General features: G+C 67.3%; 52 protein-coding genes, 1 tRNA gene and 4 pseudogenes (1 of these 57 only partly in view). 17 read left to right on the top strand and 40 right to left on the bottom strand.

Annotation, left to right across the window (positions count from 1 at the left end; translation table 11 throughout):
* From MJ797_RS03220 to MJ797_RS03210, 3 genes are all read right to left on the bottom strand, one after another.
* Positions 1-129: the 5' end (the start) of a sodium-translocating pyrophosphatase gene (locus tag MJ797_RS03220; protein WP_239331662.1), read on the bottom strand. It extends 2,211 nt beyond the left edge of the window; the window shows 129 of its 2,340 coding nt (coding positions 1-129); its start codon is at positions 127-129; its stop codon lies off the left edge, out of view.
* 567 nt (positions 130-696) lie between these two features.
* Positions 697-1,218, bottom strand: a complete 522-nt coding sequence (locus tag MJ797_RS03215; protein ID WP_239331660.1) for an ATP-binding protein — start codon at positions 1,216-1,218, stop codon at positions 697-699.
* Between the two features lie 591 nt (positions 1,219-1,809).
* The gene (locus MJ797_RS03210) at positions 1,810-2,151 is read right to left on the bottom strand and encodes an STAS domain-containing protein (RefSeq protein WP_239331658.1); all 342 of its coding nucleotides are present in this window, start codon (positions 2,149-2,151) and stop codon (positions 1,810-1,812) included.
* Positions 2,152-2,462: 311 nt separating this feature from the next.
* Here MJ797_RS03210 and MJ797_RS03205 point away from each other — a divergent pair, with 311 nt between their 5' ends.
* Entirely contained in the window at positions 2,463-4,973 is a 2,511-nt protein-coding gene (locus tag MJ797_RS03205; protein ID WP_374581315.1) for a DEAD/DEAH box helicase, read from the top strand.
* 132 nt (positions 4,974-5,105) lie between these two features.
* Here MJ797_RS03205 and MJ797_RS27370 read toward each other — a convergent pair.
* The 8 genes and pseudogenes from MJ797_RS27370 to MJ797_RS03175 form a co-directional block, all read right to left on the bottom strand.
* A pseudogene (locus MJ797_RS27370) lies at positions 5,106-5,444 on the bottom strand (Rv3654c family TadE-like protein); the annotation flags it as partial.
* 104 nt (positions 5,445-5,548) lie between these two features.
* Positions 5,549-6,019: a TadE family type IV pilus minor pilin gene (locus MJ797_RS27170; RefSeq protein WP_305039673.1), complete on the bottom strand. Its 471-nt coding sequence runs from the start codon at positions 6,017-6,019 to the stop codon at positions 5,549-5,551.
* 98 nt (positions 6,020-6,117) lie between these two features.
* Positions 6,118-6,375: a DUF4244 domain-containing protein gene (locus tag MJ797_RS03200; RefSeq protein ID WP_239331656.1), complete on the bottom strand. Its 258-nt coding sequence runs from the start codon at positions 6,373-6,375 to the stop codon at positions 6,118-6,120.
* A gap of 396 nt (positions 6,376-6,771) precedes the next feature.
* Positions 6,772-7,698, bottom strand: coding sequence for a type II secretion system F family protein (locus MJ797_RS03195; protein WP_239331654.1), 927 nt, complete (start codon positions 7,696-7,698; stop codon positions 6,772-6,774).
* On the bottom strand, positions 7,695-8,657 hold the full coding sequence (locus MJ797_RS03190; RefSeq protein WP_239331652.1) for a type II secretion system F family protein: 963 nt from the start codon (positions 8,655-8,657) through the stop codon (positions 7,695-7,697). Before MJ797_RS03190 ends, MJ797_RS03195 begins: the two co-directional genes overlap by 4 nt.
* Positions 8,651-10,045 carry a TadA family conjugal transfer-associated ATPase gene (locus tag MJ797_RS03185; RefSeq protein WP_239331650.1) on the bottom strand — a complete coding sequence of 465 codons (1,395 nt, stop codon included), beginning with the start codon at positions 10,043-10,045 and terminating at the stop codon, positions 8,651-8,653. Before MJ797_RS03185 ends, MJ797_RS03190 begins: the two co-directional genes overlap by 7 nt.
* Positions 10,042-11,160: a septum site-determining protein Ssd gene (ssd, locus tag MJ797_RS03180; RefSeq protein WP_239331648.1), complete on the bottom strand. Its 1,119-nt coding sequence runs from the start codon at positions 11,158-11,160 to the stop codon at positions 10,042-10,044. The genes MJ797_RS03185 and ssd overlap by 4 nt, the downstream gene beginning before the upstream one ends.
* A gap of 489 nt (positions 11,161-11,649) precedes the next feature.
* The gene (locus MJ797_RS03175; RefSeq protein WP_239331646.1) at positions 11,650-12,588 is read right to left on the bottom strand and encodes a hypothetical protein; all 939 of its coding nucleotides are present in this window, start codon (positions 12,586-12,588) and stop codon (positions 11,650-11,652) included.
* A gap of 678 nt (positions 12,589-13,266) precedes the next feature.
* Between MJ797_RS03175 and MJ797_RS03170 the strand changes: the two genes are divergently transcribed.
* Positions 13,267-13,749 (top strand): phage holin family protein, encoded by a 483-nt coding sequence (locus tag MJ797_RS03170; protein WP_239331644.1) that lies wholly within the window; start codon positions 13,267-13,269, stop codon positions 13,747-13,749.
* Between the two features lie 213 nt (positions 13,750-13,962).
* Complete coding sequence (locus tag MJ797_RS03165) at positions 13,963-14,880, top strand: alpha/beta fold hydrolase (RefSeq protein ID WP_239331642.1); 918 nt, start codon at positions 13,963-13,965, stop codon at positions 14,878-14,880.
* Between the two features lie 224 nt (positions 14,881-15,104).
* On the opposite strand, the gene MJ797_RS03160 is transcribed toward MJ797_RS03165, so the two are convergent.
* The 4 genes from MJ797_RS03160 to nth form a co-directional block, all read right to left on the bottom strand.
* Positions 15,105-16,289 (bottom strand): MarP family serine protease, encoded by a 1,185-nt coding sequence (locus tag MJ797_RS03160; RefSeq protein ID WP_239331640.1) that lies wholly within the window; start codon positions 16,287-16,289, stop codon positions 15,105-15,107.
* Between the two features lie 20 nt (positions 16,290-16,309).
* Complete coding sequence (locus tag MJ797_RS03155) at positions 16,310-16,825, bottom strand: cupredoxin domain-containing protein (protein WP_239331638.1); 516 nt, start codon at positions 16,823-16,825, stop codon at positions 16,310-16,312.
* 52 nt (positions 16,826-16,877) lie between these two features.
* Positions 16,878-17,483 carry a CoA pyrophosphatase gene (locus tag MJ797_RS03150; RefSeq protein WP_239331636.1) on the bottom strand — a complete coding sequence of 202 codons (606 nt, stop codon included), beginning with the start codon at positions 17,481-17,483 and terminating at the stop codon, positions 16,878-16,880.
* A 224-nt stretch (positions 17,484-17,707) separates the two neighbouring features.
* Complete coding sequence (gene nth, locus MJ797_RS03145; RefSeq protein ID WP_239331634.1) at positions 17,708-18,433, bottom strand: endonuclease III; 726 nt, start codon at positions 18,431-18,433, stop codon at positions 17,708-17,710.
* A 130-nt stretch (positions 18,434-18,563) separates the two neighbouring features.
* Here nth and MJ797_RS03140 point away from each other — a divergent pair, with 130 nt between their 5' ends.
* Positions 18,564-18,800 carry a hypothetical protein gene (locus tag MJ797_RS03140; protein WP_239311007.1) on the top strand — a complete coding sequence of 79 codons (237 nt, stop codon included), beginning with the start codon at positions 18,564-18,566 and terminating at the stop codon, positions 18,798-18,800.
* 221 nt (positions 18,801-19,021) lie between these two features.
* Complete coding sequence (locus MJ797_RS03135) at positions 19,022-19,711, top strand: Crp/Fnr family transcriptional regulator (RefSeq protein WP_239311006.1); 690 nt, start codon at positions 19,022-19,024, stop codon at positions 19,709-19,711.
* A gap of 161 nt (positions 19,712-19,872) precedes the next feature.
* Here the strand turns inward: MJ797_RS03135 and MJ797_RS03130 are convergent, their stop codons facing one another.
* The 5 genes from MJ797_RS03130 to MJ797_RS03110 all read right to left on the bottom strand — a co-directional run bounded on the left by MJ797_RS03130 (position 19,873) and on the right by MJ797_RS03110 (position 26,376).
* Positions 19,873-23,664: a tetratricopeptide repeat protein gene (locus MJ797_RS03130; protein ID WP_239331632.1), complete on the bottom strand. Its 3,792-nt coding sequence runs from the start codon at positions 23,662-23,664 to the stop codon at positions 19,873-19,875.
* 276 nt (positions 23,665-23,940) lie between these two features.
* Complete coding sequence (locus MJ797_RS03125) at positions 23,941-24,783, bottom strand: MBL fold metallo-hydrolase (protein ID WP_239331771.1); 843 nt, start codon at positions 24,781-24,783, stop codon at positions 23,941-23,943.
* A gap of 25 nt (positions 24,784-24,808) precedes the next feature.
* On the bottom strand, positions 24,809-25,702 hold the full coding sequence (locus MJ797_RS03120; RefSeq protein ID WP_239331630.1) for an NUDIX hydrolase: 894 nt from the start codon (positions 25,700-25,702) through the stop codon (positions 24,809-24,811).
* Positions 25,703-25,705: 3 nt separating this feature from the next.
* On the bottom strand, positions 25,706-26,212 hold the full coding sequence (locus tag MJ797_RS03115; RefSeq protein WP_239331628.1) for a RidA family protein: 507 nt from the start codon (positions 26,210-26,212) through the stop codon (positions 25,706-25,708).
* Positions 26,209-26,376, bottom strand: coding sequence for a DUF4177 domain-containing protein (locus tag MJ797_RS03110; protein WP_239310997.1), 168 nt, complete (start codon positions 26,374-26,376; stop codon positions 26,209-26,211). The genes MJ797_RS03115 and MJ797_RS03110 overlap by 4 nt, the downstream gene beginning before the upstream one ends.
* A 101-nt stretch (positions 26,377-26,477) precedes the next feature.
* Here MJ797_RS03110 and MJ797_RS03105 point away from each other — a divergent pair, with 101 nt between their 5' ends.
* Both MJ797_RS03105 and MJ797_RS03100 read left to right on the top strand, forming a co-directional pair.
* Positions 26,478-27,527 (top strand): ArsA-related P-loop ATPase, encoded by a 1,050-nt coding sequence (locus tag MJ797_RS03105; protein WP_374581307.1) that lies wholly within the window; start codon positions 26,478-26,480, stop codon positions 27,525-27,527.
* Complete coding sequence (locus tag MJ797_RS03100; RefSeq protein WP_239331626.1) at positions 27,524-28,726, top strand: ArsA-related P-loop ATPase; 1,203 nt, start codon at positions 27,524-27,526, stop codon at positions 28,724-28,726. The genes MJ797_RS03105 and MJ797_RS03100 overlap by 4 nt, the downstream gene beginning before the upstream one ends.
* Positions 28,727-28,984: 258 nt before the next feature.
* Here the strand turns inward: MJ797_RS03100 and MJ797_RS03095 are convergent, their stop codons facing one another.
* Positions 28,985-29,341: a WhiB family transcriptional regulator gene (locus MJ797_RS03095; RefSeq protein ID WP_239331624.1), complete on the bottom strand. Its 357-nt coding sequence runs from the start codon at positions 29,339-29,341 to the stop codon at positions 28,985-28,987.
* Positions 29,342-29,789: 448 nt separating this feature from the next.
* Here MJ797_RS03095 and MJ797_RS03090 point away from each other — a divergent pair, with 448 nt between their 5' ends.
* Positions 29,790-32,204: a transglycosylase domain-containing protein gene (locus MJ797_RS03090; RefSeq protein ID WP_239331622.1), complete on the top strand. Its 2,415-nt coding sequence runs from the start codon at positions 29,790-29,792 to the stop codon at positions 32,202-32,204.
* A 70-nt stretch (positions 32,205-32,274) separates the two neighbouring features.
* Here MJ797_RS03090 and MJ797_RS03085 read toward each other — a convergent pair whose 3' ends face one another.
* The gene (locus MJ797_RS03085) at positions 32,275-32,730 is read right to left on the bottom strand and encodes a GatB/YqeY domain-containing protein (protein ID WP_239331620.1); all 456 of its coding nucleotides are present in this window, start codon (positions 32,728-32,730) and stop codon (positions 32,275-32,277) included.
* A 144-nt stretch (positions 32,731-32,874) separates the two neighbouring features.
* Here MJ797_RS03085 and MJ797_RS03080 point away from each other — a divergent pair, with 144 nt between their 5' ends.
* The gene (locus MJ797_RS03080) at positions 32,875-33,810 is read left to right on the top strand and encodes a metallophosphoesterase (RefSeq protein WP_239331618.1); all 936 of its coding nucleotides are present in this window, start codon (positions 32,875-32,877) and stop codon (positions 33,808-33,810) included.
* Between the two features lie 103 nt (positions 33,811-33,913).
* Positions 33,914-33,987 (top strand) — tRNA-Pro (locus MJ797_RS03075).
* A 32-nt stretch (positions 33,988-34,019) separates the two neighbouring features.
* On the opposite strand, the pseudogene MJ797_RS27365 reads toward MJ797_RS03075, so the two are convergent.
* The 3 genes and pseudogenes from MJ797_RS27365 to MJ797_RS03065 all read right to left on the bottom strand — a co-directional run.
* A pseudogene (locus MJ797_RS27365) lies at positions 34,020-34,256 on the bottom strand (hypothetical protein); the annotation flags it as partial.
* A gap of 38 nt (positions 34,257-34,294) precedes the next feature.
* The gene (locus MJ797_RS03070; protein ID WP_239331616.1) at positions 34,295-34,543 is read right to left on the bottom strand and encodes a hypothetical protein; all 249 of its coding nucleotides are present in this window, start codon (positions 34,541-34,543) and stop codon (positions 34,295-34,297) included.
* 10 nt (positions 34,544-34,553) lie between these two features.
* Positions 34,554-34,841 carry a DUF6247 family protein gene (locus MJ797_RS03065; protein WP_239331614.1) on the bottom strand — a complete coding sequence of 96 codons (288 nt, stop codon included), beginning with the start codon at positions 34,839-34,841 and terminating at the stop codon, positions 34,554-34,556.
* A 112-nt stretch (positions 34,842-34,953) separates the two neighbouring features.
* On the opposite strand from MJ797_RS03065, the gene MJ797_RS26920 reads away from it, so the two are divergent.
* Positions 34,954-35,085 (top strand): hypothetical protein, encoded by a 132-nt coding sequence (locus tag MJ797_RS26920; protein WP_255738214.1) that lies wholly within the window; start codon positions 34,954-34,956, stop codon positions 35,083-35,085.
* Between the two features lie 14 nt (positions 35,086-35,099).
* Here MJ797_RS26920 and MJ797_RS27360 read toward each other — a convergent pair.
* The 5 genes and pseudogenes from MJ797_RS27360 to MJ797_RS03040 all read right to left on the bottom strand — a co-directional run.
* Positions 35,100-35,219 (bottom strand): annotated as a pseudogene (locus MJ797_RS27360) (site-specific integrase); the annotation flags it as partial.
* A gap of 30 nt (positions 35,220-35,249) precedes the next feature.
* Complete coding sequence (locus tag MJ797_RS27165; protein ID WP_305039672.1) at positions 35,250-36,197, bottom strand: TQO small subunit DoxD; 948 nt, start codon at positions 36,195-36,197, stop codon at positions 35,250-35,252.
* A gap of 89 nt (positions 36,198-36,286) precedes the next feature.
* Entirely contained in the window at positions 36,287-36,901 is a 615-nt protein-coding gene (locus tag MJ797_RS03050) for a potassium channel family protein (RefSeq protein ID WP_239331612.1), read from the bottom strand.
* A complete protein-coding gene (locus MJ797_RS03045; RefSeq protein WP_239331610.1) occupies positions 36,898-37,617 on the bottom strand; it encodes an HD domain-containing protein in 720 nt (239 codons plus the stop codon). The genes MJ797_RS03050 and MJ797_RS03045 overlap by 4 nt, the downstream gene beginning before the upstream one ends.
* Before the next feature lie 282 nt (positions 37,618-37,899).
* Positions 37,900-39,675, bottom strand: coding sequence for a serine/threonine-protein kinase (locus tag MJ797_RS03040; protein ID WP_239331608.1), 1,776 nt, complete (start codon positions 39,673-39,675; stop codon positions 37,900-37,902).
* 1,307 nt (positions 39,676-40,982) lie between these two features.
* On the opposite strand from MJ797_RS03040, the gene MJ797_RS03035 reads away from it, so the two are divergent.
* Entirely contained in the window at positions 40,983-42,491 is a 1,509-nt protein-coding gene (locus tag MJ797_RS03035; RefSeq protein WP_239331606.1) for a diguanylate cyclase, read from the top strand.
* A 98-nt stretch (positions 42,492-42,589) separates the two neighbouring features.
* On the opposite strand, the gene MJ797_RS03030 is transcribed toward MJ797_RS03035, so the two are convergent.
* From MJ797_RS03030 to MJ797_RS03000, 7 genes are all read right to left on the bottom strand, one after another.
* A complete protein-coding gene (locus tag MJ797_RS03030; protein ID WP_239331604.1) occupies positions 42,590-43,144 on the bottom strand; it encodes a DUF3618 domain-containing protein in 555 nt (184 codons plus the stop codon).
* A gap of 368 nt (positions 43,145-43,512) precedes the next feature.
* Positions 43,513-43,782 carry a hypothetical protein gene (locus MJ797_RS03025; protein WP_239331602.1) on the bottom strand — a complete coding sequence of 90 codons (270 nt, stop codon included), beginning with the start codon at positions 43,780-43,782 and terminating at the stop codon, positions 43,513-43,515.
* 522 nt (positions 43,783-44,304) lie between these two features.
* Entirely contained in the window at positions 44,305-45,240 is a 936-nt protein-coding gene (locus MJ797_RS03020; RefSeq protein WP_239331600.1) for an A/G-specific adenine glycosylase, read from the bottom strand.
* A 211-nt stretch (positions 45,241-45,451) separates the two neighbouring features.
* Complete coding sequence (gene disA, locus MJ797_RS03015) at positions 45,452-46,531, bottom strand: DNA integrity scanning diadenylate cyclase DisA (protein ID WP_239331598.1); 1,080 nt, start codon at positions 46,529-46,531, stop codon at positions 45,452-45,454.
* 126 nt (positions 46,532-46,657) lie between these two features.
* Entirely contained in the window at positions 46,658-48,106 is a 1,449-nt protein-coding gene (radA, locus tag MJ797_RS03010; protein ID WP_239331596.1) for a DNA repair protein RadA, read from the bottom strand.
* A 171-nt stretch (positions 48,107-48,277) separates the two neighbouring features.
* Positions 48,278-48,895 carry a copper chaperone PCu(A)C gene (locus MJ797_RS03005; RefSeq protein ID WP_239331594.1) on the bottom strand — a complete coding sequence of 206 codons (618 nt, stop codon included), beginning with the start codon at positions 48,893-48,895 and terminating at the stop codon, positions 48,278-48,280.
* 221 nt (positions 48,896-49,116) lie between these two features.
* Positions 49,117-49,959 (bottom strand): hypothetical protein, encoded by an 843-nt coding sequence (locus tag MJ797_RS03000; RefSeq protein WP_239331592.1) that lies wholly within the window; start codon positions 49,957-49,959, stop codon positions 49,117-49,119.
* A 420-nt stretch (positions 49,960-50,379) separates the two neighbouring features.
* On the opposite strand from MJ797_RS03000, the gene MJ797_RS02995 reads away from it, so the two are divergent.
* The 5 genes from MJ797_RS02995 to cysS all read left to right on the top strand — a co-directional run bounded on the left by MJ797_RS02995 (position 50,380) and on the right by cysS (position 54,539).
* Positions 50,380-50,862, top strand: coding sequence for a CarD family transcriptional regulator (locus tag MJ797_RS02995; protein ID WP_239311227.1), 483 nt, complete (start codon positions 50,380-50,382; stop codon positions 50,860-50,862).
* A 58-nt stretch (positions 50,863-50,920) separates the two neighbouring features.
* Positions 50,921-51,607, top strand: a complete 687-nt coding sequence (gene ispD, locus MJ797_RS02990; RefSeq protein ID WP_239331590.1) for a 2-C-methyl-D-erythritol 4-phosphate cytidylyltransferase — start codon at positions 50,921-50,923, stop codon at positions 51,605-51,607.
* 226 nt (positions 51,608-51,833) lie between these two features.
* On the top strand, positions 51,834-52,316 hold the full coding sequence (gene ispF, locus MJ797_RS02985; RefSeq protein ID WP_239331588.1) for a 2-C-methyl-D-erythritol 2,4-cyclodiphosphate synthase: 483 nt from the start codon (positions 51,834-51,836) through the stop codon (positions 52,314-52,316).
* Positions 52,317-52,427: 111 nt separating this feature from the next.
* Positions 52,428-52,823 (top strand): PPOX class F420-dependent oxidoreductase, encoded by a 396-nt coding sequence (locus MJ797_RS02980; RefSeq protein ID WP_239331586.1) that lies wholly within the window; start codon positions 52,428-52,430, stop codon positions 52,821-52,823.
* A gap of 183 nt (positions 52,824-53,006) precedes the next feature.
* Positions 53,007-54,539: a cysteine--tRNA ligase gene (gene cysS, locus MJ797_RS02975; RefSeq protein ID WP_239331584.1), complete on the top strand. Its 1,533-nt coding sequence runs from the start codon at positions 53,007-53,009 to the stop codon at positions 54,537-54,539.
* A gap of 77 nt (positions 54,540-54,616) precedes the next feature.
* On the opposite strand, the gene MJ797_RS02970 is transcribed toward cysS, so the two are convergent.
* The 3 genes and pseudogenes from MJ797_RS02970 to MJ797_RS02960 form a co-directional block, all read right to left on the bottom strand.
* The gene (locus MJ797_RS02970) at positions 54,617-55,780 is read right to left on the bottom strand and encodes an FHA domain-containing protein (protein ID WP_239331582.1); all 1,164 of its coding nucleotides are present in this window, start codon (positions 55,778-55,780) and stop codon (positions 54,617-54,619) included.
* 163 nt (positions 55,781-55,943) lie between these two features.
* Entirely contained in the window at positions 55,944-56,228 is a 285-nt protein-coding gene (locus MJ797_RS26910) for a hypothetical protein (RefSeq protein WP_255738206.1), read from the bottom strand.
* 10 nt (positions 56,229-56,238) lie between these two features.
* A pseudogene (locus MJ797_RS02960) lies at positions 56,239-57,255 on the bottom strand (PP2C family serine/threonine-protein phosphatase); the annotation flags it as partial.
* Positions 57,256-57,671: the final 416 nt, after the last annotated feature.

Genomic DNA, 57,671 nt, shown 5'->3' with positions numbered 1-57,671 from the left:
ATACCCGGCGACCAGCAACGCGATCGCTGCGATGGCCGCCACACTGGCGACCAGCCCAAGCTGGCCTCCGCTAAGTTCGATGGCGACACCACCGGGGTTTGTACCTGCCTCGGCTTGGATCGGGACCATGGGCCCTCCCGGTCAGGTCGGTGCACCCTCCGAGTCCGCCCGGCGCCAGTTATGGCGTGGCGATGGGCGCGCACGGCCCGACGTCGCACCTGACGACGTCCTCGAGGTCGCCGTCCGGGCGCGAAGGGACGCCGGGCCGGCGTACGCGTCGACGTATGCAGTGCGATCGCCGACATGACTGCCGGCTGGAACGAGTCCGGATGATCATCCGGCCCGTTGTCGTACCGTCATACGGCAACCAGCGCACTGGCCCACGTTCCCCGAACCTCCGTCCGGTACCACGGGGAGCACTCACGGCATCTCACCCGGCCGATCGACCGAGTGTGCGATGCGGCGCAGTCTATCCACACGGCTGTAACACGCGCTCGTTTTTGGTTGACCATAGTTGATGAATGTTGTGCTTTGGTAGTTTGTGCATGTTGCCTGGGCGGGTTTCCATGCCCTTATGGTTGCTGTCTGGTATCGTTGATGTTACGTTATTACGATAAGTAATCGCACTGGATGGCGGCTTGCCCCGGCGACCGGCGCGGCGTCCCGGTGCGCCCTCGGTTCCGGTGTGACGCGGAGTCAGATCGCTGAGATCGGTTTGTCCGCCTTCTTGTGGATCGGCCAGCGCATCGTGACGACTGTTCCACGTGTGTCGGGCCATGCGGTAATGGTGACGTCGTCCACGAGGCCCTCGATGAGGGCGAGGCCGAGCCCCGCGGGAGCCACCAGCGACGTCTCGTCGCTGATCTCGTCGCCGGCCTGATCCTTGCTGACCTGGGCACAGTCGATACCGATCAGTGCGGGCGAGGGGACCTGGCCATCGTGGTGGACGGGTGGCGTCCCGCGGTCTTCCGGCCCGCGGTCGGACACCGATATCTCGAACACGTCGTCATCGTCGTTGACCCGGACGATTACAGGTGCCTGTGGATCAGACCGGCGGTTCACGCTGACGGCTCGGGCGCATGCCTCACCGACCGCGAGCTTGACCTCGTCCAGGATCTCGTCGGGCACACCTGAACGTCGGCTGATCGCGGCAGCGATCAGTCTGGCTGTGCGGACATGCCCGGGCAGGGCGGCGAAGCGCAACTCGACGATGGGCATGCGTCGAAATACCTGCCTCTCGATGGGTGGTTGGGGCTCTGGGGCGCCTGACCGTTATGGGGGGGGAGGGGGATGGCCGGGTACAGGACTTTCCGACATGCGCCCGCCGGGTGGCCGACCACTTCGTTGCGTTCGGTTGCCCGACGGGCATCCATCATGTGACGTCCGGCCCTCCGCGGGGAGTCCCGGGTGCGCAGGCGATCGGCCGGGGCCCGCCTGGCCGCGCGCCCGGGACTCCCCGGCTCGGCCGTCTGGAGCTGGGGAGCCGACGGCAGGGCCACATGTACCGCGGGCCCCGTCGGCCGGGCCTGCCTCCCGACCGGGCGAAACGTCCGTTCGCGACATCCTCGGCCGGCCAGGGCGTGTCTGATGGATCGTCAATCGCGTGGATCGGTGCCCACATCGACCAACATCCATCAGGCGCGCCCTGCGGTGTGTTTCGGGAGCCGTCGTTCGATCAGGGAGGCGCGTCCAGGTGGTTGCTGGCAAGGCCGCGGGCCGCACCGATACCGGATGAGTGGTATCGGTGCGGCCCGCGGCCAGGGGCCGCCTGGACGCGGCGAGCCGGACAGATGGCTTTCGAAACACGCCCTAGTCCTTTGCGGCGAGTGCTTCCTCGACCGAGGCATGGATGGGGAAGACCTTCGTGAGACCGGTGATCCGGAAGATTTTCAATATCCGTTCCTGGGTGCAGACGAGCCGCAGTGACCCCTCGTGCGCCCGGACCCGCTTGAGGCCGCCGACGAGTACACCGAGACCGGTCGAGTCGAGGAACTCGACGCTTTCCATGTCGACGATGAGGTGGTACGACCCGCTCGACACAAGATCGATGAGCTGCTCACGCAACTTCGGTGCCGTGTAGACGTCAATCTCGCCGCCCACGACGACGATCGTGAAGTCCCCTTCCACACGGGTCGTGAGAGACAGGTCCACGGTTCCTCCTAGCGTGTGTTCGACAGCCGTCCGGCGGACGGCCGGCATCACGGCGGCACTACCCTCCCACGCTCGGATCAATCCGGCTCACCGCGACACAGCCGTTGCCTGCATCTGCTGGCATTCTGCATATTATTGCGATCTCATTGTTTTTCCATTGTTCATCGTTGACTGTGTGATGTCTCGCTGCGATCAGCGCGATGTGTCACGTCGGGACGCTCCAGCGAGCGACACAGGGCTGTGGAGCCGGCAGGTGAACATGTTTGCCCAGCCATGCGCGGGTCGAGCGTCCTGGCCTACGCTGGGCTGCTGTGGGCGGAACCGCAGTGCCCGAGGGCGCGCCGGATCGTGGCGCGGCGATTTTTGATCAACTTTTCGCGCGTGCCCGGCGTCGGCGGTGTGTCACACATGTGGAGTACGTCCCGGCTCGGGCTGGTATGCGGGCGCCCTGGCCGGCGTGGGTGGATCCAGTACTGATCGCACGGCTGAGGGCCGCGGGGATTGACGCGCCATGGATTCATCAGGCGCTCGCCGCCGAGCATGCGCACAGCGGACGCAGCGTCGTGCTGGCGACGGGCACCGCTTCGGGCAAGTCGTTGGGATACCTCATGCCGGTGCTCAGCGGCCTGCTGGCCGGACCATCGGCCCGGGCGCTGTACCTCGCTCCGACCAAGGCGCTGGCGAACGACCAGCTCCGCGCGGTTCGTGCGCTCAATCTGACCGGGGTGCGCGCCGCTACTTACGATGGCGACACGCCTGCCTCCGAGCGCGACTGGGTTCGGGCTCACGCGACGTTCGTACTGACCAATCCCGACATGTTGAATCACGCTGTGTTGCCCTACCATCGGCGGTGGTCGGTCTTCCTGCGGGGTCTTCGATATGTCGTGGTCGACGAGTGCCATGGCTACCGGGGCGTGTTCGGCTCCCACATCGCGCACGTGCTGCGGCGGTTGCGACGGGTGGCTGCTCGGTACGGGTCGATGCCCGTGTTCGTCCTGGCGTCGGCGACCGTCTCCGACCCCGGCCGTTCGGCCGGCCTTCTTACCGGGCTCGATGTTGAAGTCGTCGAGGACGATGCCTCCCCCAGGGGTGCGACACGGTTTGTGCTGTATGAACCACCACTCACCGATCCCTGGCAGCCGCCCGTGTCCTCTCGGCCTGGTCCGCCTTGTCCGGCAGCTCTTCAGCTGGCGGGTCCCGAAGCATCCGCGCCGATGCCGGCCCGGCAACCAGCGGTATCGGCTGTCCTGGAGTCGGGGCCCGGCGGGACGGGACCCACCGGGCTGGGGGACTCGTCGATCCATGGTCACGGCGGGCAGGTTCGCCGCTCGGCTTCCGCCGAAGCCGCGGATCTGCTTGTGGATCTCGTGGTCGACGGTGTACGTACTCTTGCGTTCGTACGCTCGCGACGAGCGGCGGAAGCAGTTGCGCAGTCGGCCCGGCGAGCGTTGTCGGACGTGTCGGAGGAGCTCGCGAAGCGAGTTGCGGCCTATCGTGCGGGCTACCTGCCGGAGGAACGCCGGGAGCTGGAGGCGGATCTGCGCTCGGGACGGCTGCTTGGGGTTGCCGCGACGAACGCTCTCGAACTGGGTGTGGACGTTACCGGGCTGGACGCCGCCATCATCACCGGGTATCCGGGCACGCTCGCATCGTTGTGGCAGCAGGCGGGCCGCGCGGGCCGTGACGGCCAGGGAGCCGTTGTGATCATGATTGCTCGTGATGATCCTCTTGACACCTATCTCGTACACCATCAGGAGGCCTTGTTTGGCCGGCCGGTCGAGGCCACCGTGCTCGATCCTGACAACCCTTACGTGCTCGGTCCCCATTTGGAGTGCGCGGCGGCCGAACTGCCGTTGACCGAGGCCGATTTTGATCTTTTCGGGCCGGCGGCCCGGGTCACAGTCGATGATCTCGTGCGTCGCGGTCGACTTCGGCGCCGGCCGACAGGCTGGTACTGGACGCACCGACACCGACCGGATGTTGATATCCGTGGCATCGGTGGTCCGCCCGTGCGGATCGTGGAGGCCTCGACCGGGCGTCTGCTCGGAACGGTGGACGCTGCGGCGTCGCATGTGACGGTCCACTGCGGCGCGGTATATCTCCATCAGGGCAGTTTTTACGTGGTCACCGAATTTGATCTTGATGTGGCGGTCGCCTTTGTCGAGGCGGGCACGCCGGGCTGGACAACATCGGCCAGGGACGTGACCAACATCGCGGTGATGGACGTGGCCCGTTCCCGGCGCGTCGATGAGGTTGAGCTGCATCTTGGGATGGTCGAGGTCAGTAGCCGGGTGGTGGGGTACCAGCGACGTCAGGTCGTGACTGGACGGGTGCTGGGGGAGGAGCCGCTTGACCTTCCCCCACGGCATCTGCGCACCCGGGCTGTCTGGTACACGGTGACCGACGATCTGCTGGCCGAGGCGGAGATCGATGAAGATGATGTCCCGGGTGCGGTCCATGCGGCCGAGCACGCGGCGATCGGCATCCTTCCGCTGTTCGCCACCTGCGATCGATGGGATATCGGGGGGGTGTCCACCGCGTTGCATCCCGATACGGGTAGGGCCACGGTATTTGTCTACGACGGCCATCCGGGTGGAGCGGGCTTCGCCGAACGGGGCTTTCTGCACGGTGGGCCCTGGCTCCGGGCGACTCGAGATGTGATCGCCGCTTGTGAGTGCGTTGCTGGATGCCCATCGTGTGTGCACTCGCCGAAGTGCGGCAATGGTAACGAGCCGCTGGACAAGCCGGCCTCGCACCGGTTGCTGGCGGCTGTACTGCGGCGACTCGATCCGACCGGAGCCGGGCAGGACACTCGTTCGTAGGCTGCGAGCTGGCTCCGTCCCGGTGGTGTGGGCCATCTCCACGCGCTGATCATCGGCGCGACCGTGCTTTTCGCGGGTGGGCGGGACGCTCAGGGCAGAACCGTCAGCGGCTGCGTTCCACGGGCCGGCACGGGCCTGGGCAAGCAACGGTCCAAAGCCTCTGAGCGTTCCTGGCAGATCAATTGCTATTTCAATCTTCACAATATCTCCTGAGATCATGCAGGACAGGACGCGGCCGTGGTTCGCGAATCCGATTTCGTCAGCACGGGCGCACCTGGACAGTGGATTGCCGGATGGATCGCTCGCGGCCGCGAGCGCTGCCATGTCGGCGGCGTTCGCGGCCCGCTGACGATAGACCGCGATCATCGCTACCATCAGGACGACGCCGGTTAAGGCGCCAAGAACGAGAAATGCGGAAAGCACGAGTACGGTCGCCGATCCCGTGTCGCCCGGACGCTTTCCTAGCGGCATGTTCCCACTGTCTGATTCATCGTGTATCCGCCATCGCAAGAATTCCTTCTGGCGTGTTTTAATCATGCCTTTCGAAGGCATTTTTCTCCTTTCTTTCCTGATTTTCATGAACTGCTGTCAAGATGGCTTTCTTCGATGCTTCCCGCTGCTTCAAGCGGTGCTGTGGATGACGCTTTGATATTAATTAAAGGAGTGATGGAAGCGATTCCCCTGGTTGCGTGGGTATCGAGAGCGACCTGTACCACAACGAAATTAAAGCCACGGGTGATAGATATTTCTGAACCGTGCGGCGCGGCTCGTCCAGACCATAATCGCACTATTTCGTCAGTTTCCCCGCGAGCGGCGGCACGGGCCCCTACGCGAGCCGCCTCCGCACACCGCGCTTGAATGGCCACGGCGCTGACAAGCCATATTGAGATCAGCAGCACGAGCATCAGGGACGGGATCGCGAACGCCAGTTCGGCTGTTGCCTGGCCGCTGTCATGAGCCGTGCGCCGTTTGCTGCCAGCCGCCACGGCGTGAGGAAGGCCAGGTTCTCCGGTGTCGCCAGAGCGGGTGCGGTGTAGCGTAATCATATTGTCGTTGGCGCTCTCGGAGTCGTCGGCCGTCGGTCGTCGGAAAAAATTTGTGAGCAAAATTTTTTGCCGTTATCCGAACATCGTTTCGATTCGCCTCAGAATTGAATCGATAATGCCCGATTTATGATGTTGGTCAGTAGTGTGCGGGTTGCTGAGCTATGGATAACCGCATAGAGCACGGCGGCGAACCCGACTGCGGCGACCGTGCCTACGGCGTACTCCGCAGTCGACATTCCCGTGTCGTCGCGGAATTTCCGAACAGTTCCGGAAGTAATGTTCCAGCGGCCGGCTCGACCCGGCTGCGAGCCGTTTGCCGCCAGGTGCATGAGAAGCCCAACGAACAGCTTGGTCAACAGTTGTCTCCAATGGGTCATGCACAGCGGGCCGCGTGCCGGGAGCGTGGGTATCATGGGTGACCTCCAGATCAGCGGCCCCGACCGATTAGGGGATTTCTGGCCTGCGACGGAATGTTTCTCCGTCCATACGGCCATTATTTCGTATGAGTGCGTCGATGGCGAGTGCGAGAACCAGGCTGTGGATAACGCTTTGTTTTCCACCGCGTGGCCAGCTGACGGTAGACACGCTTGACAGGCCAAACGACAAGCTGAGCTCAAAGGTCCGCCAGGTTGGCCTCCCAGCGTTGTGCGTCGACGGGCACGCATCCCCTGCCACTCGGACCGGACGGCGGGACTCGGCGGGTACAGCTTCAGTGGCTTCAGTGGGTACAGCCACAGACCCAGTAGGCACAGTTACAGCGGCGCCAGTCCCCTGCCTGCGCTCGCTACGACCGGCACGACCCCCAACGCAAGGAACGCGGGCAGGAAGCACAGCCCGAGTGGCGCCACCGCGGTGACTCCTGCCCGGCGTGCGGCGGCCAGGGCATGTTCCTGATGGTGCACCCGAGTCTGGTCCGCGAGTCGTGCGAGAGTGGCGGCCAGCCGGGCGCCCGAGTCCTCAGCTCGGGCCAGCGCCCGTGCGAACGTCGCGATCTCGCGTGCCGCCGTGGTGATTTCCGGCGCGCGTATGGCGGCCCACCAGTCCATCGGGGGTCGTTCTCCGGGGCCGGGTGCGAGCAGCCGGCGACAGGCTTCGTCGATGGGCGCGCCCAGTCGCAGAGCACGCCCGACAAGGCTCAGCTCGGCACCGAGCGGCCCGGTGACCGCGTCGGCAACGGTCTCCAGAGCTGTCACGACGGGCGCACCGGCCGTTAGACACGCCGCAATGAGATCGAGGGCCAGCGGAAGGTCATCGGCAAGGCGTTCGTAGCGGCGCCGGGACTGGTTGTCCGGCCTCCCAGCCAGGAGACGGACCGCAGCTACCCCGAGGACGAGCCCGATCAGTACGCCCGCGGGGCCGTTGAATACGACGAGAGGACCGAGAGCAGCCGCTATCCCGAACGTGATCCGCTGAAGCGGCGACCGGCCCGTCGTTCGTTGTGGCTCGCCGCGTGAATGGTTGTCAATCCAATGATTATTGGATGTTGGGTAGCTGCTCGCCGGCATGTGTTCGGTGATCAGCTGCCCGTTCGGTGCTGTGCCGGCATGGGATGGCCGCGCAAGTGAGCGTGTCCGGCGCCGGACACACTCACCCAGCGTCGTCGTCCCGGTCAGCCAGGACGCCGCCGCCATGCTTGCCGCCGCGGCGGCAAGCATGGCCCACTGCGGAGGTAGGTTCACGACGCTTTCGCCGTCATCGGTCGGGCGTCGTAACGGTTCTGGCCGCTCCCCGCGTGTGCGCCAGCCTGTTCGGTGAGTCGGTTGATCCATGCCAGGCCGGCGAGGTCGAGCGCGATACCGATCGCGAGACAGGCGGTTCCGACGGGGGTGTGGAGCAGAACGTCCAAAGGGGAGGCGCCGATGAGCACGCCCAGGCCGATCCCGGCGAGAGGCAGCGACGCGACGAGCCGTCCTGATGCCCGTGGCCCGGCAAGCGCCGTTGCCACCTCGCCGTCCTTCTCGCGCTCGTCGCGGATAACCGTGGCCAGTCTGTTCGCCATCGGGGCCAACGGGATACCGGCGATCTGGCTCACCCGCCATGCGGCCGCAAGCTGGCGTAGCGTCGGTGCTTCGCAGCCTGCCAGCATGGTCGCGGGGTCTGCTCGGTGCGCAAGGCCAGTACGCAAGGCCAGTGAGTCGCTTACGCGGGTGCGGGTGTCCCGCGGGTACCGGCGCAGGAGCGGCCGGACGGCATCGGCACCGGCACGACCGAGGTCTTCGACGGCTGTACGCAGCGCGTCGGACGGGTTCCGGCCCGCCTCAAGCTCGGTGGCGAGGGCCCAGAGGATCTCCTGTGCGTCCGCGCGTTGGGCGTTGCGCCAGCGCCGTATCGCGGCGCGCTGTCGGGCACGGTGGGCCGTCACGGTACCGATGATGGTGATGCAGGCCGCTGCCAGCCCGAAACATGTACCAATAACAGCTACCGCAAGTGCCCATATCAACCATATTGACCATATTGCCAGCGGTGGTCGGAAACGGGCGGACGGCGGTTTCGGCGGACCACTCAGCTCGCCGGCTGCGCCGGTCCGCTCGGTCACCGGCGTCGCCGCCCGGACCCGTGGCGGACGCCGTCCGATCGGCCCTGAGGCGAGTGCCGCGGCAGCGGCCGAGCAGGCGGTGGCCAGCGCCAGCATCAGCATCGCGGGCTGCCGGGGCCGCCCTCGCGAAGCACACCAAGACGTGGGCCGCCGCGCTTGGCCAGCAGCTGGTCGAGGACACGTGCGCCTGCCTCGGCCACGACCACGCTGGCTGTCGTCCCAGCTTCGGGATCCATCGACGTTGCGTGCCAGCGGCGTAGGCGCAGGGCGGCCAGTACACGGACAGGCCCGCTCTGATCGCGGCGCAGCACGCTGATTTCGGTTAGCCTGCGTGTCCCGTCGCGATCTCTGCTGATATGGACGACAGCCTGTACAGCCGAGGCAAGCTGGCTGTGCAGGGCCGCGCGGTCCAGTCCGGCAAGCGCGGCGAGGGCCTCCAACCGCGGTGGGACGTCCGCTGCGCTATTGGCGTGTACGCTGCTGAAGCTGCCCTCATGGCCGGTGTTAAGCGCAATGAGGAGATCCACGACTTCGCCCCCGCGAACCTCGCCGACGACGATTCGGTCGGGCCGCATCCGTAGTGCTTGACGAACCAGGTCGCGCAGGTCGATTCCGCCGGCACCCTCGATGTTGGGCGGGCGGGATTCCATCCGTACGACGTGCGCCAGATCGACGACGAGTTCGGCGGTGTCCTCCACGATCACGACACGTTCGTCCGGCTCGACCCGGCCCAGGAGCGCGGCCAGCACGGTGGTCTTTCCTGATCCCGTTCCGCCCGTGATCAGGGTGGTCATCCGGGTGCGGATGAGCGCCTCCAGCACCTCCGCCATAGCGGGCTGTATTGTTCCGACCGCTACAAGATCATTTAGTGTGAAGGGTCGCCGCCGCGGGATTCGCAGCGACAGGCAGGTCCCTGTTACCGAGATCGGGGCGAGGACCGCATGCAGACGGGTGCCGTCACCAAGTCTCGCGTCCGCGAACGGCGTCGCCGCGTCAAGGCGTCGCCCGGTCGCCGCGGCCAACCGGACCGCGAGGCGGCGCACCGCGTCATCGTCGGCGAAGGTGATGGCGGACCGCTGGAGACCAGCGCCTCGGTCCACCCAGACCTCACCGGGTCCGTTGACAAGAACGTCCGTTATGGACGGGTCCGCGAGCAGTGGCTCGAGCGGGCCCGCACCCATCAGTTCTGACCGCAGCGACCGATGCAGCGCGAGGGAGTCGTTACCGGCAGGTCCGGTCTCCTCCCGGACCGCCACGGCGATTCGCGAGGACGTCAGCGTTGCGTCCGCGTCCACGAGCCTGCGCCGGATCCCGGCCAGGAGCGCCTCATCGGGGCGTGCTCCCGCGGCTGCGCCGCCGGTGGCCGCGGTGGCTGGTACGGCCGCTGCGGGTTGTGGGTGAGCGTGTTCGGTCCGTTCGACCGCGATGGCGCCGGACGGATGGCGCGGTGCCACCCCCGGGGCCGGACCGCCGCTCGGATAACCGCTCATGCAGCCACGTCCGTACGGGAAAAGCCGAGTTCATCGAGGATCCGTCCGCTGACCCGGGCAAGTGGGCTTCGGCGTCGGCTACCCGGTGGTTCTCCCCGTTCCAGTCCGGTGGCCAGCCCCGATTCGTGCCGAAGCACCCCGGCGACCGGCAGCGCGAGCGCGTCCGCGACGGTGCCGGCATCCAACCGGGCCGGGCCGGGGAGGCGCACGACAATTCGGACGTCCGCGCAGTGCCGGTTTGCGGTACCGCAGATCCGGCCGGCAGCGGCGATCGCGCGGACCTCGGCCGGCACGACTACAATGATCATTGTTGCCATCTGCATCGCAATGGCCGCGGCCTGGTCAGGAGACCGGGGAAGGTCGACAACGAGCACGTCATTGCCGCGCCGGGTGCTAGCCAACATCGAGGTCATCAGGACCGGTGGAATCGCGGTCGGGCTGGTTCTGTCCCAGGACAGTACGGCGAGCTCCCCGAGGGACGGCAGCGAATCGGTCAGCATGCGGCGAGGCGCCCGCCCGCGGGCGTCCGCGAGATCCGGCCAGCGCGCGCCTGGCCGGTTCTCGATCCCCAGAGCAAGGTCGATCCCACCGCCGAGCGGGTCGGCGTCCACCAGCACCGTTTGAAGATCTCGGCGCAGGGAGGCCAGAGTCAGCGCGATCGCGAGGCTGGTAGCCCCGGCGCCGCCCCGTCCACCGATCACGCCTACCACGGTGGCGCGGCGCTGGTCCGGTTCGGCGGCGGCCGCGAAGACGTCCACAAGCCATTCCTCCGCGTCGGGCAGGAAAGCCACGTGCTCGGCGCCGAGACGTACGGCTGCCTCCCACACACCGCCGTCGTCGAGATCGGCGCTCAGCAGCACCACGCCTGGCCGCCGTTGCAGCCCAGCGACCACACACGACGTCACCCGGTCGCTGCCGACGATGACAAGCGGCGCGTTGTTCCAGTATCTGCGGGCAAGATGGGCATCGACGACCGCGTCCACGGTGACGCCGGCGGCCGCGGCGAGCCGGATGATGTCGTCGAGCAGCTGTGGATCATCGGTTATGGCAAGCGGCCGGAGGTTCGGGTCAGCTCCGGGCGCCGCGTGGGTGAGATCGGGAGGTGCGGATGTCATGGCAAGGCCCTTCCGTCGTCAGGAATGGGGACGGAGGCTCACCATGACCTATGTGGCGCCTGTGGATGTTTTCCCCTCCACAGGCGCCACATATGGTCCAATGAAGGTTTAGAGCGCCCGAGGATAGGACTGTCCGGCTCGTGGCTCCCCGCGTCCCGCCCGGCCGCGTTGTCGTCGGTCGGCGCCCACCACCAGGGCGCCTTCCTCCGCCGCCTTGCCGGATCGGGCGCGGATGAGCCGCTCGCTGATCGAACGCCCTATCCTCGGGCGCTCTTAAGAGCGCATGGGCCGACTGGCGTGGCTGACCGAGGGACGGCTCCCGTTTGGGGGGCGTCGCGGGAGCCGTCCGTGGGATCTCGCGGTCAGCCGCCAGGGATCCCACGATTGCCGGACGATGGCGTGGTAGGCTCGCTCGGCGCGTTGTGCGTACCCTCTCAACCAGTGGCCAAACCGCCCGGCCACCGCGGCGCTGTCTCAGCCCGTGGTGTCTCAGTCGGCGCGGGCGATGGCTTCGCAGATGGCGAGGGACTCGCGGGCACCCAGCTCCACGGCTTGGGCGTAGTGCATGATCCATGCACCGACACCGTGGGTATCCGCCCGCGTATAGGCGTGCACCGCATCGGCATAGGCCTTGGCGTAGGTGTTGGCGTACGTACGGTGACCGTCGATCCGCCCGGCTTCGATGTGCCCGACGTCGGTCGCGGTCACGGCTTTGGGATCGAGGCCACGGCTGATCAGTACCAGTCGTCCAGCCGCCCGGGCGATGATCCCGTCGAAGCCGCCGAACGGGCGGATGGCCAGCAGTTCACCTTCCACGATCGCCGCAACGATGATTGCCGGGGCTGCGGTCCGGGCCATCAGCAACGCGGTGAGCCCGTCGAGGCGCGCGGTGGCTTCGGCGGGCGTGGGCGCTGGGCCGAGCCCGAGAGGGCCCACCGGGCCGGCGGGGCTCCCCAGCGGGTCGTCCATGGCTGCCGACGCGGCTCCTGGGTCTGGCCAGGTCGCTACTCGTGGGCGGCCGAGATCGGCGTCCGCGATGAGCCCACGCGCGACAAGCACATGCATGCGGGCGAGCGCCTGGCGGGGCGCGTGCTCCCAGGTATCACGCAGCGTCCCCAGCTCCGCGTAGAGCCGGACCGCGCCTAGCGCGGTCCTGAAAGAGCCGCTGCCGTCGGCGGCTGTCGCCGGCCGAAGATCGTGACCGAGGTGTGCGCGGAGGTCGTCCAGCGCGATGTCGTGACCGTCCAGCGCCGCGGATGCGCGCGCGGTGCGCAGGGAGGCCTCGGCAGTCACCCTGGCGCTGTCGCGGCGCATGACCCGGTGCCGCAGCAGGGTGTCCACAGAGGTTCGGGCAGCGGCGACCGCGTCGGTGACACCTGGCAGGGTGGCGAGGCGGGCAATGGGGTCCGACCCGACTGCAGCGGTCATTGTCCGTACGCTACAGCCCGCCCGCACCACGGATGGGCAGCCGGGCATCCCGCGGGCGCGGCGAATCTCCGCCGCCGCGGGAGGAGACATGATCGAATCTGCTGTGGCCGACGCGACGGCTCCGGCGATCCCGGGTACCTGGGGGAACGTCTGACGGCCGTTCCGCAACTGGACGAACGTAGCGCCGCCGTGGTCCGTTTGCCCTGCGGTGGCGTCCGAAGGCCTGGGCGAAACTGCCCGGAGCGGCCAGGCGCGCGCATCACAGCGCGTCTGGCCGGCAGGCCGGCTCTGGACACGGCAGACTGCGCAAGAGGCGTCCGCGGCGGGTGATACAGGATTGTCGCACCGTACTCAGTCAAATGATCATTTGTTTCGCGCCGGCCGGGGCCCGAGAACGGTATGAAGGTGGGGGAGCTGGATGTGAGGGAGGCATAGGCCGCTGAGGCGGTCGCAACACCCGCGCGGAACACCTGCGCACGAGCGTTGCGGATGTGTTGGCTGTTGCCGATCGGGCACCATCTGGTGACCTGGACGGTATCGGCCGTTGCCTCGTGTCGCGGTGCGCGCGACCGGCAGCCACTCCGGCGCGGGACAACCCGTGCCCGCTGGCCAACGGTACGCGATCAGGAATCGTTTCGCGCGCCCGAGGCCCACGGGCCACCAGAAGGAGGAGCAACGGTGTCGACTCCAACGCAGGACCGCTCAGCCGGCCGAGACGCGACACTCGGTGAACTTGTCTCGGTCGCGGCGCGAGACCTGTCACTACTCGTCCGGCAGGAGATCGATCTCGCGAAAGCGGAGCTCTCGAAGCAGGCCATGTCTGCCGCGCTTGGCGTCGGGTTCCTGGTGGCTGCCGCGGGCCTCGGCCTCGGCGCTCTGATCGCGGTCACGATCGGGTTCGGAGAGCTGTTCACCTGGGCCGGCGTGGAGCGGTTCTGGGCGTACTTCCTGACCACGCTGCTCTATCTGGTCGTCGCCGGGATGCTGGCGCTGTTCGGGGCAACGCGGTTGAAGAAGGTTTCGCCACCCGAGCGCACCCTGCGGACGGTCAAGGAGGACATCGCGTGGCTGAAGCATCCGACGACAGCCGCGGGTGGTGCGGCAAACCACTCCAACGGACACGTGCCGGGCAGCGCGCGGAACTCGGTCTCCAGCCACTGAGAGCCTGGGTTGGATCTTCCGTACAGGTTTTGAGGCTCCGCCGGAGCTCCACGGAGATCTAGCGAGACAGCATCGGGGCACCCACAGCACGTTGCGGGCTCGGGGGACGCATCGGCGGAACGCCGGGGTGCGTGGATCAGAGCGGCGTGGGCAGCCTGGGCAGGCAGGCGGGCACGGATCGACCAGGTCGCCGATCTGTCATCCTGAGACACGATGGAGGCCACTGTTCCAGAGATCAGCACTGTCCTTGTGGACGGTCCGTGGCAGCATCGTGACATATCCGCGAATGGCACTCGCCTGCACGTGGTCGAGTCTGGCGATGGTCCGCTCGTGTTGTTGCTACATGGTTTCCCACAGTTCTGGTGGGCCTGGCGCCACCAGCTGACCGGTATCGCCGCGGCCGGATACCGGGTGGTGGCTGCGGACCTGCGTGGATACGGCGCCAGCGACAAGCCGCCACGCGGGTATGACGTGTTCACCCTGTCCGATGATGTTGCCGGTCTGGTCCGGGCGCTCGGTGAGCGGGACGCGGTGATTGTCGGGCACGACTGGGGTGGGGTGGCGGGGTGGGCGACGGCGGCGCTTTTCCCGCGGCTGGTACGCGGTCTTGTCGTGCTGGCAATGCCCCATCCCCTGCGGATCCGGCACGAGATGGTGGCCAGCCCGCGCGGGCAGGGTGCCTCGGCCCGCCATCTGATCGCCTTCCAGCTGCCGTGGCGTCCGGAGCGGCAGCTGGTCGCCGATGACGCGGCAGATGTGGGGCGGCTGTTGCGGTTGTGGGGCGGTCCTGGTTATCCGGCTGCTGAGGTGGAACACCGCTATCGCGAGGCGATCCGTATCCCTGGGGTTGCGCATAGTTCCCTGGAATATCACCGTTGGGCTTTCCGATCGCTGTTCCGGCCGGACGGGGCTCGGTTCGCGGCGGCTCTGCGCCGACGGCCGGTGACCGCGCCGACGTTGCAGCTGCACGGCCGTCTTGACCGGTGCATGCTGGCCTCGACCGCGCAGGGCTCCGGGCGTTACGTCAGCGGTCCCTATACCTGGAAACTGCTGGACGGGGTGGGGCACTTCCTCCCGGAGGAGGCACCGGACATCATCACCAAAGAGATCGTCAGCTGGCTCGCGTTCTGACCCGTGTTTCGAAAGCCGCCTGTCTGGTTTGTCATGTTCGGGCGGGCTTTGGTTGTGTTCCCGGGGCCACCCTGATACAGCCCATCCGGTATCGGTGTGGCCTGTGGCCTTGCCAGGGAACGACCTGGACGCGGTTCCCTGGCCGCGCCGTAGATCCCGGGTAGTGAGGGCAGGCCCGGCGATCTCCGTCAGACGCAGCTCCAAGGCCAGGCCCAATCACAACTCTAGTCACAGCCCTGGGTGCTGACCTGGGCGGTCGCGACACGACCGGCGTTCGCCGAGCTGTCCACCTCGGCGCTGGTCAGCGCGTAGCCGGTCGCCGAGTCGTTGGTCGCGGCGGCGAACACGACTCCGTAGACGGTGCCCGCCTCGGACAGCAGCGGTCCACCGGAGTTTCCTGGCAGCACCTGGCCGCGGACGGCGTAGATGTCACGCAGCACCGTGCCCTGTGAGTAGATGTTGGGTGCTCTGGCTGTCTGACGATTGCGGATGCGTGCCGCCGCGGTCGTGTAAGGGCCGTCCTGGGGGTATCCGGCGACGACCGCGTCGTCCCCCGCGCGGCCCGCTGGATCGGCCTGAAAGGCCAGCGGGGCCCGGCGCAGTCCGGGCACGTACAGGACCGCGATGTCGGTGTCCGGGTTGAACAGCACCACTCTGGCCGCCATCATGGTGTTGCCCACTTCGACCTGTGGCCGCGCCACTCCGGCGACGACGTGGGCGTTCGTCATCACCCGCTCCGCGGCGTAGACGAAACCGGAGCCTTCGACCTGTTTGGAACATGACGGCGCGACGCCCCGGATCTTCAGAATGCTGGCCGAGGCGGCCTGTACGCCCGCGGTCGCGGCTGCCTGCGCGTCCGGTGGCTCGACGGGCACAATTCGCCCGCCGCCGAGGCTGGAGAAGACCTCCGGGAAGCCCCTCTGGTCGGCAAGCTGGCGGAGGTCCGCAAAGGCATTACGGAACGTGTCCGGCATGGCCCCGTCGACGGTCGTCAGGATTTCTGATCGGCGCACATGCTCGGCGAGGGTGCTGAACGGGGACCGGTCGATGGCCGTCGCCAGCAGCCAGGCCACCAGCAGCACTGAGATCCCCGACAGCAACGCGCCGGCGACCGAGTCGACGGTCTGGCCGGGTTGCCAGGTGAGCCGGTTGCGCAGGGCCGCCCCGACGGCGGTGGCGGCGATCTGCCCGACCAGGGCGAGTCCAAGAACGACCAGGATGCCGACCACGGCACCGTTCGTCTCGGCCCCGATGAGCCGCGCGAACGGCGCGGCGATGTTCGCGCCCAGCACGCCGCCACCGAGAAAGCCGACGAAGGACAACGCCCCGACGACGAAGCCCTGCCGGTAGCCGGACACGCCAAAGACAATCACTGTGACGAGCAGGATGATGTCAAGCATGTCGAACATGTCTGGCGGCCCGCTATCCGTTAGCTGATTATCAGTGTGCCACGCATGTTCGGGTGGATCGTGCAGATGAACGGGTACTGGCCGGGTTGATCCACTGTGAATGTGACGGAACGTGGTGTATCGGTCGTGGCATAGTTGGTCCGGGCCGCCGGGATCGTCGAGATCACGAAGTTGTGCGGGGGCGAGCCGTGCTCGACGGTCAGGTTCACCGTGATTTTTCCGGGTTTCGCGATCAGCGTCGCGGGCGTGAACTGAAGTGACGCGGTACCCACGACATCGAAGACCTGTGTACCATTTTCGATCTTCGGTGTGGCGCTTGAGACAGCCGTCGCCGAGCTGGTCGTCTTGCTGCTGCCGCAACCGCCGAGCGGGAGCGCCACGAGGATCGCGAGGACAACGCTCACCGCAACGCGAACAGTCCCCGTCGCCGCGGGGACGCCGCTGCGCCGGCGCCGGAGTCCGCCGGGCCGGGGCGGTGGGCGCTCGACGCTGTTGTCCGGGCCGCTCATTGGGCTCATGCCGGTTACTGTGCTCATGGTTGCCTCCGGTCCCTTATCGAGCGGACTGACCGTATCGTCCGGGGGGCGCTCATCCGGACTCACCCGTCAGTTCCGGCGCCCGCCCGGCGTCGGAGGGCGCTGATATGGCGGGTACAGGGGCTTCGACCTGCTCGGCTGGAAGCCACGGGCGCTCCCAGCCCCCCATCCGCAGCAGCGCGGCGAGCAGCCCACCGGTGAAGCCCCAGATGAACATGCCGTGTGCGCGGAAGGCCGGTCCGCGGTAGCCGGTCCGCGGGTGATGGGCCAGCACCCGATTCGCCGGGTCCGCCAACGTCGCGACAGGCACCCGCGCGACCGATGACGTCTCGTTCGAGTCCAGCGGAGCCACCGAGCACGGTGTGTGCCACCACGCCAGCACGGGTGTGACCAGGAAGTCGCTGGGTGGCAGGTAGAGAGCGGGGCCAGTGGCGAGCACCTGGACGCATTCCGGGTCCAGCCCGACCTCCTCCCGCGCCTCCCGCAGCGCTGTGGCTGCCGGGGACGCGTCACAGGGATCGGTGGCGCCACCGGGGAAAGCTGGCTGCCCGCCGTGGCTGCGCAGGTCAGGCGCACGTTCGATGAGCAGGATGTCCGTTCCGGCCGGGCCGTCTCCGAGCAGCATGAGGACGGCTGCTGGGCGCGCGCCGTTCGTCACCGGCACGTGGCTACGTGATTGCAGTTCGTCAGGGCGGGCCGAACGCAGGGCATCGGCCAGGTCAGCGAGCCATGCTGGCTGACCTGGCTGACCTGGCTGACCTGGCTGACCTGGCTGACCTGGCTGACCTGGCCGACCTGGCCGACCTGGCTGGTCCGGCGTGGCGTCCCGAGGGTACCGTGCCGATCGGGGAGCTCCGGTGTCGTCCGGATGCGGTCCGGGGCTCAACTGACCGCTTCGACGCCCTTGCGGACCAGCCGCGCGGCGTCATCTGAGGTGGTCGGGCCGAGGCCGAACGACGGGCACAGACGGGCCACACCGCACGCTCCGCATGCCGGGCGACGGGAGTGGCAGATCCGCCGGCCATGAAAGATCATTCGGTCGGACGCGATCGTGTAGTCGTGGCGCTCGAGCAGCTCGGCAAGGTCGTTCTCAACCTTGACCGGATCGGTGTTGCCGGTCAGCCCGAATCTGCGGGACAAGCGTCCGACATGGGTGTCCACCGTGATCCCGGGTATGTCGAAGGCGTGTCCGAGCACCACGTTGGCGGTCTTGCGGCCGACACCGGGCAGCGTGACGAGGTCGTCGAGGCGCGCGGGTACGTCGCCGGCGAAACGGTCGACCAGCGCGGCACCGATTCCGATGATCGAATTTGCCTTCGCTCGGAAGAAGCCCGTCGGACGCAGGACGGCTTCCAGCTCCGTGCGGTCCGCGCCGGCATAGTCGCTGGCCGTGCGATACAGCGCGAAGACCATCGGGGTCACCTCGTTGACCTTCTTGTCCGTGCACTGCGCGGACAGGACCGTCGCGACGAGGAGCTCGAGGGGGCTGCTGAAGTTCAGCGCGATCCGGGCATCCGGGTGGAGGTCGCCGAGGGTTCTGATGATCTTACGGGCTCGCCGCGTCCGCGCCAGCGGGCTCTCCGTGGCGGTGTTGACGGTGACGGGCACGGATCCAGAGTAACGGGCGAGCTGATCACGCTAGCTTCCGGTCTGCGTCGCGGATGTGTTCAATGTCGCAGGACGCATCCGGACCCCACGTGTTGGTTACGCACAGTCGTCCGTCACCATAGTGCCCGCCATGTTTCTGATTGCCGCGATCTCCTTTCCCCTCGTGCTGCTCGCCCTGCTGCTTGCGATGGAGCGGGTTGAGCGTCCCCTGCGTGCCGCCGACTCGGGGCAGGGCCTGGAGGGCTTCCTTGCCAACGCCAGGCCGGACGAGGTGAGCACCTTCGTCTCCCAGGGCCTGCCAGTCGCGCTGGAGCGTTACCGCCGACGTTTGCGGCGATCGACGCCGGGTAAGCACCGGGCGGTGTGAGGATGACTTTCAGTTGTTCTTTCGTTGATTTTTCTTGTTTTTCCGACTACGGAGAGTTATATAATCTCTCGATGCGTGTATGCCGCTGTGTGTGATCCCGTTCCTGGACGGGCCGTCCGGGCCTGAAATACCCCGATTGGGCCGACCTGTTCAAGACCCGACAGCCTGTTACGGCTTTCAGGTCGTGCCCTTTGGCTCCACTCCTGGCATGCTCGGACGCCGTGGACGATCTGCTTGCCCGTGTTCCCATGTTTGCTGGCCTGTCCGAACAGGATCGACAGGCCCTTAATGATCATCTTGAACGCCAGAACGTTACTCGAGGCGAAGTACTGTTTCGTGAAGGTGAAACCGGAGACCGTGTCTTCGTGATCCTTGCCGGAAAAGTCAAGATCGGGCGCGCCGCGTCCGACGGCCGCGAGAATCTCCTCATGGTGATGGGGCCTGGAGACCTCTTCGGCGAACTGTCGCTGTTCGACCCAGGGCCTCGTACGGCCAGCGCGACAGCGGTGACGGACGCATCGTTGGTCTCCCTGGAGCACACCGCGCTGCGGCCGTGGTTGGCCACCCGTCCCGAGGCGGCATCGCTGCTGCTTCGAGTACTGGCACAACGCCTGCGGCGAACCAACGACTCCATGGCCGACATGGTGTTCACCGACGTGCCTGGACGAGTGGCCAAGGCCCTTCTTGACCTGGCTGAACGGTTCGGCGAACCGGCGCAGCCCGGCAACGAGGCGGCCGGGGTCCGGGTCGAGCACGGTCTCACTCAGGAGGAGCTCGCCCAACTGGTTGGGGCGTCCCGCGAGACGGTCAACAAGGCGCTGGCGGATTTCGCCACGCGTGGTTGGCTGCGCCTGGACTCCCGCGCGGTGGTTCTGCTCGACCGGGAAAGGCTCGCCCGGCGCGCTCGCTAGAACCGGTCTGAAGGGGGCACAGGCCGGCCCGCACCCACACCCCGGCGGGTCCCAGGCAGCGCACTGGCGCGTTGCCTGGGACCCGCCGCGAGACCCGCTCCGTTGCGGGACCCGTTCCGCCGTGAGACCCGCTCGATCCGGCACGTCGCGTCCAGCCTGCGCTATGCCTGCCCGCTCGGCTCAGCGGCCAGCCTGGGAATGGCCGGTGGCGCCGTCGGCGGTATGGCCAGTGGCGCCGTCGGTGGCCCAGCTGGCGACGTGCTCAGACCCGTGGTGTAACTGTCCGGGGTGCAGCTGTCCGGCGCCGCGTCCGGGACAGCCGTGGCACCGGGGACGGCGGCGAGCAGCCGACGGGTCTGTGAGACCTCGCTCACCGCGCCCGTCGCGGTAGCCGCATCCAGCGCCTTCTCGTATGCCGCCCGAGCCTCGGCGGGTTTGCCGGCGGCGACCAGGGCGGTGCCCAGCGCCCGCCAGGCCAGCACCTGGGCGCGGATGTCCTCCGCCTCCACCTCGACCGCTCGCCGGGCAACAGCCAGCGCCTCGGCGGGTCTGCCCGCGTCCAGCAGAGTGCCGGCGAGATGCGCGTAGGCCTGACGACGTGGGAACAACAGGGTCGCCGGTTCGCCGGCGGCCAGCGCCTGCTCCAGCAGACTGATCGACTCCTGTAGCCGCCCCCGAGCCCGCGCAACCTGGGCGACCAGCACTTTTGCCCCCAGCTGCGCGTGGGGCTGCAGTTCAAGGCCGTCCAGGGTTTCCAGCGCGAGGGACGCGGCCTGCTCAGCCGAGTCGATCAGCCCGGCGTCGAGCCGGGTCAGCCCCAGCAGGACCAGGGCAAGCGCACCCACCACCGCGTGGCGGCCCATGTTGGCGGCGGCATGGGCGTCCTCCAGGTGGGCCGCGCCCCGTTCCGGATCACCCGCGCCGCGGGCGGCGAGCCCCTTGGCCACGAGGGTGAGCGCGGCTCCCCAGGTATCACCGGTGGCGCGGAACAACTCCGCCGCGCGCTCGGCCTCCGCTTCGGCCTCGGCGACATCCCCGAGTTCGGCGGCGGCGATCGCGTCGATGGTCAGGCATACGGCCAGGCCCCATCGCTCGCCCATCGCCTCGGCCATCTCGATCAGCTCCCGCGCGATGTGGCGAGCATGACTGAGCTGGCCTGACAACAGCCAGACCAGTGTCTCGGTGCCAGCGCACCAGCCCAGGCCGCCGGTGTCGTCCAACCGCCTGAAGACCTCGGAGGCGTCCCGCAGGTACTTTTCGGCATTCGGGTAGTCCCCACGGGTGGTCGCGCTCCAGGCAAGGTGCTGGAGCGCCCAGCCCACCCCGCGCGGGTCGCCGACCCGGCGGGCCAGCGTCAGCGCATCGGTGAACCGCTTCTCGGCGTGGCGCACCCGGCCGGCGGCGTACTCCAGCAGACCAAGCTGACGCAGGGTCGCCGCCACCAGCCGGTCGCTGCCGGCGAGCTGAGCCTGCTCCAGCGCGGTGACGAGCGCAGTAGCGGCCTGCTCGTCCCGGCCCTGCTTGTGCCGGAGATCGCCGAGGACGCGGTAGGCGGCGGCCCGGAGCTCAGGGGTGGTGACCCGGAGCGCGGGCCGAAGGGTGCGTTCGGCCTCATCCAGCCGGCGCAGGGATGCCAGCGCCTCGGCATGCAGCACGACTGCCCCGAGATCGTCGATCTCGTTGACGATGCCGCGGCCGAGCCTGCGCGCACTTGTGATCAGGTCACTGGCGCCGCGATGGTCGTCGCGGGCCAACGCCGAGCGGGCGACCCGTACCAGGGCGTGGAAGCCGGGCTCGCGAGCCGACCACGCGGGGTCCGTGGCGGGCAGCGCCATCGATGCCGCCAGGTCGTGGGCGCGTTCGGCATGATGCCCGACAAAGGCCGCGACCTCCGCCTCGGAGCCGCTGAGGAACTCCACCCCCCATTGCGCGGCCGCCGCGTGCCGGCGGGCTCGCTCCACCTTGGGCAGGCCGGCGTAGGCTACATCGCGGGCCATCGGATGGACGAACGTCCACAACGGTTCCCCGGGATGCGTGGGCCGCAGGAGCTGGCGTTCGGTGAGGGTTGCCAGCGCCCGGTGGACCTGGTCGCCCCGGCGGTCCTCCAGCGCGGGCAACGCGTCGGCGGGAAACCGGCTGCCGAGCACCGACGCGGACCGCAGGACGGCCTTCGCGATCGGGTCCAGGTCGTCGATACGGGCCGCCAGCACCGACTGCACTCCGGCCGGCAGTGTGGTCTCGGGCAGGGATCCCTCAAGCACCCAGCTGGAGGGCTCGATACCCGCCGACTGGCGGCGGCGGGTGCGTTGCACGGTGGATCCCGATGCCGCGAGCTCCTCGGTGCGGACGAGCGCTGACCCCGCGCTCTGGGAGCCTCGGTGCAGTACACCTCGGTCCACCAGCAGGTTCAGCAGCTCGGTGAGGAAGAACGGGTTTCCGTGTACCCGCCCGAGCAGCGCGGCGCGGGCGTTCTCGTCAAGTTCGGCGCCGCCGAGATAGTCCCGCAGCAGCCTCGCCGCGGCGGCTTCCGCCAGCGGTGCCAGCGCGAGCAGCTCCGGGTTGGGCAGCCCGGTCAAGGGCGGGGCCTCACGGTCGAGCAGGACGAGCAGGACCGGTCCGCGCAGCCGGCTTGCGAAACGCCGTAATCCCTGCCACAGCGCGGTCGTCGCCCACTCCAGATCATCTAGGATGATCACCAGCGGGCCGTCGTCGGACAGCCCCCCGAGCAGCACAGCGACGTCGTCGACGATCGCGTCGACGGCCCGGACGGTATGGCTGTCGGGACGGGCGTCGCGGCCGGCCGGATCACCCGGCGGGGTCTCCGCGGTGACTGTTGAGCGGCCTTCTGGCGGGACGCCCAGCAGAGCGAGCAGCTTGTCCGCCACTCCGCCGGGAATGCGGGTGCGCGCGGCGGGGTGTTCGAGGCGGCTGACGGTGCGCCGGACCCGCTCGGCGACCCGGTCCGGGCTGTCGCCTTCGCCCACCCCGGATGCCGTCCGCACGATGTCCATCAGCGGCGCGAGGTCACGCCCGTCACCGTGGCGGACCGTACGTCCCCACAGCACCCTGGCATCGGGCTGCGTACCGACCTGGCGGGCGAGTTCCGCCGCGATGCGGGTCTTGCCGATCCCGGCCTCACCGGTGACGACCACCGTCCGCGGCTGGCCATGGGCGACGACGTCCCGGAAGGCGGACACGAGAACCGCGAGCTGCTGGTCCCGGCCGGTGAACGGCGCGTCGTCACCGTGGCTGGGCCGGGCGACGTTCGACGGCCGCAGACTGATCAGTTCGTAGGCCGGGACGGGCTCACGCTTGCCCTTGAGTTTCAGCGCTGGCAGTGGCCGCCACGTTGCCACCGAGGTGGTGGCGACCACGGTGTGGTGTCCGGCGTACACGGCGCCGACCGCCGCCGCGTCAGACAGCCGTGCGGCGGTGTTGACAGTGTCGCCGATCACCGTGTAGCTCAGTGACGCCTGAATGCCGGCCAGTACCTCGCCGGTGTTGATCCCGACCCGCAGGCCGAGATGGCGCCCACCGCCGGCTTCGTCAGTGACCAGCCGGCGGACGGTCTCCTGCATCGCGGCGGCCGCGCGGACGGCTCGCTCCGGGTCGTCCTCGTGCGCGGTCGGTGCTCCGAACACGGCCATGATGCCGTCGCCGGTCAGGTTGTCGACCCGTCCACCGACCTCGGCGACATCGCGAGCGAGCGCGGCGAGCACCCGGTCGGTGACCTCACCGACCCGTTCGGGATCGAGGTCCTCGGCCCACGCGGTGAAGTCCGAGAGGTCACCGAACAGGACGGTGACCACCCGGCGCTCGGCACCTTCGTCCGCGCCCAGACCGTTTTCGGTCTGGAGGGGCAAGCCGCAGTGGAAGCAGAACCGCCCGCCGGGAACGGTGGGGGTGCCGCAGCGTGGGCAGCGCAGGGTGCCGGCGATGGGCGATGTGATCATCGGAACATCCCGTAGCCGGGGCCTGGCAAGGACATCCAGCCGGCCCGTCTGATATGCGGGGTTTGCCGGTATCGCCTCCATGTCGGAGCTGTTCTGGTGCAGTCGGACAAATGCGGAGCGTTACGCACGGGTAGTCGCCTCCCGGCCGCGAGCATAAGCCAACTGTACGGGATCTTCTTTTCCCGCTGATCTTAGCCACGTTCGGATGGAAAAAGAGCCATTTGGGATGTCTGGAAGATGTCGCCTTCCGTTGCCTGCGGCGATGATTCGACTACCTCAGTGGGAGAGCTGGCGCAAGTACTCGAGCTGGGCGTGGACCGATAGTTCCGCCGCCGGCCACAGCGCGGGGTCGACATCGGCATAGACCCGTCGGACGATTTCCCCGGCCGTCGTGTCGCCTGCCTCGACGGCTGTTCGGACCGCCCGCAGGCGGGCCTCCCGGTGGCTGAGGTATGTGTCGCAAGCCCGCCCCGCTGCCGGCAGCTCGGGCCCATGGCCGGGAAGGACGGTGGCATCGCCCAGCTCGCGCAGACGCCGCAGGCTCGCTAGGTAATCGCCGAGCCGCCCGTCAGGATGCGCCACCACCGTGCTGCCCCGCCCGAGGATTGTGTCGCCGGTGAGCACCGAGACGCCGTTGGCACTTGTGTCACTTGTGTCACTCACGCCGGTTCGGTGCCCGCCGGCCGCGGGTCCGCCGGTGTCGCCGGTGAGGACGAAGGACAGCGAGTCGCCGCTGTGGCCAGGCGTCGCCAGCACGCGGATCTCTACTCCGGCAGCGATGATCACATCGCCTTCGGCGAGCCCTTCGTCGCCGAGCCGGTGGGCGATGTCCAGGGCACGGACCGGAGCCGCCGTGCGGCTGTGGAGCGGAGCGGCGCCCGCGGCATGGTCGATATGACCATGGGTAAGCAGGATCATCTCAACTGGTCCCGCCGCGACGATCGCGTCGAGATGCCGATGATCAGGCGGGCCGGGGTCGACGACCACACAGCCGGTGGCACCGGGGGCGCGCAGCAGCCACGTGTTCGTGCCGTCCAGTGTCATCGGGCCGGGATTGGGCGCGAGCAGCACTGCCGCGAGTGTCGTCACCTGCCGGGGTACGGCAGGACGGGACGGCATCATGGCCACTGCCCGCCCGTGCCCGTCAGTCGATTGAGCCATAGTCGGTGTCGTGCGGGAACACAAGCCGGGCCGTGCCATCGCGCAACGAGATTTTTGGCATGATCGGTTCCATGTCCCGGGCGGTGGAAGCTGCCATGATTTCTTCGACGCTGGTGTAGTTCACCAACTCGCCGAGGGTGTACGCGGTGGGTGGCATCAGGCGTAGCCGATCCGCCAGGTAGTCGTCGAGCGCGGCCGCCGGCGACGTCCACAGCAGCCGGTCGGATTCGCCGGGAATCCGGCGGGTCAGCTGCGTGGTCGGCATCGCCGCGACGAAGAACCAGGTGTCGTAGCGGTGAGGTTCGGCCTCGGGCGTGATCCAGCGTGCCCAGGAGCGGAGCAGATCGATCCGTACCCCGAGGGCGCGTCGGGCCAGCACGGCGGCGAGGCTGGTCCGCCGGCTCTCCAACGCGGCCCGGTCCGATTCCCAGTCGGGGCCGCTGACATCGGCGATGGTGTTGCCGTCCGGTCCGGCGAGCAGGACACCGCTTTCCTCGAACGTCTCGCGCACCGCCGCGCACACCAGTGCTCGGGCCAGCGCTGGCCCGGCCCCGGGCAGGTATGGCGCTGCGGCCCCCGCCGTACCAAATCGGCGCGGCTCAGCGTCGCTGTCCGCTGGATCAACCGTCCCGCCTGGGAATACGTACATGCCGGCGGCAAAGGTCATCGTGGACGCCCGGCGCAACAGGCAGACCTCGACCCCGTCTGGCCCGCTGAGGGCGGGCCGGAGCAGGACCACCGTGGCCGCGGCGCGGGTGGGTGCCGGTGTGTCGATATCAGGACGATAGGACCGCGCCCGTTCCGGGATGCTCGACGGTAGCCGCTGGCGCAGGTGCGTGAGCAGGTCCTCGGTCACCGCGCTGGTCGGATCCGGCATGTGTCAGATGTTAGAACAGATGGTGGCGACCAGCTCGATCTCGACCGGGGCGCCCATGGGCAGGACGGCTACACCCACGGCGGAGCGGGCATGCCGCCCGGCGTCGCCGAACACCGCCGCGAGCAGCTCGCTCGCGCCGTTGACCACCGCTGGTTGTCCGGTGAACGCGGGCACGCTGGCGACGAACCCGACGACCTTGACGATGCCGGTGAGGGCATCGAGGCCGCCGGCGGCCGCGGCCGCGGCCGCGAGGGCGTTCAGCGCGCAGATGCGGGCCAGCTCGGTGGCGCGGTCAGGGGTGATCATGCCGCCGTCAGCGGCCGCGCCGACCTGGCCGCTGACGGCGAGCGTGCCGTCCACCAGCGGTAGTTGCCCGGCCGTCCACACCAGCTCGGCATGGCGGCGAGCCGGCAGGTAGGCGCCGGCTGGTGCCGGTACCGCGGGAAGTGCCAGCCCGAGCGCGGCCAGCCGCCGCGACGGAGTGGCCGCCTCGGTGCCCGCGGGCGTCATGCCGTCGAGACGTTCGTCGGCCGCTTGAAGTAGGCGACCAGGCTCTCCGGATTGGGGCCGGGAACGATCTGGACGAGCTCCCAGCCGTCCGCGCCCCAGGTGTCGAGGATCTGCTTGGTCGCATGGATCAACAGTGGCGCTGTCGCGTACTCCCAGGTCGTCATGACACGAGACCTTATTGGTCATCGCCGGGAGAGGGCGGGACGCATCGGCGGACCTGGCGTTCGACAGCCGTGCTTCCGCACGGAAGCCCGCACGGAAGGGGGTGGCCGAGCCGGGTACGGTCGTCGGTGTGACGTCGCAGGACACTCTGCCGCCTGGCGCCACTCGGGGGCCGTGGTCGTGCCGCCTTCATGTGGTCACCGGCAAGGGCGGCACCGGCAAGACGACCGTAGCCGGCGCGCTCGCGGTGGCGCTCGCGACCGGGGGGCGGCGGGTACTGCTCACCGAGGTCGAGGGGCGTCAGCAGATCGCGCAGCTGTTTGACACCCCGCCGCTGCCCTACGCCGAGCGTAAAGTGGCGAGTGCTCCAGGTGGTGGTGAGGTTTTCGCGCTCGCCATTGACGCGGAGGAGGCCCTGCTGGAGTACCTGGAAATGTTCTACAACCTCCGCCGCGCCGGCAGGGCGCTTGGCAAGATCGGCGCTATCGATTTCGCCACCACGATCGCGCCCGGGGTTCGTGACGTCCTGCTCACGGGCAAGGTGAAAGAAGCCGTGAACCGTCCGGACGCCACCCGTCCCGGCGGCAGGTCCTATGACGCGGTTGTTCTCGACGCGCCGCCGACCGGTCGTATTGCCCGGTTCCTCAACGTGAGCGCCGAGGTTGCCGGGCTGGCGAAAATGGGTCCGATCCGTACTCAGGCCGACAGCGTGATGGCGGTGATGCGGTCCGCCGCGACTGTTGTGCATTTTGTCACCCTCCTCGAGGAGATGCCGATTCAGGAGACGGTGGACGGCGTCGCTGAGGTGAGAACCGCGGGCCTCGCGGTCGGCGGTGTCATCGTGAATATGATCCGGAAGCCGTTGTTGGCGGCCGATGACATCGAGCGGGCCAGCGCCAATGAATTGGATCTTGAAGGACTGGTGGCAGGCATGAAGGAGGCCGGCATTCAGGCCGGCGTCGAGCTGGTCGGCGCGCTCGCGGCCGAAGCGGCTCAGCACGCGCGCCGGGTACGCCTGGAAGCGGCTGAACGAGCCGAGGTCGAGACGCTGGGCCGGCCCGTATACGAACTGCCCCTGGTCGCCGACGGCGTGGATGTTGGCGTGATCTACCGGTTTGCGGACCTGCTGCGCAAACAGCGGATGGTCGGATGAGCACGACGCAGGGGCAGCCCGCACAACGGCCGCTGCCCGTCCCGTCGGTGCCGGCAGCGCCGTTGGATGTCGATGCGATGCTTGACAGTGAGAAGATCATTGTGTGCTGCGGGTCGGGCGGCGTCGGGAAAACCACCATTGCCGCGGCGCTGGCCCTGCGGGCGGCGGAACAGGGCCGCCAGGTGGTCGTTCTGACGATTGACCCGGCACGTCGGCTGGCCCAGTCCATGGGGCTGAGCGAACTGGACAACATTCCTCGGGAAGTCGCCGGGGTCGACCGGTCGGCCGGCGGCCGGCTGGACGCGATGATGCTCGACATGAAAAGGACGTTCGACGAGATCGTGCTGGCGCACGCAGCCCCGGACAGAGCTCAGCAGCTGCTTGAAAATCCTTTCTACCAGTCGTTGTCGTCGTCCTTTGCCGGTACCCAGGAGTACATGGCCATGGAGAAACTCGGCCAGCTGGACGCCACCGGGGACTGGGACCTCATCGTCGTTGACACGCCGCCGACCAGGTCGGCGCTGGACTTTCTTGACGCACCCACCCGGCTGGGGGCGTTTCTCGACGGTCGCTTGCTTCGGCTGCTGCTCGCCCCGGCGAAGGCAGGTGGAAAAATGTACCTGAAAGTCGTCGGGGTTGGGCTCGGTATGTTCGGCAAGATTCTGACCAAGATTGTCGGTGCGCAGCTCCTGACGGACGTCAGCCAGTTCGTGGCGGCGCTGGAAACCATGTTTGGCGGTTTTCGGCAGCGTGCCGAGCAGACGTACCAGTTGTTGGGCGCACCCGGTACTTCATTTGTTGTGGTAGCCGCGCCCGAGGCCGCCGCATTGCGGGAGGCGTCCTATTTTGTTGATCGACTGGATTCGGATGGAATGCCGTTGGCGGGGCTTGTCATCAATCGGGTCCACCCGGTGTGTTCCGCGGCTCGCGGCCTGACCGTGGAACGCAGTCTCGCCGCGGCCGAAACACTCGCCGAGCACGCCGGGCATCCACTGACAGCGGCTGTACTGCGGGTCCACGCGGAAAGAGTAAGGCTGGCCACGCGCGAGAACCGGCTGCGGGAGCGTTTCACCAGCGCGCATCCTGACACACCGCTGGTTGAGGTCGACGCGCTGGCCGGAGACATTCACGATCTTGATGGCCTCCGCGATGTCGGTGCCGCGCTCGCTGGGGAGAAAGTACTCCACCAGGCTGGTTAGCGCGTTTCGGCCCGTTCGTGGTGCCCGGCCAAAGGGCGCGCGATCATTTTTTGCGTGTCCTGCGGCCTCGAGGGCCCCCAGCCAGCGTGGCGCTGTTCGTATGCCGCGCGTCCCGGGGTGCCCCGGGACGCCGTCGTCGAGAGGTTGTCTCCTGGGTGACGTCGACGTCCCGAGCATCCCGTCGGAGTGTGATAATGAGATACTGAGGACGAATCGGAGGCTGGATCGTCGACTGGGGGGGCCGAGGTGCGGACGGTCCTAACCCGCGGAGGCAGCCCCATGGTGGGCGCGCGCATCCGCAAGCAGTTTTCGCCAGGAGGTGACATCGGGCCGTCGCCGCAGAAGCGCCCGGCGTTCCCGTTCGGTCATACCTCCCCAGACTCCGAATTCGACTCGGTTGTCAAGGGCATCAGCGAGGCATTCGGTACGAACGGCGCATCCGAAGCATCGGGTCTTGACGCGATTCTGGGCGGCACCTTGAACGAAGAGATCGTCCGGGTCAAGATCACGGCAGGCCGCGTTCGCGGTCCAGTCGCCATCAACGGTCGAGCCGATCAACTGGGTCGAGCTGGCACGTCGTGCGGCGCTGGTGCGGGTAGCCAGGCTGCTGGTCATGCCACCTGCCTTTCTTCTCGAGTCCGGGTCAGGGGGCCCGTGCGGGTGGTGACGTGGCTTCGCCCGAAACCGTACGGAGCGCCTTTGCCACGGCACAGACCCCACACGGGTGGTTGTCCAAATGACCCGTCCGGGCCATTGATCCGAGTGATAAATGTGGTGCGTTCTGTCACCGCTTCGTGTCGTCCGCGTGACATCCACGTGTCTGGGGAGCGGGGTCATAGGCTTGTGCCAATTGCGCGGCCGAGTGGCCGCGAGGGGGGCCATTTGGAGGTTCCCGGACGTGACAGCGACGACAGGAACATACCGTCGGCATCCGGAACCTCCGGCCGGTTCTGGTCGTTCCGGTGCCACCGGACGCATCGCACCCGCAGGCGCCCGGCGGCCTGCGAGACTCCGGTCCTTCCGGCCGCGTGCCCGGACAGCGGCCAGGCGGACGACGCGATTCATGATCATCAGTGGGCTGTCCGGTGTCCTGCTCGCGTTCATGGCGGTGCCGTTCGTGGCCCTGGTAGGCCTCACGGCCAAGGGCGGCGCCGACTCGTTCCTGGAGCTGCCCGCGAACCTCACCGTGCCGCCGTTGCCGCAGGCCTCCCGGATACTTGATTCCCAGGGAAATGTGATCGGATACCTGCGAGGTGAGCAGGACCGAGAGATTGTGACGATTGATCAGGTGCCGATGGTGATGCGTCAGGCGATCATCGACATCGAGGATTCCCGTTTCTACGAACACACCGGCCTTGATTACAAGGGGCTCATCCGGGCCTATGTCACCAACCAGGAGTCAGGTTCTGTCACGCAGGGTGGTTCAACGCTTACCCAGCAGTATGTGAAGAATGTTCTGCTACAGGCGGCAACCACCAGGGAAAGCAAGGATGCAGCCACCGAGCAAACGGTCAAGCGAAAGCTCCGAGAGGCCCGCTACGCACTGTATTTAGAGGATCACCTGAGTAAGGACCAGATTCTCGAGCGGTATCTGAACATAGCCTATTTCGGTGACGGTGCCTACGGTGTGCAGACCGCGGCGAAACACTATTTCAACGTCGACGTGAGTCGGCTTACCCTGCCACAGGCGGCGATGCTGGCCGGTCTGGTGAAAAATCCCACGGCCTACAATCCGGTGCTACATCCGCAGGCGGCTACGATCCGCCGTGACATCGTCCTGGAGCGTATGCACGAACTCGGCCACATCAACGACAGCCAACTGAGCGAGACCAAGGCAGTGCCGTTGACACTGAACCGTCCGCCACAGGCGGCAGATCCCTGCCAGCTGTCGTCGGTGCCGTTCTTCTGTGCCTACGTCCGCCGCGTGCTGCTTGCCGACGAGCGGTTCGGGGCGACCCAGGCGGACCGCGAGCGGCTGTTGTTCGAGGGCGGTCTGACGATTCGCACCACACTCAGCCCGATTGCCCAGGCTGCCGCGCAGAACGCCGCGTCCGGTGTCGTGCCACCGGGTAGCCGGGTTGCCGCGGGCGTGGCGATGATCCAACCCGGTACCGGAAAAGTGCTGGCACTGGCCATCAACCGAGTGTACGGACCGTCCTCGGACGGTCTGCCGCCGGAGCGTACGACCGACTTCACCCACACAAAACAGATTATTCCGCTCGAGGAGACCTCGTTCTCGCCGGGCTCCACCTTCAAGGTCTTCACGCTGGCGGCGGCCATTGAGAAGGGAATGCCCCTGGGTACCACGTACTACTCGCCGGTGTGTTATCACTCGAACATCTTCAACAATCCTCGCGCGGAGGGGAGCACGCGGGCGAGCACCGCGGACTGCTTCGGCAACGCCGATCCGAACGAAGCCGGCCTGTACTCGATGACGACGGCAACCTGGCACTCGGTGAACACCTATTACATCCAGCTCGCGGAGAAGGTCGGCGTCCAGAGCACCGCCGAGATGGCTCGCCGGCTCGGCGTCACGTCATGCCGAGTACAGGATCACACCTCGGCGCTCAGGCAGCGCTGTCCGCCCGGTGGCATAGGAGCACGCGACGGTTCGGCTGTCCTCGGTTCCAACGAGATCTCCACAATGGACCTGGCGACCGCCTATGCCACGCTTGCCAATCACGGCATCCGCTGTGATCCACAACCTTTTGAATCGATCACCCAGCGGGTCGGCGGTACGGATCGGCCGGTCGCCTACGCCGCGCCCCAGCCATGCCGCCAGGTCCTCGGGGCGAATGTCGCGGACAGCGTCACCTCGGTGCTGGAGGGGGTCATCCTCCATGGAACAGGGGCGAAAAACGCGCAGATCGGCAGACCGGCGGCTGGTAAGACCGGGACCGCGCAGGGTTTCAGCACCGCTTCGTTCGCCGGCTACATCCCGCAGCTCGCCGTCGCGGTGACCCTCGCCGACCCGAGGTCGCCCACGACCTACCCGTTGCGCAACGTCCTGGGCTTTAACCAGGTCTATGGTGGTGATCTGCCCGCCGAGGTATGGGCGAGAACCATGCGTGGCGCGATCGACGGGCTCAAGCTGCCAGTGGCGGCAATGCCCGCTCCCGACGACAGCGAGCCCAATCCGCCGAAGCAGACACTGCCCGATGTCGTCGGCCAGAACGTTGTCCTGGCACGGGCGCTGTTGACCGCGCAGGGCTTCGGGGTGACGGTTCAGGAGGTCAACAACGTGGCTCCGGCGGGTACGGTGCTGGCGATGAATCCGGCGGGCGGCCAGGAGGTCCCGGCTGGTTCGGACGTGGTGCTGATGGTCTCGCAGGGTCCTGACTCGCAGCTTCGACCGGACAGCGGCGGAGCCCCCGCCGAACAGCCCGCAACGGCGCCGCCCCGGCAACCCGTGACAGCGACCGCGAGCCCGACACACCGACGAGGGAATGGCATTCTCGACATATTCGGCGGAGACTGAGGACGTAGCGTGACCGGCAATACGTGACCGGCAAGAGGGGACGCGGTGCCGCGGGGCTTGGGTGCGTGCGTCAGGTGGCAAGCCGGGCACGGACCAGGACGGAGACGCGGGAGCCGTCCGCTCGCCCGGCCACCTCGGCTTGGACCGCTTTCATGGCGGCGCCCATCGCCTTCGGGCCGACGAGTCCCTGTTCGCCGATCACTCGTTCGATGATCAGAATGAGCTCGTCGTCGGTCAGCTGCTGGGGAAGGTAAGTGGCGAGGATCGCACCCTCGTTGCGTTCCTGTTCGGCCTGGTTCATCCGGCCGGCCGCAGCGAACGCATCCGCGGCCTCCCGCCGCTTGCGGACCTCGCGGGTGAGCACCTTCCGCACGTCCTCGTCGGACAGCTCGCGGACGCTGGTACCGGCTACCTCCTCGTCCTTCACCGCGGCCATGGCCATGCGAAGGGTGGATGTGCGCAGTGCGTCCCGAGCCTTCATCGAAGTGGTGAGATCCGCCCGCAGGCGCTCCTTGAGTTCGCTCACGCGACCTGACCCTAGCCGTTCCGTCGCTCCGGGACCTCCAAGGATACGATCATCAGCCTTCCCGTTGTTGATCATTCGCGTGACGCGGCGCGGCGCGGCGCGGAGAACAGCCGCAATGGGCGAAACCTGGGCCACACTGGTCTGATGACGGGTACGCGACGGTTCCCCCCGGGCACGCTTCGAAGGACCGCCAGACGCGCGGCCACCGGATTCGGTGCGGCAGGCGCATTGAGCCTCGCCTATGCCGCCGGCTATGAGCGGAGCGCGTACACTCTGCGCCGTCTGGTGGTTCCGGCGCTGGCTGGCGAGGTCCGCCCGCTGCGTATCCTGCACATCTCTGATCTGCACATCACCCCCAAACAGGGAGGGAAACTGGCGTGGATCTCGGAGCTGGCTCGTCTGATGCCCGATCTTGTGGCATTGACTGGTGACGTACTGTCACATCCTGATGCGGACAGGCCGACCCTGGAGGCGCTGTCTCCGTTGTTCGGCTTCTCCGGCGTGTTCGTACCGGGGAACAACGACTACTTTGCGCCGACCTTGAAGAGCCCACATCACTACTTTCTGTCGGAGGACGACTCCAGGCCGAAGGGGCTCCCGTTGGACTGGGCCGCGTTCGCAAAGACCCTTGCGGGCGACAGCGGATGGATCGACCTGACCAACCATCGGACGGTGATGCGGGTCGCCGGACGGCGGATCGATGTCCGCGGCGTCGATGACGCCCGGTTGGGACGTGATCGTCTTTCCTCGGTGATCGGCCCTCGGGAGGACGCTGATGTTGAACTGCGGCTCGGGCTGTCGCACACTCCGGAGCCGCGGGTGCTGGACGCCTACACCTCCGATGGGGTGGCGCTGACGCTGTCCGGGCACACCCACGGCGGCCAGGTCCGGGTGCCGTTCCTCGGGGCGCTGGTCACCAACTGCGGTATTGATCGTGCCCGGGTGCGCGGACTCTCCCGGTACGAGGCGGGCGGGCGGGGGTCGTGGCTGCATGTATCCGCTGGTCTGGGGACCTCACCATTTGCGCCGGTCCGCTTCGCCTGCCGGCCCGAAGCTACTTTGATCACACTTACAGCCTGAGGGCCGGCGGAGGCGATCCCACAGCTCCCTTGGAGCCAGGACGGCCCACGGGAACTCGGTGTCCCAGGCCGCTTGATGGATCAGGTAGACTCTGCGATGGTCGCGGGGTGTGGCGCAGCTTGGTAGCGCGCTTCGTTCGGGACGAAGAGGTCGTGGGTTCGAATCCCGCCACCCCGACCCAGGTCAGGGGCATGATCCGCAACAAGGGATCATGCCCCTGAGTGTCTAACTGGGTGACTGACGTTCTGAGGGCAAAGAAAGATCCGCTCCATGGCTGTTGCCCCTTGGTCGATGACCGGGCGGATCTGCTTCCGGTAGACGGCTTCGGTGACGGCCGTCCCGCTGTGGCCAACCAGACGCGAGATCTGCTCCAGCGATACGCCATCGTCCGAGAGCAGGGACACGAAGCTGTGCCGGAGCTCCTGCGGCGTCCACTCCTTCGCGACCAGGCCCGCGACGCCGCGTCCCCTATTGCCGGTCGCTCTTACTTGGCCCAGCTCACTCGAAGAACTGTGATCATGTTCCATCGGTCTTCGATGGTGTAGAGGACCACGCCCCACCCGTCGCCGAAGTGGGTCGACCACTGGTCCCGGGTGGGGCTGTAGTCGCCGTAGCGCCGCGGAGCGGTGCACAGCAGGGCCAGCTTGTCGTCCAGTGTCTGCCGGGCGTCGGCGGACAGAGACCGGCGCTGCTCGTCGGCGTAGGTGACCCACCTCGCGGTGTACCGGACCACCGGGAACGGGTCAGCCCCGGGTGACGGCGGCGGGTTCGGATGTGATGTTGAACACGGTGGAATCCCCGGCCGCGATCCGGCGCCGTGTCTCGTCGACCTCGGCCTGGACCTCGGGGTTCGCGCAGAGGAGGGCCTCGGTCCACCACACGCGCACCACGGTGTCGAGCGGGGCGATGTCGAAGGTGTCCGCCGCGGTGGCCAGCGCCGCGCGGAACTCGGTCTCGAAGGCCGGCCGCATAGCCGGCGGGAGAGCGGCCCGGATCGCGGCGGGGCTCTTGTCGACGCGGCGAATGTACACACTTGGTGCACCAGCACTTACACCGACATCACCCATAGAGCCATTGTCTCACCGGGTGGCACAGCTCGGTACGCGTAACCACGCTGACCACGGGCGCGCGTGTACGGGGGAAGTGGGAAAGAGTTCCACCTTCTCCACCCTGTGCGCGTTCCCGCAGGTCAACCGGGTGGACGTCCAGGTGGAGAAGCGCTGCGGGCAGAGCTGGCCGACGCCGCACCGGCTGCGGCCAGCCTGGCAGGTGTAGGCCCGGCGGAGTTGACCGCTGTCGATCACCGGGCGGATCTGTTTCCGGTAGACGGCCTTGGTGACCGCCGTCCCGCTGCGGCCAACCAGGCGGGAAATCCGCTCCAGCGGCATGCCGCTGTCCGGGAGCGGCGACGAGCAGGTGCGCCGCGCGTCATGCGGGAATCAACCGACGACGACATCGTCCCCGTCGAGGCGTAAGGGCAGCCGGGTGAGCGGCAGGGGCGCCGGGCCGCCAATGACCGCTCCGCTCGATGCCGAGTACAACGCACCATGGCAGGGGCAGGCGAACTGCTGGTCGGAGATCTGGAAGTTCACGGCACACCCGGCATGCGTGCACACTGCCGAAAACGCGGCGAACCCACCCGCCGGTAGGTGGACAAGCCAGGCCGGTTCCCCGGATCGGGGGTTGGTGAACTTTTTCGCCGATCCCTGGTAGATCTCATCGGCTCGCGCCACAATCGTGGCCTCTCCGGTTGCGATCGCCGTGGGCGGGCGGGAGACCGTATGCCCACCGACCGCGCGTCCTATCCAGGCGGTCAGGCCGGCGGTGCTGAGAGCCCCGAGCGCCGCGAGGCCGGTTGCCGCCCCCTGGCGCAACAACACGCGGCGCCGAGGGTCGTGGGCGCGTACTCGGGCGAGCCAGGCGTCCACCGACAGTACGCCGGCGGCGCCCACCGCGATGAACGGCAGCCACATGACCAGAAAAACGACGTCGGAGCCGTAGTAGTACGGCCGTGTGTGCCAGCTGACGGTGAGCAGGAACAGCAGGGAGAACATGGCGCCGGTGGCGGCGGCGAGCCGAGCCCACAGACCGAGGAGGGTCCCGACGCCCACCGCGACCTCGCCTAGGGCAATCAGGACCCCGACGGTGTCCGGATACGGCTGGAGCAGGCCGAGTAGCCCGCCGATCGGGCTGGCAGGGACAAGGACCGCAAGCTGTCGATGGATCGATGTCGGCGAAGCCGGGTCGAGGTAGCCGGGGTCGGCGAGTTTCTGCAGACCGGCGAAGGTGAACGTGACGCCGAGGAACAGCCGCAACGGCAGCAGTGGCCAGCCTGGCTCGGTGAGCCGGGCTGGCCGGCTGGTGCCCGTGCTCGTGGCGCCGTCCATAGTTTTCACGATCAGTGCAGGTTACCCGTGACCGCTCAGCGGAGGAGCGGAGCTGCATGATCGTGTTCTTTCGCGCCGCTCGGGCGCTCTCAGCGGCTCTTTGGTGCCTCGCTCCGGCTCGGTCTGCTGTCGGGTTCCGTTGTGACGGAGCGGCGCTGTAGTCCGGCTGTGATCGCACCAACGAAGATTTTTGCGATCAGTCCGACGGCGATGAGGTCACCCATCATCTGAATAATTGTGATTATTCTGGCTGTCTCGGTCCGGGGCGCGATGTCGCCGAATCCGACCGTACTGAAAACGGTAATTGTGAAATACAGCGCGTCCGTGCGGGTCAATGGCTCGGTGAAGGCCGCGACCTCTTCCCGGGCGAGCAGAAAATAGGTTGTCGCAAAGATCAGTAAAAACAGCGGCAGGGACGCGGCGACAGACTCCACGGCGCGCAGCCTCGGATGGCTGGAATGGGCAATCTGCCAGACCTGAATGCTGACCACGATGGTGAATACGAACAGACCGATGGCCATTCCAACGGCGGTACCAGCGCCGATCCTCCGGTCCAGCGGCAGGAGGTAGTAAATGCCGACCAGCACGGTCGTCGTCAGCAGTGCGCGCAGCATGGAGCGAAGGATGACCCGACGGCGTCGCGTCGGCCGCCGGGCCTCATGCCGTGCGTTCGTCACGGTGTCCCACGGATCCCGTGTGGTCACGAGGTCGCGTGGCCGGTGCTGGCACGGACCGCACCGGTATCAGCGCCGCTGCCCGGCTGGCCCCGCCCGGCAGCTGGGAGGTGGGCTCGCGGTCCGTCGCCTCGCTGGCGTAGCGTGACACGGGCAGCGGCGGCAAGTAGCCGTGGCTCTCGTCGGCACCGTGCGGCGAACAGGTCCGGACGCTCGGCGGTGTGCCGTGCGCGAATGTCGGCAAGTCGCCGCGGCACAGAAATGATCTTTCCGGTTGCGTCCGCTGTCATGTCCGCGTAGACGAGCGCGTCCATGACGGGTCCGTTCTCTGCCGGGAACTCATCAAGGGCGTTCAGCAGCCCTCTCGGTCGCGCCAGCAGCCGTGCTTCGGAGTGATGCGCGACCAGAGCGGCAAGCCGTGCCGGCGCGCCAGCCTGGATGAGGTGGATCGCGCCGTCGAGGGGATGGAACCCGGTATCGATCAGTAGCGGTGCATAGCCGATGTCGTGCAGCCAGGCCGCGGCAACGAGCAGTTCCCGGTCGGCTGGTGCGACAGTGGAAGCGATCCTGCCCGCCTGAGCCGCCACTGCCTGAGAGTGTGCCCAGCGGGCGGGCAGCGGTCGCAGCAGCAGATATGCGGTCGCACGGGCAGCGGCGGCAGTCGCGTCGAAGCGTTGTGGCAGCGGCAATGTGGACCTGCCGTGCTGGTGGCTGTCGCCGGCAGGATCAGGGAAGGAGTCGGTCACAGAGTCCTCCGTGTCCGGTGATCACGGCGTTGCCCACAGGGGCCACCCGCAGGTGCTGGATGCTGGGCGCCGACGGCGGCACCCGCGGCGAGCGCATCGGTCTCGTAGGTCAGGCTCCAACTGCTCGGGGTTCGAGGGGCCGGTTACTGCCGAGCCCAGCAGCGGTATGCCCATCCAGGCGCATTCCACCGCTGACCAGGCCAGTTCATTTTGGCTACGCCGATTCCGGCGGGAGAAATCCTTGCAAGACCGGCTTACCAGGCGGATCGCCGCCAGACTGGTTCAGACGTCCGCTAAGGAGGAGGTAGGTGCGGGGGTACGTGTTCCCCGGGGCCGCGGCCTGGCGGATCGTGCGACGTTCGAGGCGGTCGCGGGCGGCGGACGTGATTGCGTGGATACCGGTTGCATTGTTGCCGCCGGCGGCTTGGATGCCGTGCTGGCCGGAGATCTGGGCGTAGGCGTGGCCGGTGGGCCGGACGTGGCGGTGGGCCGCGGTGCCGGGGCGGTGGTTGCCGGCGGCGGTGCGCTTGTCTGGGTCGGTTGTGGCGTTACCGGCGTTACCGGAGTTGCCGGCGGATTAGTGGTGGATCGCGTCGCATTTGTGGGATTTTTTGATGATTCAGTCATCTGGATGGAGTCTGGCTGGGTTGACGTGACCGGCTCTCTTGGTGTCGATTTCGCGACATTCGCCGCATTGGGTGCGGCTGCGATGGGCTCGGCGGAAGGCGGTGGCGGTATGTTCACCGGCTGCGCTGACGGCGGGCCTTCGCCGAGTACTGACGGTTCGCTGAGCAGCATTCCAGCCGAATTCCCGGGCCGGCCAGAGGTCCACACCCCCGCAACGGTCGGAACGATGGTGCTGCCGCTCGGCGCGGGCGCGACCACCGGCGTTGGGATGGCGCCGTGGATGTCCGCACCGCCACCAGAGGCGACACGCAGCGCTACGGCGACCGCCAGCCCGGCGGTGATGCCGAGCGCGATCCCAGCGGCAACGGTGACCAGCGCCAGTTGCCAACGGCGAACGGGGGCTGCGCCGGAGGTGGGTGGCCGGTGCGTGGTTGCGGTCTGCCGGCCGGCTGGGGCCGGCTGGCCGGCTGCGGCGAGATTCCCCGCGCGACCAGCCGCCGGTGCTGTCGGTGCCGCCGGTGGCACGGGTACAGCCACCGGTAGCGGCGTAGGGGCTGACGGAGGCGGTAGCGGTGGCGCGATCAGAACGTGCCGGGTGACCTGGTCCGCGAGGTCCACGCTGTCCACATAATTGCGGACGACACCGGTGACCAGCTCGACGGCGGTAGGCCGCCGTCCCGGATCCCTGTTGAGCGCTTGTAGCGTCAATGGTCTTAGGCCGTCGGGAATACCGCTGAGGTCGGGTTCTTCCCGCAGCATGCGAAGCGCCGAGGCGGTGGGCGTGTCCGCGGCGAAGGGGTGCCGCCCGGTCGCGGCGAACACGACGCACATGGCCCAGGAAAAGACGTCGGCAGCGGGCCCGGCCCGTTCACCGCGCAGCTGTTCCGGTGCCATCCAGGCGACTGTCCCGATGACGTGCCCGGTCTGGGTGTGTTCGGTGGTGTCGACGGCATGGGCGATCCCGAAGTCGATGACCTTCGGGCCGTCCCAGGCCAGCAGGATGTTCGACGGTTTCAGATCGCGGTGTACCAGCCCGGCCGTGTGGACCGCGACGAGAGCGTCGGCGAGGCCTGTGGCGAGGTTCACCAGGGTGGAGCTGCCGAGCCGGCCACGCTCGGCCACAGCTGTGGCAAGACTCACGCCATCGACGTACTCGGTCGCCATCCACGGGCGCTCCGCGTCGACGTCGGCGTCGCGCACCTCGGCTACGTAGTTGCCGCGGACGCGGCGCGCTGCCGCGACCTCGCGGCGAAACCGCTTCCGGAAGTCCGCATTGTTGATCAATTCTGGGCGGATGACCTTGACTGCCAAGGGATGGCCGTCATCGTCAAAGCCGAGATAGACGGTGCCCATCCCGCCGGCGCCCAGTCGTCCCTGGAGCCAGTACCTCCCGACTTTTCGGGGATCAGCGTCGGTCAGCGGCGCCAGCACGCCCGCTCCTCTCCTATGATCCGCACCCCATCCCCGGATCACGCTACCGAGCCCGGCGGGGTTTACGGCTGTCGGCGCATCAACTTTCTCGAGTGCGCTCTACTTGATCGTGGTGATCAAACGTATGATCGATCACATTCGTATGTCGCTGGCTGGTCGGGGTGTATAGATAAAAGATTGTCGTAAGCGTAACCGGATGTGATCATGCTGATCGTCAGATGGTGCCAAGGAGCCGGCGGCGAGGTCGTGGCCGCCCGTGCGCGGATTTTTTCGAACTTTTTAGATCAAAAGTGCCTATTTCCGGATCCGAACCTCGGAAGATAGCCCGTGCTCGGACCGGTTGCCGGCTGATTTCGCGGCTTGCCGGTTGCCGGCGGTGTTTTTGATCACTTTGTCGCCGCAGGCAGGCCCGGTGTGCCGCGCGGGCCGCACCTGAACTCCTGTCGGTGCCTGTCGCGAGGTCGACGACCGGCCTTTTGCGCCGGATCCCGAGTTCATGGGCGATGTCCATCCAGTCATGGCTGTTGCGTGGCAAGGCCGGTCGCCGGTGCTGCCCTCCTCTCCATGGCGGGCCAAGGGCAGCGCGCAGCGCTCTGATCTCCCGGTCGCGCTCAGCGATCGTGGCACGGATACGGCCCCATACGTCGATAGCGGAAACCATTGGTCCATAATGTTTCACTGAGACCGAAGGCGGATGTACAACTCGATGCAAGGGATGTCGGTCACGTACCGCTTTGCTGGTACAGGCAGTTGTCTTGGGCCGACCTGGGGACGGCTGACCCGCCACGGGCGGCCGGTCAGCAAAGGGGGTCCTGGGAGGCAGGGGGAAGAGTCGATTTCCGTTACGCATCGTGGTGTGGGCGGGAGGTCCCCGGCTGGAGGTCGTCATAGAAGATCATTAAATAGCAGGCTGGCGCTCACAGGAGTTTCACAGGAAATCTTACTATTAGTCGGGAGGATCATCCGTTCACTGGCAAAAAAGTATTTTTCATATTATGACGGGGCCTGGGTTCCGAGTAGTTGGAATAGGTTTTCCGTGTTTCGGGGCGGCCCGGTGGCGTCCAGCTCGCCGCGAAGGCCATTGTCCAGATGGCACGAATTCCGATACCTCGCCGAGATATCCGGACCGACTGGTTCCATCGGATACAACCTGATTGGCTGAAGGAGGCGCAATAATGGCTTTTTCCGCGCCTGTGGAGACATGGGGAGACTGGCCGCCCCGGGATGATCTGATGAGGCCGGGAAACAGCCGTAGATACTTGGCCACAAACCGGTCATGTCTGCTTTACCTGGCGTTCGGGTTTTGTTTGGCGGTCGGTTACTACCTGGTGCCGTCGCAGGGCGTGGGGCACACCGTACGGATTGTGGGCTATTGCCTGGCCAGCGCCTCGGCCGCGATAGCGGTACTCGTCGGTGTCGGTTGCTTCCGGCCCGCACCACGGCTGCCCTGGCTGCTGCTGGCCGCCAGCCAGCTCGTGTATTTGATTGCTGGTACGGCACTTTTCCCGCCATACCAGGCCGCCGGAGCAGTCGTGGGAGCCGCGCGATTCCCCATTTTTTTTAATGCGTTTTACCTGGCTCGTTATCCGCTTGCGGTGGCGGGTTTGGTCATTTTCATACGCCACCGGACTCCCGGGCGTGACCTGCCTGGCCTGCTGGACGCCGGTACCCTGGCGGTCGCCGTGGCCATGCTCTCCTGGCTGGGCCTGATTGGCCCGTATGTCCGCGGCGGATCCGGCCGACTGGCCGATGCTGCATCCTTGATCGGATATCCGGTAATGGATATCGCGCTGCTCGCGGTCGGGCTGAGGCTGTTCCTCGGGCCGGGCCGTCGGTCGCCTGCCTGCTTCCTGCTCATGGGCAACCTTTTTTTAATCATGACCGCGGACACCCTCTATGGGCTGCAACAACTGGGCGGCACCTATCGGACGGGCAACTTCCTGGATGGGATGTGGCTTGTCGCCAACGTGACGCTAGGCGCCGCGGCACTTCATCCGACGATGACGCGGCTGGCCGCACCCGCGCCCGCTGGCGAGCAGAACCTCGGTGGAGTCCGGCTGACTGTGCTGCTCACGGCGGCGCTGGCCGCTCCTGTCATGATAATGATTGAATATGCCCGTGGGGTCACCCATGACATTCCGGTTATGGCGATGGCATGCGCGCTGATGTTCCTGCTGACGATCGCTCGAATGGCGGGACTCGTCTGCGACCAGCGCCGGTTGGCGATGGTCGATTCGCTGACCGGCCTGTACACGCGCCGCTTTCTTGAGGCGGAGATGTCCATCGGGCTCACCCGGGTGCGTCGCAGCGGAGGTTTGCTGGGGCTGGTCATTATTGATGTTGATCATTTTAAGGAAATAAATGATCATCATGGTCATCCCGGAGGTGACAGGGTGCTTGCCGAGATCGGCGCTCGACTACGCGCAGCGACCCGCCCAGGCGATGTGCTTGCCCGCTATGGCGGTGAGGAGTTTGCGTTGTTGGCGTCCAATGTCGACTTGAGCGAGCTGGGAGCGCTCGCTGAACGGCTGCGTGCCCGGGTGGCAGGGAGCCCCATCGCCCTGGACGCCAACACCTTGATCTTCGCCACTGTGTCGGTGGGGGCCTGCGCCTTTCCGACGCACGTGTCGAACCAGGGCGAGCTGGTCGCAATGGCGGACGGCGCTCTGTACTCCGCCAAGGCACGGGGACGGGACCGGGTGGTGATTGCCGAGATCCCGCGGCCCACGACAGCACCTGCCGCTGACGGAACCCATGATGCCGGCGACGCTCAGAACGTCAGAGATCCTCAGGGCACCGTGGCCGAGTCCTGGTGACCGGGTCCGCTTCCCGGTAGCGGCACATGACACAACCGCCGTCCGCCGACGTAGGCCGGTGGCATCCTCTTCTGCCAGCGGCCTACGCCATCGGGGCGCTATCGCCGAGCGCGGCGTCTGCCGCGGACGATGACGACCAGCACGGCTGCCATCGCTACGCCGGTCACGGCGGCTGCCGTGGCACGGGCGGCGCGGGGGTTGTTGACGGCTTGCTGGCGCACGGCCTGCATGGTCCGCGCGGGGCGGACTGTGGATTCCCGCACCTTCTCGGCTGTTGCGGTCACGCGCGGGTTGTGGCTGACCTTCGCCGCCGTCTGGCTGGCGGCGTCCCTCACATGTTGCGCGTTTCCCGCAAGGTGCGGATTTTGCCCGACCCGGTGCACCGCCCGGCCCGCGCTGTCCTTCGCCTTCTGGGCTGTCGCCGAGGCCCTGGGAGCGAGGTCCTCGGTTGCCCCGGCAAGCCGCACCCGGGCGTCTGCCGCGCCGGTGGCCACCCGTTCCCAGGTATGGGCTATGGCGATCTTGGCATCCTCGACGGTGCGTCCCGCCACCTTTGTGGGACTCATCTTCTCGGACAGCGCGGTGAGCTCTTCGGCAAGCCGTGTTCTGGTTGCCTCGATGTCAGTATTGATCGAATTTGGATTCTCGTCCACGAGCGTCCTCCCAGCATCCTTGGGCACAGGCCGGTGAGGGACCGTCCGACAGATCTTTGACCGGATCAACGTCCATCGGAGTGGCCCTTGGTTGTGATAATCCTGATCTTCGGATTACCCTGGAATGACGCGGCTAACCGGTACGGCGTGTTTCGGAAGCCGTCGTTCGATCAGGGAGCCGCGTCCAGGTGGTTGCCGGCAAGGCCGCGGGCCACAGGGAGGTCGCACCAGGCCGATCATCGTGGCCGGACACCAACAATTGATCACCGGCGGGCCGGTCCGATTAAAAGATCAGCACCAGATCCCGTTTTCTCCGCCTCTGACGGTCGCAACGGAGGATCGCCGCTGTGAGCGGAGCGCCGCCGGGGTCAGGCCGGGTATGGCGTGGTGCCACTGTCGCCTGGCATTTCGCGAAAGATCAGCGACAGGTCGACGTCCCCGTGGAAGCTGATCAGGGCGGCCTGCGCCGGTACCAGGATCATGGCCGCGGTCAGGTCGGCCGCGGTGGCACCGGCCGCGAGGACGAGCTCATGCTCGACGACCGGGCCGTGTTGGACGGTCACTACCTCGGCAAGTGAGGTCGGTGTGGTGTTGGGTACGCCTCGGGGTTCGGGTACAAGGTCGCCGTCGGTGTCCATTTTCGGGCCTCCTCGATGAGAACCTAGCAACTTTGATCGATGCGTTTGCGGCCGACTATGTGGTCCTTTTGGCGAGCCGTTCACGGCAGCTCCACGTTGTCGCATTGGCGCCCTTTCCTACCCACCGCCCGCCGCCATGGGCCGTGGGTGACGTGAAGCATGCCTGTAAGATCACTTCGTGTCCGTACTGTGACTCCGCGATCAAATAACCATCGGCATCCCAGAGGGTTTTCGAGCATGCGACAGCATCGATATTGCTTTATAGCAAATATCTGGCGACCGGTGCGGTCAGGGGTAGGGGTATTTTCCGCCCCCCGCAATATTTGGTCGTCAGCTTCTTTTGCAGCCAAGCTGATTTATTTATTGCTTTTCTTGGCCAAGTGGCTGCCGCCGGAAGTGTTCGGGGCATGCCTGGATGCCAGGTGGATGCGTCGCGATGCGGTGCGGCGCGTGCCCCAGCCCGACGGTGGTTTCGGTGTTCCCTTCGAGCCGCGTGCGCAGGTATCTCGGTGCGCAGATAGCTCAGGAATCGATCGCGGGATGTCCGGGCAGCGCGTACACACCTGGCGCGATCAGGATCGCGAGACCGTCGTCCAGCAGTCCGCTCAGCGCCCGCTCGCGTTGTACCGGCTCGTCCCACACCGCGTCGAGGAGCCCGCGGTGTACCGGCCCTGGCGCCTCGCGCAGCACCGCGAGCAGGCGTCCGCGTACCTGTCGGTCGGTCCCGGCATAGCCCTGCGGACGCCGGGGCGGGGAATCCGCGGGCGGGTTGCCCGCCTGATGCCATCCGCATTCTTCCGCCACCGGGCAGGCAGCACAGTGGGGCGTCCGCGCGGTACAGACCAGCGCGCCGAGTTCCATGAACGCCGCACTGGCCCGGGCTGCCATCCGCGGGTCGACAGGCAGGAGCGACTCGACCAGTTGCAGGTCCCGGCGTGATGTCGCCGTCCGCTGGTCATCGTGGCCACCGACCGCACGGCTGACAAACCGCCGGACATTGACATCGATCACAGCGTGGCGCTGCTGGAAGGCGAACGCGGCAACTGCCCGAGCGGTGTAGGTACCGACTCCTGGCAGCCGCAGTAGTTCGTTCACGCTGTTGGGGATTGCTCCACCGTGTAGTTCCGTGATGGCGACGGCGGTCTGATGCAGTCGCAACGCCCGCCGCGGGTAGCCGAGCCGCCCCCACATCCGTACGGCCTCGCCGGCTGGCTCGGCGGCAAGCGCGGACGCGGCCGGCCAGCGGTCGGTCCATGCGCGCCACACGGGCAGGACCCGGTTCACCGGTGTCTGCTGAAGCATAATCTCGCTGACGAGGACCGCCCACGGGCTCACTCGCGGGTCTCGCCAGGGAAGATCCCGGGCGCACACGCTGTACCAGTCAAGGACGGCGTCCGCGAGCGCGGGCGGTGCGGCTGCTGTTTCCGGGACATGGGAACCGACTGTGAAGGATGTCATCACCACCATCCTGGCATGAGCTCGTTTCGATGATCAGCCACCCCCGGGGCCCGGCGCTTCATGAGGTGTGGGTCCCCAAATTTTCGCGGAGCGGTTGTGGGTGGGGTGTTGTGAGTTCCGTTAACGATCTCCGGTGGGAGATCGTTAACCTCAGATGGAGGTTGCCCTCGAGTCAGGGGTCCCCAAATTTTCGCGAAGCGGAAATTTGGGGTTAGACGTAGCGCTCGAGGATGCTGGACTCGGCGAGCCTGGACAGCCCCTCACGAACGGCTCTGGCGCGCGCGGCGCCGATACCCTCGACGGTCTGCAGGTCGTCCACGCCGGCCGCAAGCAGTTTCTGCAGGGTGCCGAAGTGGTCGACGAGCCGGTCCACGACCGTCCGGGGCAGTCGTGGCACCTTGGCCAGCATCCGATAGCCGCGGGGACTGATCTGGCCGTCGAGTACATCCGCGCCCCCAGGGAAGCCGAGCGTGCGGGCGAGCACGGTCAGATCCAACAAATCGGTCGGTGACATCGCGGAGAGCCGGGCGAGAATCTCGGCGGCGGTGCCCACCTTGCCTCCGGAGGGCAGATAATCGCGGACGGTGAGTTCCCGTTCGGTTTCCACCCCTGCCATCAGCTCCTCGAGCTGGAGGGACAGCAGCCGGCCGTCGGTACCGAGTTCGACGACGTAGCCTTCGATCTCATCGGCGATCCGCCGAACCATTTCCAGACGTTGGCTGACAGATATCGCGTCGCGGACGGTGACGAGATCTTCGATTTCCAGGGCGGACAGCGTGCCGGCAACCTCGTCCAGCCGCATCTTGTAGCGTTCCAGAGTCGCCAGTGCCTGGTTGGCCCGGGACAGGATGGCGGCTGAGTCATCGAGGACGTAGCGCCGGCTGGCCACATACAGTGCGATGATCCGCATCGACTGACTGACCGAGATCACCGGATACCCGCTCTGCTTGGCCACCCGTTCGGCCGTGCGGTGCCGGGTACCGGACTCCTCGGTGAAGATGGTCGGGTCAGGCACCAGGTGCACGGCTGCCCGTACGATTCGTTGCAGGTCCGACGACAGGACGATCGCGCCGTCCATCTTCGCGAGCTCGCGCAACCGGGTGGCGGAGAACTCGACGTCGAGCTCGAAGCCACCGGTACAGATGCCCTCGACCGCCTTGTCGTGCCCAAGAACGATCAGGCCGCCGGTATGGCCGCGGAGGATGCGCTCAAGCCCATCCCGGAATGGGGTTCCTGGGGCGACAGCGGCCAGTGTCGCCCGGAAGGTGTCATCCCCGGGTGGTCCTGCCATCTGGCTCCCTCGGTATCTCGGCGTTCCGCCGTGGTGATGGTATCGGGCGGGCTGCTTTGCCATGCCGTTCCCATGGCATTGTAGTTGAATATGATTTTGTAGTTAAATTTTTGGTCACTGTGATTTTCATTTATTATCACCATACATATGCTGTATTGCGCTGTTCAGGTCGCACACTTCGATCGTTGTCATGCCCTCGGGCGCCGGACCCGCGTCCGGGGGGACGAGCGCCCATCGGAAACCGAGCCGGGACGCGGCCGTCAGACGCCGGCGGACCGCGCCCACCGACCGGACCTCGCCGGCCAGGCCCACCTCGCCGACGGCGATGAGGTTCGCGGGAATGGGGCGGTCCTCAACGCTGCTGATCGTGGCCAGCGCGACGGCGAGATCGGCGGCCGGCTCGGCTAGCCGGACCCCACCGACGGTAGCCGCGTACACGTCCGATCTGCCAAGTTGGAGCCGGCCACGGCGCTCAACGACAGCGAGTATCATCGCGACCCTGGCCGAGTCCAGCCCGGAAACGGCTCGTCGCGGCACCGCCGCCGTGCAGCTTGCCACCAGCGTCTGTACCTCAGCAACCAGCGGACGGCGGCCTTCGACCGTGACCGTCACGCAGGTGCCGGCGACGCCGTCCACGGGTCCGCCGTCATGCCAGCGGGACAGGAACAGCCCGCTCGGATCCGCGATGCCGCGGATGCCACCGTCGCCCATCTCGAAGCAGCCGACCTCGTCGGAGGGGCCGAAACGGTTCTTGCTCGCCCGGACCAGGCGTAGTGACGAGTGTCGCTCGCCTTCGAAGTGCAGAACGACATCAACCAGGTGCTCCAGCAGCCGCGGTCCGGCGACCGCGCCATCCTTGGTCACGTGGCCGACGATCACACATGCCATGTTCAGTGCCTTTGCCGCGCGGATCAGTGCCGCGGTGACTTCGCGGACCTGGGTGACCCCGCCGGCTGCCCCTTCAGCGGTGGCGGTGGTGATGGTCTGTACCGAGTCGACGACCAGAAGTTCGGGACGAACTTCGTCGACGTGGGTGAGCAGAGCCTCCAGGTCGGTCTCCGCGGCGACCCACAGATCGGGGTGTACCGCTCCCGTCCGCCCGGCACGCAGCCGGACCTGAGCCGTTGACTCCTCGCCGGTGACCACGAGCGCCCGAGCGCCCGATGCGGCACTGCGCGCCGCGACCTCAAGCAGCAACGTGGACTTACCGACACCCGGCTCCCCGGCCAGCAGGACGACCGCTCCGGGAACGAGGCCGCCACCGAGTACTCGATCGAGTTCGGTGACCCCGGTGGGCCGGCTGTGAGCCGTCGTGATGTCAACCGCGGACATGGGGCACGCGGGGGCCGTGATCGTCGCGGTCACCCGGGCGAGGCCACGCCCGCCCGACCGATGGGTTGAGCGGACCGCGGGAGCCTGGGCCTCGATTGTCCCCCAGGCGTTGCAGCGTGGGCACCGGCCTACCCATTTGACCGACTCCGTACCGCACCCACTGCACCGGAAACCGCCCGATGCCGCTCGGGAGCTGGACGTGCCCGATGTGTTCGGGCGGGGAACGGGAGGCCGGGATGACATGGCCCGCACCGTATCGGGGCGGTCCGACAACCACCATGGGGCAGTTGCCGAGCCGCCCTGTCAGGCTGCCGACCGATGTCAGTCGGCCGACGTCGGCCGGACCGGCATCGTCGGCGGTGACCGAACGGCGCTGGCCAGTGGCCGATCGCGTGTTCTCCGGCTGCCAGACGATCAGCCGGTGGCGCCGGCCGGGTGTGTCGTGCCGGCGGTCGGGCTACTGGTTGCGGAAGCGGGAACGGAAGCGGTCGGACTGCTGGTCACCGATCGCGCGGACGGCGTCGGGAGCGATGTCGCTGGCGCTGCGGACGCTCCCGGAGCGGGTGGTTCCACCGGGACGGCGAGGGTGATGCTGCCGGCCTTGGCAAAGGTGAACGTGACCGCGATCGCCTGCCCGACGAGCAGGTCGCGGTTCAGCCCGGTCAGCGTGGGAGCATTACCGTCGGCGATATAGATGTTGCTACCGCCTGGTTCGAGGACGGCTCTCTTCGGGGCCTGGCCGCCTTTCGCAGCCGGCGACGCGACCTGAACGATCTGGTCGTCCTCGGCTCCGCCGTTGAAGAACGCGGACACGACCTGGGCCTTCTCGCCTGAGGCCGCTGGTCCGGCCACGTAGACATTACGCAACGAGATGGTGCCGATGGCACCGGAGACTGTGTTCGTCGTCGTGCGCGCCTGCGCCGTCACCGCGTCATTACCTGCCGCACACGACGTCAGTGCGACCGTGCCGATCAGCGATGCGGCGGCGAACAGCGAGACGGTCGCGGTACGCACACCCGGACGGTGGCTCACGGCTCGGCTGCTCCTCCGTGCGGTACCGACGGTCATCTTGTCGGTACTGATTGACCCTGCCGCCGGACTGGCGGACGGCTTGTGGCTGGCTCCACCCGAAGACTCACATACCCGACGGGTTCGACCGCGGAGCACAGCCTAGTGCAGCGGCGGCGGCACGGGCCCGGACTCTGCGCGTGGCGGCCGGTGGTCCGTGATAATGATCACCTGGTGGTGCTCGGTCAGCGGAGCGGAAGGGCTCCGAGCCAGCCCTCCAGGCGGTCGCCGGGAGCGAAGACGCGAGGTGGCTGTACCAGCCGGCCGTCCGCGGCGACAAGGAGCAGCGTCGGCTGTTGGGGATCCGCACCGACCAGGCGGGCAAGGGATCCGTCCGGGTCGCCGAAGCCGAGGGCACGCCCGCCCGCGGCCTCGGGCGCGCGGGTGAGCTCATTCAGAGCTGGGCTGTCCGCTTCCGGGGCGAGCAGATAGGTCGGCACCGGATTGCCCTCATGGGCTTGGCCCACGATGTCGTGGACGGCTTTTGCGCAGTCGCAGGCCGTTGGCAGCAGCACGATCAGCGCCGGTCGAAGATCGGAAGCGACGCGCGACCCGTGCGCGGCGCGGAGCGTGATGTCGGGCAGCACGCTTCCGACGGCACCCAGCTGCGCAGTTGTGGCCGCGAGCGGGAGCGGGCGGGCGGGCGCGGGCGGGCGCGGATGAGCGAGGACGAGCGGCACCATGGCGCCGAGCGCGCTGATGATTATGAGAAGTACCGCGATGATCACACTTGGGGTGGGGCGTGACCGGTGAGCCGGTCGGTCGGCCGGTGCGGGGCGCAGGCCTGGAAGGATCTTGCTGATGAGCTCCCGGCGCCGCAGCGACTGTAGTTCGGCGTGGTAAGCGGCGACGTCGTCGGCCAGCTCGCTGATGTCGTCCGGGATGTGGATGTCGTCCGGGACATCGCCTGGGACGTCGCCTGGGACGTCGTCACGGTGCCCGTTCCGGGGGCGGGGATGACGGTCATCACGGCCGGGCCCGTTGCCCTCGTCGTCCCCGGCGGCGGGCGGCGGCGGTGTGAGGTGCACCCGTCCATCGTGGCCGATGGACGGCCCATCTGCCGGGTGGTATAGGAAGACTAGTGACCAAAGGTCGCGCGATCGTGGTTCCTTCCGCGTGGACGAAGGTCCGCGCGAGCTTGGGTGAGAAGTCATGGATCGGGCGTGGTGGAACGGCAGCCGTACGCCACGGCAGCACGGCGCTGCCGGCGGTCCACGTGGGTCATCGGCGTCATGGGGGTAGCGAGAGGCACAGTAAGGACATCTGGGCAGGCTGCCCGTGTCGGCGGCCTTTGCCTGTTTCGCCTGGTCCGGAGCGTCGCGGACCCGTTGGCGGCACGTCACCGAGGCGCCTAGGCGGGCCAGCCACGGCCTGCCTTACAAGCATGCGTCTGACCTGGGTCGATGCATGCGTGTTACTCTGGTGAAGGCGGAAGGGGCACTTGACACATGGCGTTCCAAGTCGGCGAGACCGTTGTTTACCCACATCATGGTGCTGCTCTCATCGACGCGATTGAAACACGCGTCATCAAGGGCGAGGAAAGGCTCTATCTCGTACTCAAGGTTGCTCAGGGTGACCTGACCGTGCGCGTCCCAGCGGACAACGTTGCGATGGTCGGCGTCCGTGACGTGGTCGGTCAGGACGGTCTCGAGCGCGTATTCGAGGTTCTACGGGCTCCGCACACCGAGGAGCCAACCAACTGGTCACGGCGGTACAAGGCAAATCTTGAAAAGCTCGCGTCCGGCGATGTGAACAAGGTTGCCGAGGTGGTTCGCGACCTCTGGCGTCGTGATCGCGAAAGGGGGCTGTCCGCAGGTGAGAAGCGCATGCTGAGCAAAGCGCGACAAATCTTGGTCAGTGAGCTCGCACTCGCGGAAGGCACAAATGAGGACAAAGCCGAGGCCATGCTCGACGAGGTCTTGGCAGGTTAGCCGGCGGCAGGTAACGCGGATATCCAGACGTCCCCAGTCCTTTTGACACGTAATGCGTATGTCTGACCGTGTAGCCGCGGTCGTTCCGGCAGCTGGCCGCGGCGAACGTCTTGGCGGTGCCGTACCCAAGGCACTTCGTGGATTGGCCGGTCGTTCCCTCGTGCAGCATGCGGTCGATTCACTGATGTCCGCGACCTTGGTGAACCAGGTGGTCGTCGCCGCGCCGGCCACGGAGCTGGAAACATTTGTCGCCCTGCTTGGGCCTGACGTACATGTGATTGCCGGTGGCGCGGAGCGCATCGATTCCGTGCGGGCAGCCATCTCCGTTCTTGATGAGACGGTGGGGGTGGTCTTGGTGCACGACGCGGCTCGTCCATTGACGCCCCCCGCGCTTGTTGACGCGGTCGCCGCCGCGGTGCTGAGTGGGGCGCCAGCAGTGATCCCCGTACTCGCGATAAATGATACGATCAAGCAGGTTGATGGAGCGGGCCGGGTTACGCGGACGCTTCCGCGTGATGTTCTGCGCGCTGTGCAGACACCGCAGGGATTCCGTAGGGATGTGCTGGACGAGGCCTATCGGTTCGGCGGGACAGCAGCGGACGGGGTGGCGATTACGGACGATGCCGGGCTGGTTGAGGCGCTCGGCGTCCCCGTGACGACCGTTCCCGGTGCCCAGGAGGCTTTCAAGGTGACCCGACCGGTCGATCTGCTTTTTGCCGAGGCGCTGCTTGCGCGTCGTGACTAGACCCTCGGGCCGCTGGGTGCACGGAAAGAGACATAGTCACTTGATTTTTGGCCGACTGATCCCCGTGGCTCTGGGCGCGCGAAAAAGATCATAGTTGTATGCCCCGGGGTTCTGGCCGGATTCGGGGTTCCGTACCGCCCGACCAGCGTGGCGCTGCCTGCCGGTGCGCAGCCGCGGCCAGCGCGCCGCACGAGGGCGCTGATGTTGTTCCTGTGAGGTGAGGAAGTTGTCGCTGCCCGGACTTCCCCGGGTGGGTGTCGGCGTGGACGTCCACCCGTTCGCGGCCGGCCGCCCGTGCTGGGTGGCGGGTATTTTCTGGCCGGACGAAACCGGCCTTGCCGGGCATTCGGATGGTGATGTCGCGGCACACGCGTCCTGTGACGCGTTGTTGACCGCGTCCGGACTCGGCGATCTAGGTTCGATCTTCGGCACCGGCCGGCCGGAATGGGCCGGGGCGGCGGGGGTCACCCTGCTCACCGAAACGGCGAGGTTGCTGGCTGAGGCGGGCTGGACGATCGGGAACGTCGCCGTGCAGATCGTGGGGAACCGGCCCCGGATGGCCGCACGGCGCGCCGAGGCCGAGGAAACCCTGACGGCCGCGGTCGGCGCGCCGGTGAGCCTGTCCGCAACCACCACTGACGGCCTTGGGTTTACTGGGCGCGGTGAAGGTCTTGCGGCGATCGCCACCGCATTGGTTGCCCGCGGCTGATCAGTGCGTGTCCCATCCACGAGGTTGATCATGCCTGGTTGGCATGAGAGCTGCTGACTGCCACCGCGAATGAGAGGCTGAGAACGCGACGGGACCCGGCGGAGGAGCTTGATGTCGCTATATCTACCCGAAAAGGTCAAGGATCTTGCGGATATCGCGATCTACGTGACGCTCGCAACGATCCGTCCCGACGGGTCTCCGCGGATGACAGTGCTGTGGGTCGCACGCGATGGCGATGACTTGCTGTTGTCCACGGTCCGGGGCCGCGCCAAGGAGCGTGATATCGCGCGAGATCCGCGGGTGGGGATCATGTTTCTCGACCAGCGGGACCCCTACGGATACGTCGAGATCCGCGGCCGGGCAACCCTGACCGAAGAGGGCGGTCGCGAGCTTATCGACGCACTCGCGGTGAAATACACCGGTGACGAGACCTATCAGTGGGACGGGCCGGACGCGGTCCGGGTGGTCATTCGCGTAACCCCTGAGCGGCTGCTCACCACCGGGTGAGACTTCCATGTCGAGGCGCCGGGAGCTTCGGCTCTCGCGGTGCTCCGTGCTGCTCCGTGGTGGATCACTTGCGCATTGATGTGTTGTTTGTCACAAATTGTTTTGGGCTGTGTACGAAGCCAAGCCGGGTTTTTGATCGGGGGTGCGGACGTACGAACGGGAGTCGCGCCGTACGCTTGACGGATGGGACTCCACATCTACGACACGCGCACCCGGCGCATACGGCCGTTTGAGCCGTTGCACCCCGGTCATGTGGGCGTGTACGTCTGTGGGCCCACCGTCCAGTCCGCGCCGCATGTCGGGCATGTACGTACCGCGGTCGCCTTCGATGTACTGCGCCGCTGGCTCACCGCGTCCGGGCTTGATGTGACCTTTGTCCAGAACATCACTGACATCGATGACAAGATCATAGTTAACGCGGACCGGGCCGGCGAGAGCGTGTGGGAGCTCGCCACCCGCCAGACGCGGGCCTTCGATGACGCATACCGTGTTCTCGGTGTGCTGCCGGCCACGATTCAGCCTCGGGCGACCGGCCATATCCCGGAGATGCTGGCGCTCATCGCCAGACTGTTGGATGTCGGCTGCGCTTACGTGAGCGCCGGGTCGGTCTGGTTCCGGGTCGCTCGCTTCGCCGGTTATGGACAGTTGTCGAATCAACGTCCGGACGCCATGCAGGCGTCATCGGAGAGTGAATCAGGGAAGGCCGACCCTCGTGACTTCGCGCTCTGGAAGGGCGCGAAGCCGGGTGAGCCGTTCTGGGAGTCACCCTGGGGGCGAGGCCGTCCAGGTTGGCATATCGAGTGCTCAGCCATGGCGGGCAAGTATCTCGGCGAGATTTTCGACATCCACGGTGGCGGTCTTGACCTCGTCTTTCCGCACCACGAAAATGAGCGCGCCCAGTCGGTCTGCGCCATGGGCACGGGCCGGCAGCCTGCCGTGGCCGGCACAGCTGAGATGGCCCGTTACTGGATGCATGTCGGCCTGCTGACGACCCGCGGTACCAAGATGTCGAAGTCACTGGGCAACTCGTTTCTGGTCGCCGATGCGCTTGACCAGGTCAGACCGCAGGTGCTGCGTTACCACCTGCTCGGCGCGCACTATCGCTCATCGCTGGAATACGGCCAGGAAGGGCTGGCCGAGTCGGCCGCGGCCCATGACCGGGTCGAGACCTTTGTTCGCAATGCCCTGGACATCCTGGGTGGGCCCGACGAGGCCGCGGCACTTGCGGCTGAATGCGCCGTCGGGGCACAGCGCGTGCTTGATGGTCATGCCGGGCCGCTGGCGGCCGACACCGCGGCCGGGGGCGCTCCGGTGGACGCGGCCATGGTTGGGAACCCGGCGCAGGCCTGGCGTGCCTTCGCGGTTGCGCTCGACGACGACCTCGCGGTCTCCCGGGCGCTGGCGGTCCTGTTCGGCGCTGTCGGGCGCGGGAACCAGGTGCTGTCCAAGACGCGAAGCCGGGAGCTTGCCGGCTGGGTCGACGTCGTGCGCCGGATGCTCGCGGTCCTTGGGCTTGATCCGATCGGGCAGTGGCCCACGGCCGGTTCCGAACTGCGACCTGCGCTGGACGGGGTCATGGAGATTGTCCTCGATCTGCGGTCGGCCGCGCGTGCCCGGCGGGACTACGCCGAGGCGGATGGGATCCGAGCCCGGCTCGCGGCTGGGGGCATAGTGGTTGAGGACACTCCGGAGGGGCAACGCTGGCATCTGGCGTGAGCCAGCGCTCCCGCCGACGGCACCGGAAGAAGCACGATGATTGCGCCGTCGGCGGCTGGGGCAGAGCCCGGAAGCGGCTATCGAGCGAGCATGCGGATCGTGATCCGCGTCCAGGCGCCGAGGTAGACTCGGTCGCCGTTGCGCAGCGGTACCGGCTGGCCGGGCGGGATCGGATTCGGTTCGTCGTTGATCCGGGTACCGTTCGTCGATCCAGGGTCGAGTACGGCGTACCCACCGTCCGCCATCAGCTGGAGCATGGCGTGCGCGCGGGAGATACCCGGATCCTCCGGTGTGCCGGACAGGTCGATCTCCGGATGGATGCCGCGGGACTCGCTGCGTCGCCCGATCAGCAGCCGGGGGCCGCTGAGGGTGAAGACCCGCCGTGGGTAGACCGTGGGGAACGGGACACGGTGGTCATCGCCACTGTCGTAGTACTCGCGCTCGGCTTCGACAAGCACGTCCCAGCCGGTCTGCACCGCTCCCCGGTCCGGTGTGCCGGGGCGTTCCCGCAGGACCAGATCGAATCCGCACACCTCGCAGAACCGCGTACCCGGCTCGTGCGGATTGTGACAGCTCGGGCAGGCGGCGTCATAGCCGTCGCCGGCCTCTCGGGACGGTGGTCGTGCGGGCACATGCTGGTTGGGACGTGGGCGGTGGTAGTCGGGCGGTGCTGTTATCGGGCCGCGTGGAACGGCGCTCGCACGGTCCAGACCGAACGGATCATCCCCGCCGCTGGGAGCGGGGTGGCTGGGTGCGTACGGGTCGGCGCGGTTCCTGTCATACCCCCATGGCTCGCCTCTGCGCGGTTCGTCACGTGGGTCGCGGCGTGGGTCGTCGCGGGGGTCGCGGTAGGGAGCTGCCTGGTAGCCGCTCGCGTCATAGCCACCGGGGGAGTACCCGCCCGGCGGGTAGGCATCCCGGCCGTAGCCGTCCGGCGTATACCCGTCCCGTGGGTAGTTTTCCGCGGCGGGGGCGTACCCGTCCGAGGAATAGCCGTTGGGGTCGTACCGGTCGGCTGGGTAGCCCTCCGGCGGGTAGCCATCGGGCGGATACCCGTTCGGTGGGTAGCCGTCCTGAGCGTATGACTCGGCATCTGACGGCGCGCCATGGTCTGGGAACGGCCGGGACGTACCAACCCGCTTGGTATCCGGTGGGCGGCGGATACCAAGCGGATCAGCCGGGTCAACCCTGGCTCGCCCCGCCCCGGACGGGTCCACCGGCCGCCGACCGTATGAGTCCACGGCGGACTGTTCCGGCTGCCGCGGTCGCTGGCGACCCGACCCGGTTTCGTCTTCCGATGGGAGGACGTAGGGCTCCTGGCCGGCTACAATCCGCATACCGCATTGATCGCAGTAGTCGGGAGCTAGCGACAGGTGCCCGTCTGGGCAGCGTGCACTCACCTGATCACCTGTTTACCCTGACGGTCCTGGTCAGCTGCGGGTCAAGGACCATTTCGTCAATGGTGTCGACGTTCCGTTTCAGTCGAACCGTACCTGTGCTCGGGCCCTTGATGCTGACCATGTTCCGAAGTAGACGGTATGTGGCCTCGTTGTCGGACTGATGGGCAAGCTGTGCGTTTTGGCCACGTTTGATGGTAGCGGCTCCGTCGTCACCCGCACACCGGGCCCGGAATTCTTCACGGTGGAGCTGGGCGGGTTCGGCCTGGCTCTCTTCCGCCGGATTGGTCACTGGGAGGTGTCGTGTCGATGCGTGCGGCCACAACGGTGATGTTGTCGTGGCCGCCGCGGTCAATGGCGTGCTTGGTGAGGTGGCGGCCAACCGTGATCGCGGCGGTAGTTGGCGCGAGTTCGCCGACCACCGCCGCCATGTCCTCGGGCCGGGACAGGTAGTTCCACAACCCGTCCGTACACACCAGCACCGTGGCGGGCAACGACAGGGGAACCACACGGACATGTGCGGTCACGTCCCCGGCGTCGGCGCCGAGCCAGCGGGTAAGCGTATGGGCTCGGCGGTCGGTCTCGACCGCCGAGGCGGGGATCAGCCCCGCGCGTGCGGCCTCCGCCGCCCAGGTGTCGTCCTCACTCAGCCGTTCGAACCGATGTGGGCTGAGCAGGTATACCCGGCTGTCCCCGATCCAGCCCACGGTGACGCTGCCGCCGCCATCGCTGGTACGGGTGATGACAGCTGCGGCAAACGTGCACGACGGTGCGATGCGTCCATCGATGACCGGCGCCCGGGTGACGGCCGCCTGCGCGGCCGCGACAGCGGCGTGGATCGCGTTCTGGGCATCGTCCGGGGAGAAGACGTACCGGGGAAAATCGTTCGTGACCGCGGTAGGCGGCGTCGTTGGAATGTCCGAGGCCGGCCACTGAAGACCGTCGGACTCGAGACCGCCGTAGGGATCGCGGTAGCCGGGCTCGTCGTCCTCCCCGCTGATGTCTGCGTAGCCGGCCATCCCGGCCATCCTGGCTGGATCCCGGTGGTCCGGATCTTCATCCGGCGACCTGAGACAGGCGATGCCGCGTTCGCCGGACCCCGGGAGAACCACCGGTCCTGAGCCGGCGCCCGCCGGCCCCGATGCCAGCGGACCCGGCAACCAGGGTTCCGCCACCGCGGGACGGGTCGCCTCGCCCGGCTGACCGCGCGTGGCGGACGAGCCGCGGACCGCTTCGGCGAGGACCGCGGTCGCGGCCGCGGCCGCGGCTCGCGCCGCGGGTCCTGACCCGGGTGTGCTCGACACACCGTCGCAGACGACGGCGATCAGGGTGGAGCCGACCATGGCGATACCCATGGCGTCCTCATTGGTGGTATGTCGGACTCCCCGGTCACAGACGCCGGCGATGAGGCCAAGGTCGATCTCTCGGTGATCTGCGTCACCTGTCTCCGGCGGCATCTCGGCCCGCGGCGGCATGCCGCATGTTTCGCAGCGGTGGTCATCCGAGTAGGCCGGGTTCGTGCACACCGGGCAAGGCCCCCGTTCTGGTCGGTTCCGTACCTCTTCGTCCCCGGCGTACGGATGATCAAATTCTGTGGTCATGCCACGCGGCCTGTCGGTGAACCGCTGATCGGCGGGAATCGTGCCGGGGTCTGGTCGATCATTTCGATCAGGATCCCTTCGGCGGCGGACATCTTGGCGGCCCCGTATGGCTTAGAGCACCCGGCAACAGGGCT

Origin of the sequence: Protofrankia sp. CiP3, assembly GCF_917627345.1 — a bacterium.
Lineage (GTDB): Bacteria > Actinomycetota > Actinomycetes > Frankiales > Frankiaceae > Protofrankia.
The sequence above is the reverse complement of the archived record's forward strand: the minus strand, read 5'-3'. Positions and strand labels throughout refer to the sequence as shown.

Bases quoted from the DNA above. Each gene is read 5' to 3' on its own strand.
- MJ797_RS03190 (WP_239331652.1), bottom strand. From the start codon at position 8,657: ATGCTGATGCTGGCGCTGGCCACCGCCTGCTCGGCCGCTGCCGCGGCA.
- MJ797_RS03090 (WP_239331622.1), top strand. From the start codon at position 29,790: ATGATCATCAGTGGGCTGTCCGGTGTCCTGCTCGCGTTCATGGCGGTG.
- MJ797_RS03110 (WP_239310997.1), bottom strand. From the start codon at position 26,376: ATGACGACCTGGGAGTACGCGACAGCGCCACTGTTGATCCATGCGACC.
- cysS (WP_239331584.1), top strand. From the start codon at position 53,007: ATGGGACTCCACATCTACGACACGCGCACCCGGCGCATACGGCCGTTT.
- MJ797_RS03080 (WP_239331618.1), top strand. From the start codon at position 32,875: ATGACGGGTACGCGACGGTTCCCCCCGGGCACGCTTCGAAGGACCGCC.
- MJ797_RS03100 (WP_239331626.1), top strand. From the start codon at position 27,524: ATGAGCACGACGCAGGGGCAGCCCGCACAACGGCCGCTGCCCGTCCCG.
- MJ797_RS03175 (WP_239331646.1), bottom strand. From the start codon at position 12,588: ATGACCGCTGCAGTCGGGTCGGACCCCATTGCCCGCCTCGCCACCCTG.
- MJ797_RS27170 (WP_305039673.1), bottom strand. From the start codon at position 6,019: ATGATTACGCTACACCGCACCCGCTCTGGCGACACCGGAGAACCTGGC.
- MJ797_RS27165 (WP_305039672.1), bottom strand. From the start codon at position 36,197: ATGGACGGCGCCACGAGCACGGGCACCAGCCGGCCAGCCCGGCTCACC.
- MJ797_RS03155 (WP_239331638.1), bottom strand. From the start codon at position 16,825: ATGAGCACAGTAACCGGCATGAGCCCAATGAGCGGCCCGGACAACAGC.
- MJ797_RS03025 (WP_239331602.1), bottom strand. From the start codon at position 43,782: ATGGACACCGACGGCGACCTTGTACCCGAACCCCGAGGCGTACCCAAC.
- MJ797_RS03125 (WP_239331771.1), bottom strand. From the start codon at position 24,783: ATGCCGTCCCGTCCTGCCGTACCCCGGCAGGTGACGACACTCGCGGCA.
- MJ797_RS03130 (WP_239331632.1), bottom strand. From the start codon at position 23,664: ATGATCACATCGCCCATCGCCGGCACCCTGCGCTGCCCACGCTGCGGC.
- MJ797_RS03095 (WP_239331624.1), bottom strand. From the start codon at position 29,341: ATGACCAGCAGCCTGGCTACCCGCACCAGCGCCGCACGACGTGCCAGC.
- MJ797_RS03115 (WP_239331628.1), bottom strand. From the start codon at position 26,212: ATGACGCCCGCGGGCACCGAGGCGGCCACTCCGTCGCGGCGGCTGGCC.
- MJ797_RS03020 (WP_239331600.1), bottom strand. From the start codon at position 45,240: ATGACATCCTTCACAGTCGGTTCCCATGTCCCGGAAACAGCAGCCGCA.
- MJ797_RS02995 (WP_239311227.1), top strand. From the start codon at position 50,380: ATGGCGTTCCAAGTCGGCGAGACCGTTGTTTACCCACATCATGGTGCT.
- MJ797_RS03185 (WP_239331650.1), bottom strand. From the start codon at position 10,045: ATGAGCGGTTATCCGAGCGGCGGTCCGGCCCCGGGGGTGGCACCGCGC.
- MJ797_RS03160 (WP_239331640.1), bottom strand. From the start codon at position 16,289: ATGTTCGACATGCTTGACATCATCCTGCTCGTCACAGTGATTGTCTTT.
- ssd (WP_239331648.1), bottom strand. From the start codon at position 11,160: ATGACATCCGCACCTCCCGATCTCACCCACGCGGCGCCCGGAGCTGAC.
- MJ797_RS02980 (WP_239331586.1), top strand. From the start codon at position 52,428: ATGTCGCTATATCTACCCGAAAAGGTCAAGGATCTTGCGGATATCGCG.
- MJ797_RS03165 (WP_239331642.1), top strand. From the start codon at position 13,963: ATGGAGGCCACTGTTCCAGAGATCAGCACTGTCCTTGTGGACGGTCCG.
- MJ797_RS03120 (WP_239331630.1), bottom strand. From the start codon at position 25,702: ATGCCGGATCCGACCAGCGCGGTGACCGAGGACCTGCTCACGCACCTG.
- radA (WP_239331596.1), bottom strand. From the start codon at position 48,106: ATGTCATCCCGGCCTCCCGTTCCCCGCCCGAACACATCGGGCACGTCC.
- disA (WP_239331598.1), bottom strand. From the start codon at position 46,531: ATGGCAGGACCACCCGGGGATGACACCTTCCGGGCGACACTGGCCGCT.
- MJ797_RS03140 (WP_239311007.1), top strand. From the start codon at position 18,564: ATGTTTCTGATTGCCGCGATCTCCTTTCCCCTCGTGCTGCTCGCCCTG.
- MJ797_RS03215 (WP_239331660.1), bottom strand. From the start codon at position 1,218: ATGCCCATCGTCGAGTTGCGCTTCGCCGCCCTGCCCGGGCATGTCCGC.
- ispD (WP_239331590.1), top strand. From the start codon at position 50,921: ATGTCTGACCGTGTAGCCGCGGTCGTTCCGGCAGCTGGCCGCGGCGAA.